The 57,082-nt window shown below is 58.6% G+C and carries 55 protein-coding genes and 1 tRNA gene (1 of these 56 cut by a window edge); 24 read left to right on the top strand and 32 right to left on the bottom strand.

All coding sequences use genetic code 11. From position 1 onward, the window contains the following. A protein-coding gene (rluD, locus tag OKB77_RS15490) for a 23S rRNA pseudouridine(1911/1915/1917) synthase RluD (protein ID WP_005339771.1) crosses the window boundary here: on the bottom strand, positions 1-319 show its 5' portion. 662 nt of this gene lie to the left of the window's left edge; only the first 319 of its 981 coding nucleotides appear in the window; its start codon is at positions 317-319; its stop codon lies beyond the left edge, outside the window. 117 nt (positions 320-436) lie between these two features. Here rluD and OKB77_RS15495 point away from each other — a divergent pair, with 117 nt between their 5' ends. Beyond that, positions 437-1,192, top strand: a complete 756-nt coding sequence (locus OKB77_RS15495; RefSeq protein WP_019446583.1) for an outer membrane protein assembly factor BamD — start codon at positions 437-439, stop codon at positions 1,190-1,192. 136 nt (positions 1,193-1,328) lie between these two features. Here the strand turns inward: OKB77_RS15495 and OKB77_RS15500 are convergent, their stop codons facing one another. The 8 genes from OKB77_RS15500 to yqhD form a co-directional block, all read right to left on the bottom strand. After that, positions 1,329-2,657: a CoA-disulfide reductase gene (locus OKB77_RS15500; protein ID WP_064338944.1), complete on the bottom strand. Its 1,329-nt coding sequence runs from the start codon at positions 2,655-2,657 to the stop codon at positions 1,329-1,331. 98 nt (positions 2,658-2,755) lie between these two features. Beyond that, a complete protein-coding gene (locus tag OKB77_RS15505) occupies positions 2,756-4,156 on the bottom strand; it encodes an L-cystine transporter (protein ID WP_043823139.1) in 1,401 nt (466 codons plus the stop codon). A 133-nt stretch (positions 4,157-4,289) separates the two neighbouring features. Further along, positions 4,290-5,591, bottom strand: a complete 1,302-nt coding sequence (locus tag OKB77_RS15510) for an L-cysteine desulfidase family protein (protein ID WP_270817943.1) — start codon at positions 5,589-5,591, stop codon at positions 4,290-4,292. Between the two features lie 21 nt (positions 5,592-5,612). After that, positions 5,613-6,281 carry a helix-turn-helix transcriptional regulator gene (locus OKB77_RS15515; protein ID WP_139741282.1) on the bottom strand — a complete coding sequence of 223 codons (669 nt, stop codon included), beginning with the start codon at positions 6,279-6,281 and terminating at the stop codon, positions 5,613-5,615. Between the two features lie 147 nt (positions 6,282-6,428). Continuing rightward, the gene (locus tag OKB77_RS15520) at positions 6,429-7,208 is read right to left on the bottom strand and encodes a substrate-binding periplasmic protein (protein ID WP_270817944.1); all 780 of its coding nucleotides are present in this window, start codon (positions 7,206-7,208) and stop codon (positions 6,429-6,431) included. A gap of 98 nt (positions 7,209-7,306) precedes the next feature. Next, positions 7,307-8,791 (bottom strand): Re/Si-specific NAD(P)(+) transhydrogenase subunit beta, encoded by a 1,485-nt coding sequence (gene pntB / locus OKB77_RS15525; protein ID WP_005339759.1) that lies wholly within the window; start codon positions 8,789-8,791, stop codon positions 7,307-7,309. An 11-nt stretch (positions 8,792-8,802) separates the two neighbouring features. Further along, entirely contained in the window at positions 8,803-10,329 is a 1,527-nt protein-coding gene (pntA, locus tag OKB77_RS15530; protein WP_040070064.1) for a Re/Si-specific NAD(P)(+) transhydrogenase subunit alpha, read from the bottom strand. Between the two features lie 507 nt (positions 10,330-10,836). Next, entirely contained in the window at positions 10,837-12,000 is a 1,164-nt protein-coding gene (gene yqhD, locus OKB77_RS15535) for an alcohol dehydrogenase (protein ID WP_265776097.1), read from the bottom strand. Between the two features lie 157 nt (positions 12,001-12,157). Here yqhD and OKB77_RS15540 point away from each other — a divergent pair, with 157 nt between their 5' ends. Together OKB77_RS15540 and OKB77_RS15545 are read left to right on the top strand one after the other, a co-directional pair. Further along, positions 12,158-13,060 carry an AraC family transcriptional regulator gene (locus OKB77_RS15540; protein WP_005339751.1) on the top strand — a complete coding sequence of 301 codons (903 nt, stop codon included), beginning with the start codon at positions 12,158-12,160 and terminating at the stop codon, positions 13,058-13,060. 17 nt (positions 13,061-13,077) lie between these two features. Beyond that, positions 13,078-13,590, top strand: a complete 513-nt coding sequence (locus tag OKB77_RS15545) for a lipocalin family protein (protein WP_005356301.1) — start codon at positions 13,078-13,080, stop codon at positions 13,588-13,590. Positions 13,591-13,655: 65 nt separating this feature from the next. Here the strand turns inward: OKB77_RS15545 and OKB77_RS15550 are convergent, their stop codons facing one another. Together OKB77_RS15550 and OKB77_RS15555 are read right to left on the bottom strand one after the other, a co-directional pair. After that, a complete protein-coding gene (locus OKB77_RS15550) occupies positions 13,656-15,548 on the bottom strand; it encodes a methyl-accepting chemotaxis protein (RefSeq protein WP_005357549.1) in 1,893 nt (630 codons plus the stop codon). A gap of 207 nt (positions 15,549-15,755) precedes the next feature. Further along, the gene (locus OKB77_RS15555) at positions 15,756-16,253 is read right to left on the bottom strand and encodes a lactoylglutathione lyase family protein (RefSeq protein ID WP_265776096.1); all 498 of its coding nucleotides are present in this window, start codon (positions 16,251-16,253) and stop codon (positions 15,756-15,758) included. A 100-nt stretch (positions 16,254-16,353) separates the two neighbouring features. Here OKB77_RS15555 and OKB77_RS15560 point away from each other — a divergent pair, with 100 nt between their 5' ends. Next, positions 16,354-17,226, top strand: coding sequence for a LysR family transcriptional regulator (locus OKB77_RS15560; protein WP_265776095.1), 873 nt, complete (start codon positions 16,354-16,356; stop codon positions 17,224-17,226). A 144-nt stretch (positions 17,227-17,370) separates the two neighbouring features. On the opposite strand, the gene OKB77_RS15565 is transcribed toward OKB77_RS15560, so the two are convergent. Beyond that, positions 17,371-17,447: transfer RNA gene (locus OKB77_RS15565), tRNA-Trp, on the bottom strand. A 201-nt stretch (positions 17,448-17,648) separates the two neighbouring features. On the opposite strand from OKB77_RS15565, the gene OKB77_RS15570 reads away from it, so the two are divergent. The 5 genes from OKB77_RS15570 (at position 17,649) to OKB77_RS15590 (ending at position 20,558) form a co-directional block, all read left to right on the top strand. Next, positions 17,649-18,191 carry a hypothetical protein gene (locus OKB77_RS15570; protein ID WP_265776094.1) on the top strand — a complete coding sequence of 181 codons (543 nt, stop codon included), beginning with the start codon at positions 17,649-17,651 and terminating at the stop codon, positions 18,189-18,191. Positions 18,192-18,290: 99 nt separating this feature from the next. Continuing rightward, positions 18,291-18,485, top strand: a complete 195-nt coding sequence (locus OKB77_RS15575; protein ID WP_013724188.1) for a hypothetical protein — start codon at positions 18,291-18,293, stop codon at positions 18,483-18,485. Beyond that, the gene (gene pyrB / locus OKB77_RS15580) at positions 18,466-19,386 is read left to right on the top strand and encodes an aspartate carbamoyltransferase (protein WP_005339735.1); all 921 of its coding nucleotides are present in this window, start codon (positions 18,466-18,468) and stop codon (positions 19,384-19,386) included. Before OKB77_RS15575 ends, pyrB begins: the two co-directional genes overlap by 20 nt. Before the next feature lie 15 nt (positions 19,387-19,401). Beyond that, the gene (gene pyrI / locus OKB77_RS15585; protein WP_005339730.1) at positions 19,402-19,866 is read left to right on the top strand and encodes an aspartate carbamoyltransferase regulatory subunit; all 465 of its coding nucleotides are present in this window, start codon (positions 19,402-19,404) and stop codon (positions 19,864-19,866) included. 200 nt (positions 19,867-20,066) lie between these two features. Further along, positions 20,067-20,558, top strand: a complete 492-nt coding sequence (locus OKB77_RS15590) for an arginine repressor (RefSeq protein ID WP_005339728.1) — start codon at positions 20,067-20,069, stop codon at positions 20,556-20,558. 131 nt (positions 20,559-20,689) lie between these two features. Here OKB77_RS15590 and OKB77_RS15595 read toward each other — a convergent pair whose 3' ends face one another. The 4 genes from OKB77_RS15595 to arcA all read right to left on the bottom strand — a co-directional run bounded on the left by OKB77_RS15595 (position 20,690) and on the right by arcA (position 25,513). Next, positions 20,690-22,096, bottom strand: coding sequence for a YfcC family protein (locus OKB77_RS15595; RefSeq protein WP_005339725.1), 1,407 nt, complete (start codon positions 22,094-22,096; stop codon positions 20,690-20,692). 123 nt (positions 22,097-22,219) lie between these two features. Next, on the bottom strand, positions 22,220-23,224 hold the full coding sequence (gene argF, locus OKB77_RS15600) for an ornithine carbamoyltransferase (protein ID WP_005339721.1): 1,005 nt from the start codon (positions 23,222-23,224) through the stop codon (positions 22,220-22,222). Between the two features lie 79 nt (positions 23,225-23,303). After that, the gene (gene arcC, locus OKB77_RS15605) at positions 23,304-24,230 is read right to left on the bottom strand and encodes a carbamate kinase (RefSeq protein WP_270817945.1); all 927 of its coding nucleotides are present in this window, start codon (positions 24,228-24,230) and stop codon (positions 23,304-23,306) included. Between the two features lie 62 nt (positions 24,231-24,292). Then, positions 24,293-25,513, bottom strand: a complete 1,221-nt coding sequence (gene arcA, locus OKB77_RS15610; protein ID WP_043850716.1) for an arginine deiminase — start codon at positions 25,511-25,513, stop codon at positions 24,293-24,295. A 747-nt stretch (positions 25,514-26,260) separates the two neighbouring features. Between arcA and OKB77_RS15615 the strand changes: the two genes are divergently transcribed. The 3 genes from OKB77_RS15615 to OKB77_RS15625 all read left to right on the top strand — a co-directional run bounded on the left by OKB77_RS15615 (position 26,261) and on the right by OKB77_RS15625 (position 27,552). Then, complete coding sequence (locus OKB77_RS15615) at positions 26,261-26,437, top strand: hypothetical protein (protein WP_005339717.1); 177 nt, start codon at positions 26,261-26,263, stop codon at positions 26,435-26,437. 97 nt (positions 26,438-26,534) lie between these two features. Beyond that, positions 26,535-27,182, top strand: a complete 648-nt coding sequence (locus tag OKB77_RS15620) for an AAA family ATPase (RefSeq protein ID WP_005339716.1) — start codon at positions 26,535-26,537, stop codon at positions 27,180-27,182. A gap of 1 nt (position 27,183) precedes the next feature. Then, positions 27,184-27,552, top strand: a complete 369-nt coding sequence (locus OKB77_RS15625; RefSeq protein ID WP_005339715.1) for a hypothetical protein — start codon at positions 27,184-27,186, stop codon at positions 27,550-27,552. A gap of 737 nt (positions 27,553-28,289) precedes the next feature. Here the strand turns inward: OKB77_RS15625 and hemN are convergent. The 4 genes from hemN to OKB77_RS15645 all read right to left on the bottom strand — a co-directional run bounded on the left by hemN (position 28,290) and on the right by OKB77_RS15645 (position 32,188). Beyond that, a complete protein-coding gene (gene hemN / locus OKB77_RS15630; protein WP_270817946.1) occupies positions 28,290-29,663 on the bottom strand; it encodes an oxygen-independent coproporphyrinogen III oxidase in 1,374 nt (457 codons plus the stop codon). A gap of 31 nt (positions 29,664-29,694) precedes the next feature. Further along, positions 29,695-30,135 carry a DUF2489 domain-containing protein gene (locus OKB77_RS15635; protein ID WP_005339712.1) on the bottom strand — a complete coding sequence of 147 codons (441 nt, stop codon included), beginning with the start codon at positions 30,133-30,135 and terminating at the stop codon, positions 29,695-29,697. Positions 30,136-30,146: 11 nt separating this feature from the next. Next, positions 30,147-30,734 (bottom strand): Der GTPase-activating protein YihI, encoded by a 588-nt coding sequence (gene yihI, locus OKB77_RS15640; RefSeq protein WP_118854380.1) that lies wholly within the window; start codon positions 30,732-30,734, stop codon positions 30,147-30,149. 836 nt (positions 30,735-31,570) lie between these two features. Next, positions 31,571-32,188 carry a c-type cytochrome gene (locus OKB77_RS15645; RefSeq protein ID WP_005339710.1) on the bottom strand — a complete coding sequence of 206 codons (618 nt, stop codon included), beginning with the start codon at positions 32,186-32,188 and terminating at the stop codon, positions 31,571-31,573. Between the two features lie 142 nt (positions 32,189-32,330). Between OKB77_RS15645 and yihA the strand changes: the two genes are divergently transcribed. Continuing rightward, on the top strand, positions 32,331-32,987 hold the full coding sequence (yihA, locus tag OKB77_RS15650; protein ID WP_199415263.1) for a ribosome biogenesis GTP-binding protein YihA/YsxC: 657 nt from the start codon (positions 32,331-32,333) through the stop codon (positions 32,985-32,987). 776 nt (positions 32,988-33,763) lie between these two features. Here yihA and OKB77_RS15655 read toward each other — a convergent pair. The 9 genes from OKB77_RS15655 to OKB77_RS15695 all read right to left on the bottom strand — a co-directional run bounded on the left by OKB77_RS15655 (position 33,764) and on the right by OKB77_RS15695 (position 40,528). After that, positions 33,764-34,024 carry a DUF1488 domain-containing protein gene (locus tag OKB77_RS15655; RefSeq protein WP_069555578.1) on the bottom strand — a complete coding sequence of 87 codons (261 nt, stop codon included), beginning with the start codon at positions 34,022-34,024 and terminating at the stop codon, positions 33,764-33,766. Then, positions 34,021-34,842, bottom strand: coding sequence for a shikimate dehydrogenase (gene aroE / locus OKB77_RS15660; protein WP_115521560.1), 822 nt, complete (start codon positions 34,840-34,842; stop codon positions 34,021-34,023). Before aroE ends, OKB77_RS15655 begins: the two co-directional genes overlap by 4 nt. A 103-nt stretch (positions 34,843-34,945) precedes the next feature. Then, the gene (gene hemF, locus OKB77_RS15665; protein ID WP_005357520.1) at positions 34,946-35,854 is read right to left on the bottom strand and encodes an oxygen-dependent coproporphyrinogen oxidase; all 909 of its coding nucleotides are present in this window, start codon (positions 35,852-35,854) and stop codon (positions 34,946-34,948) included. A gap of 112 nt (positions 35,855-35,966) precedes the next feature. Beyond that, complete coding sequence (locus OKB77_RS15670; RefSeq protein ID WP_150390122.1) at positions 35,967-36,527, bottom strand: Sua5/YciO/YrdC/YwlC family protein; 561 nt, start codon at positions 36,525-36,527, stop codon at positions 35,967-35,969. A 135-nt stretch (positions 36,528-36,662) separates the two neighbouring features. Continuing rightward, positions 36,663-37,166, bottom strand: a complete 504-nt coding sequence (gene purE / locus OKB77_RS15675; RefSeq protein ID WP_005339704.1) for a 5-(carboxyamino)imidazole ribonucleotide mutase — start codon at positions 37,164-37,166, stop codon at positions 36,663-36,665. A gap of 74 nt (positions 37,167-37,240) precedes the next feature. Further along, complete coding sequence (locus OKB77_RS15680; protein ID WP_005339702.1) at positions 37,241-37,798, bottom strand: DNA topoisomerase family protein; 558 nt, start codon at positions 37,796-37,798, stop codon at positions 37,241-37,243. A 55-nt stretch (positions 37,799-37,853) separates the two neighbouring features. After that, a complete protein-coding gene (locus OKB77_RS15685) occupies positions 37,854-38,327 on the bottom strand; it encodes a DUF494 family protein (RefSeq protein ID WP_005339699.1) in 474 nt (157 codons plus the stop codon). Beyond that, entirely contained in the window at positions 38,320-39,435 is a 1,116-nt protein-coding gene (gene dprA, locus OKB77_RS15690) for a DNA-processing protein DprA (protein ID WP_265776090.1), read from the bottom strand. Before dprA ends, OKB77_RS15685 begins: the two co-directional genes overlap by 8 nt. Position 39,436: 1 nt before the next feature. Further along, positions 39,437-40,528: a LysM peptidoglycan-binding domain-containing protein gene (locus OKB77_RS15695; RefSeq protein WP_021231485.1), complete on the bottom strand. Its 1,092-nt coding sequence runs from the start codon at positions 40,526-40,528 to the stop codon at positions 39,437-39,439. A 108-nt stretch (positions 40,529-40,636) separates the two neighbouring features. Between OKB77_RS15695 and def the strand changes: the two genes are divergently transcribed. The 5 genes from def (at position 40,637) to OKB77_RS15720 (ending at position 46,454) form a co-directional block, all read left to right on the top strand. After that, positions 40,637-41,149 carry a peptide deformylase gene (def, locus tag OKB77_RS15700; RefSeq protein WP_005357510.1) on the top strand — a complete coding sequence of 171 codons (513 nt, stop codon included), beginning with the start codon at positions 40,637-40,639 and terminating at the stop codon, positions 41,147-41,149. A gap of 12 nt (positions 41,150-41,161) precedes the next feature. Further along, positions 41,162-42,106, top strand: coding sequence for a methionyl-tRNA formyltransferase (gene fmt / locus OKB77_RS15705; RefSeq protein WP_064338967.1), 945 nt, complete (start codon positions 41,162-41,164; stop codon positions 42,104-42,106). Between the two features lie 60 nt (positions 42,107-42,166). Continuing rightward, positions 42,167-43,459: a 16S rRNA (cytosine(967)-C(5))-methyltransferase RsmB gene (gene rsmB / locus OKB77_RS15710; protein ID WP_005341964.1), complete on the top strand. Its 1,293-nt coding sequence runs from the start codon at positions 42,167-42,169 to the stop codon at positions 43,457-43,459. Between the two features lie 79 nt (positions 43,460-43,538). Then, complete coding sequence (gene trkA, locus OKB77_RS15715) at positions 43,539-44,915, top strand: Trk system potassium transporter TrkA (protein WP_005339689.1); 1,377 nt, start codon at positions 43,539-43,541, stop codon at positions 44,913-44,915. A gap of 96 nt (positions 44,916-45,011) precedes the next feature. Then, entirely contained in the window at positions 45,012-46,454 is a 1,443-nt protein-coding gene (locus OKB77_RS15720; protein WP_069527008.1) for a TrkH family potassium uptake protein, read from the top strand. Between the two features lie 249 nt (positions 46,455-46,703). Here the strand turns inward: OKB77_RS15720 and typA are convergent, their stop codons facing one another. Beyond that, on the bottom strand, positions 46,704-48,515 hold the full coding sequence (typA, locus tag OKB77_RS15725; RefSeq protein WP_005339679.1) for a translational GTPase TypA: 1,812 nt from the start codon (positions 48,513-48,515) through the stop codon (positions 46,704-46,706). A 351-nt stretch (positions 48,516-48,866) separates the two neighbouring features. On the opposite strand from typA, the gene glnA reads away from it, so the two are divergent. The 5 genes from glnA to add all read left to right on the top strand — a co-directional run bounded on the left by glnA (position 48,867) and on the right by add (position 54,683). Beyond that, positions 48,867-50,276 carry a glutamate--ammonia ligase gene (gene glnA / locus OKB77_RS15730; protein WP_005339672.1) on the top strand — a complete coding sequence of 470 codons (1,410 nt, stop codon included), beginning with the start codon at positions 48,867-48,869 and terminating at the stop codon, positions 50,274-50,276. Between the two features lie 115 nt (positions 50,277-50,391). Then, positions 50,392-50,970, top strand: a complete 579-nt coding sequence (locus OKB77_RS15735; RefSeq protein WP_265776089.1) for a DUF4124 domain-containing protein — start codon at positions 50,392-50,394, stop codon at positions 50,968-50,970. A gap of 86 nt (positions 50,971-51,056) precedes the next feature. After that, on the top strand, positions 51,057-52,112 hold the full coding sequence (gene glnL / locus OKB77_RS15740) for a nitrogen regulation protein NR(II) (RefSeq protein WP_270817948.1): 1,056 nt from the start codon (positions 51,057-51,059) through the stop codon (positions 52,110-52,112). 9 nt (positions 52,113-52,121) lie between these two features. Next, positions 52,122-53,540, top strand: a complete 1,419-nt coding sequence (gene glnG, locus OKB77_RS15745; RefSeq protein ID WP_005339666.1) for a nitrogen regulation protein NR(I) — start codon at positions 52,122-52,124, stop codon at positions 53,538-53,540. A 141-nt stretch (positions 53,541-53,681) separates the two neighbouring features. Further along, a complete protein-coding gene (gene add, locus OKB77_RS15750) occupies positions 53,682-54,683 on the top strand; it encodes an adenosine deaminase (protein ID WP_150390116.1) in 1,002 nt (333 codons plus the stop codon). A 151-nt stretch (positions 54,684-54,834) separates the two neighbouring features. Here add and rmuC read toward each other — a convergent pair whose 3' ends face one another. Then, positions 54,835-56,175 (bottom strand): DNA recombination protein RmuC, encoded by a 1,341-nt coding sequence (gene rmuC / locus OKB77_RS15755; RefSeq protein WP_265776087.1) that lies wholly within the window; start codon positions 56,173-56,175, stop codon positions 54,835-54,837. Further along, positions 56,172-56,387, bottom strand: coding sequence for a hypothetical protein (locus tag OKB77_RS15760; protein ID WP_005339659.1), 216 nt, complete (start codon positions 56,385-56,387; stop codon positions 56,172-56,174). The genes rmuC and OKB77_RS15760 overlap by 4 nt, the downstream gene beginning before the upstream one ends. A gap of 140 nt (positions 56,388-56,527) precedes the next feature. On the opposite strand from OKB77_RS15760, the gene OKB77_RS15765 reads away from it, so the two are divergent. Continuing rightward, positions 56,528-57,049 (top strand): ferredoxin-type protein NapF, encoded by a 522-nt coding sequence (locus tag OKB77_RS15765; protein WP_005339657.1) that lies wholly within the window; start codon positions 56,528-56,530, stop codon positions 57,047-57,049. Positions 57,050-57,082 lie beyond the last annotated feature (33 nt).

Genomic DNA, 57,082 nt, shown 5'->3' on the forward strand with positions numbered 1-57,082 from the left:
CCGGGTGAACCACCAGTCCGGCCGGTTTGTCGATCACCAGAATGTGTTCATCTTCGTAAACGATGTTGAGCTCGATATCCTGGGCATCCCAGCGGGTATCATCTTCCAGCTCGACATTCACATGCACCTGCTGCCCGGCCAGAATCTTCTCGCGCGGGGTGTTGGCAACCTGACCGTCCAGGGTCACTCTGTCCTGTAAAATCCACTCCTTGATGCGGGTGCGGGAGTAGTCTGGAAACAATTCGGCCAGGGCCTGGTCGAGTCGCTGCCCGAATTGGTGATCCTGGAATTCGCCTGTCAGTTCAATATGCTGGCTCATGTATGGTCTCTTGAGCGGGGGGTATCAATTCGAAATAATCCGGGTATTCTAGCTTTTCTTTTAGCCAAGCATAACGGATACTTTGCCAATTTCGTGGAAATGGACCGGATGTTGTTGATGGGAAAGAAGTCTCACCTGCTGATGTCGCTCGCCTTGGTCGCTACCTTGATCACAGGCTGTTCCAGCACCAAACCCAAGGTACCCGACGAACCGCCGGAGACCCTGTACCAGAAAGCACGCCTCAAACTGGACGTTGGCAATTACGTGCAAGCCACTGAATTGCTGGAGGCTTTGGACTCTCGCTACCCGTTCGGCGCCTACTCCAACCAGGTGCAGCTTGACCTCATCTATGCCTACTACAAGCAGGATGATACCGCTCAGGCGATCGCCAATATCGACCGTTTTATCCGCCTCAATCCGGCGCATAAAAACATCGATTACGTCTTCTATATGCGCGGCCTGACCAACATGGCGGCGGATTACAACTTCTTCCAGAGCCTGTTCGGTATCGATCGTGACGACAAAGACCCGGCTTATGCCCGTCAGGCATTCCAGGATTTCAAGACCCTGTTGCAGAACTACCCCAACAGTGTCTATGCCGCCGATGCCCGCGCCCGCATGATAGGCCTGAAGAATCGTCTGGCCCGATATGACCTGAGCGTGGCCGAGTATTACGTGAAGCGTGATGCACTGGTCGCAGCCGCCAACCGGGCCAAGCTGATTGTCGAAACCTACCCCGACACAGCCGAAACCGAGAAGGCATTGGAGATCATGGTCGAGTCTTACGACGCTCTGAAGATGCCGCAGCTGGCCAAGCATGCCCGCGAAGTGCTGGCCAAGAACTACCCGGAGAACCGCCTCGGCCGTGGCTGAGTGATACGGAACAACCGGTAATAAAAAAACCGATGCCAAGGCATCGGTTTTTTTATCGCTGCAATTTACCCTCAGCTATTACCCGCAGAGTGCTCTGCAGAGCAGAATCTGCGTAACGACGCAGTCATCGCAACGCTTACTTCGCTACATTACCCGCCACGTTCAGGGCATCCCAGGTGCGGGAGAAGGGCGGCGCGTAGGCAAAGTCCAGCATGCCGAGCTGCTCGGTGGTCACTCCCATGGTGATGGCAACCGCCAGCGCGTCAATGCGGTGGACCGCCCCCTTGCGACCGAGGATCTGGCCACCCAGCAGCCGCTTGCTGCCCGCCTCATAGACCAGCTTGACGTGGATGTCGGACTGACCCGGGCAGTAGTTGGTGTGGCACTTGTCCTTGATCACCACAGTGCGATAGTCGATGCCCATCGCCTTGGCTTCCTGCTCGGAGAGGCCTGTTCGGCCCGCCTCCAGCCCCAGCACCTTGAGCGCGGCAGAGCCCAAAGTGCCCGGGAACGTCTGCTCGGCCCCGGCCAGGTTTTCACCCACCATACGACCCAGCTTGTTGGCAATGGTGGCGAGCGGTACATAGACCTGCTGCTGCTTCACGCTGTGCCAGACGCTGGCACAGTCACCGGCCGACCAGACGTTGGCCAGCGAGCTGCGTCCCTGACGATCCACCTTGATGGCGCCGTTGCCGAGCCGCTCGATGCCGGTATCGGCCAGAAACTCGGTGTTGGGCTTGACCCCGGTGCAGACCACCACGATATCGGCCTCGTACTCGCCCTGGCTGGTGCGCACGCCGGTCACCCGACCATCCCCCAGCAGTGCTTCAACTCGCTCACCCAGATGGAGAGAGACCCCCTGCTCGCACAGTTCGGTTTCGATGTGCTGGGTGATCTCGCTATCAAACGCGTCGGGGATGACCCGATCCGCCAGCTCGATGAGACGCACCTCCTTGCCCTGATGGACCAGCGCCTCGACCACTTCCAGCCCGATAAAGCCGGAACCAATCACCACGGCGCGGCGATTATTCTTGTCTTGCACCGCAGCTTTGAGCGCCAGCCCGTCGGCCATCCGGCGCAGACCGAATACCCCTTGCTGCTGCAAGCCGGGGATGGGGGGCATCACTTCACGGGCGCCGGTGGCGATCATCAGCCGATCGTAGCGATCGGTAAAGGTGTCGCCGTTGTGCTCCACCACCAAGGTCTGGGCAGTTGCGTCAACGCTCAATACCCGATGGCCAATCTTGACCTCGATACCCTTGGCAGCGAACTGCTCGGGGGTGAACTCGGCCATGTAACCGGGCTCCTGAAACTCGTCACCGACGAAGTAAGGCAGGCCGCAGGCACCGAAAGAGATCACTTCGGAGGCCTCATACACCACGATGTCGGCATCTTTGGCCAGACGGCGCGCCTTGGCCGCCGCACTCATACCGGCGGCTTCACCACCGATGATCAGAATTCTCATAGTTTTTCCTCTCAATGGCGCAGGGAGGGCATGCCCTCCCTGCGGTCTATGACGGGAAAGAGTCACCCCTTTCCACGAGCAGATCAACCGACAGCAAATCAGACGGTGGACTCTTCGCCGTCCAGACTCACTTCGTGATCGCTGTTGAACACATGCATGTCGGTCTCGCCCATCAGGCGGCTGGTGACCGTCCCTGCGGTGATGGAGCCGGAGACGTTGAGCGCGGTACGGCCCATGTCGATCAGCGGCTCGATGGAGATGAGCAGACCGGCCAGCGCCACCGGGAAGTCCAGCGCGGAGAGCACGATCAGCGCGGCAAAAGTGGCGCCACCGCCAATGCCGGCCACCCCGAAGGAGCTGACGGTGATGATGGCGATCAGAGTCATGATGAAGCCCGGATCCATCGGGTTGACCCCGACGGTCGGGGCAATCATCACGGCCAGCATGGCCGGATAGATACCGGCACAGCCGTTCTGGCCGATGGTGGAACCGAAGGAGGCGGCGAAGTTGGCGATCCCCTCAGGAATACCCAGCGACTTGGTCTGGGTCTGCACGTTCATCGGGATGGAGCCCGCACTGGTACGCGAGGTGAAGGCAAACGCCAGCACCGGAATAATCTTCTTGAGGAAGCGCAGCGGGTTGATGCCGACCATGCTCACCAGCAGCAGATGCACGACAAACATGATGGCGATGGCGCCGTAAGAGGCCATCACAAAGCTGAGCAGGTTGAGAATATCCGCATAGTTGGAGCCGGAGACCACCTTGGTCATCAGCGCCAGTACGCCGAACGGGGTCAGGCGCAGCACCAGGGTCACCATTCGCATCACGATGGCATGCGCCACGGCCACGAAGTGGCTGAAGCTGGCGAAGATCTCCGGCTTCTTGCGGGCGATGCCGGTAGCGGAGAGGCCGATGAAGATGGAGAAGATCACCACGGCGATGGTGGAGGTCTTGCGCGCCCCGGTCATGTCGAGGAAGGGGTTGGCAGGAATGAACTCCAGCATCATCTTGGCAAAGGACATGCTCTCGACGCTGCCGAGGGTAGTCTGCAGCGCGGCGCCACGAGCGCTCTCGGCGGCACCGGAGGTGAGCCCTTCAGCGGTCAGGCCAAACAGGTTGGACATCAGGATGCCCGCCCCGGCGGCGATGGCGGTGGTGAAGATCAGCACGCCTATGGTCATGGCGCTGATCTTGCCCAGCGCGGTGCCACCATTGAGCTTCAAGATAGCGCTGATGATGGAGACCATGATGAGCGGGATGATGATCATTTGCAGCAGCTTCACATAGCCGCTACCCACGATATCCAGATAGTCGATGGTCTGAACAATGACGGGCGAACCTGCACCGTAAAGCAGTTGCAACGCGGCGCCGAACAGAATACCGAGCCCCAGACCGGCAAATACCCGGCGGGTGAAGCTCACATGTTTTTCCTGTAACCGGTAGAGAAAGAACAGCAAGATGGCGGCGATGGCCAGATTGCCGATAACGCTAAATGTCATGGTATGACTCCCCAAAAAGCGGGCTTGGGCCCGAGAAACAAGAGCAAGCGCCATGCTTGCCCTGGCAACCGTGTCAGACGGTCTGCGCCGTCGTGACAAGAACAAGGGGGTCTATCGCCCCCTTGTCATAGATTCACTGCTTCTGCTGTTTCGCTCGCATGATGTTGATGATTTCGATGTCGGTATCCAGCATCCCCTCTTTGGAGAGGCGGCCCAGATTGGCGATGGTCTGATCCACGTCATCGGAGACGATCCCCTCGCTCTGGGGGACATGCAGGTTGTTGATGGCCATCAGCGAAGACTTAACCGCCGCCGAGGTAGAAGTAGAGACCTTCATGGAGCAGGCGCTGCCCGCGCCGTCGCAAATGATGCCGGAGACATCGCCAATCATGTTGTTGATGCAGTGGCTGATCTGCTGATACTGGCCGCCCAGCAGCCAGGTAATGGCGGCACCGGCCCCCATGGCGGCGGTACTGGCGGCGCAGAGGGCTGACAGCTTGTTCTGATAGGTCTTGATGTAGATGGCCACCAGATGGCTCATCACCAGTGCCCGGGTCAGCTGCTCGTCGCTCGCCTTGAGGAAGCGGGCGGCCGCGACCACAGGCATGGTAGCGGCAATGCCCTGATTGCCGGAACCGGAGTTGGACATGGCGGGCAGCATGGCGCCATCCATCCGCGCATCGGAGGCAGCAGAGGAGAGGCGCATCGCCAGGGTCATCAGGTCATCGGAGAGCAGCTTGCGCTCCACCTGCTCGGTGAGGATCTTGCCGATCTTCAGGCCGTAGCCCTGCAACCCTTCGTCCGCCAGCGCCTGATTCATGGTGGCAGCCTCGCGGATAAAGTCGATCTCCGCCAGCGGCACTTCCAATGCAAAATCGACGATCTCCCGCAGGGTCATGGCCGGTTTGGCGGATTTGGCCGGCTGGATCTGCACGCCGGGGGCACTGGCCTGCTCCATCAGCACCTCGCCATCCTTCTCCATCAGGATGATGCGGGTGTGGTCGGTGCAGATCACCACCCGGGCACTGTGCCCTTCAACTTCAGCCAGCACCTCGGCGTAGAGCACGTCCGGCACATCCTTCACATCCACCTTGATGACCGGCAACAACGTCTTGGCCGCTTCCACCTGTTCTGGTGTGAGGGTCTTGAGCACCTCCAGCCCGGCATCGGGATTGCCGCCGGTGATGCCGACCGCAGCGGCCACCGGCAGACCGATCATGCCGGTGCCCGGCACCCCGACCCCCATGCCGTTCTTGAACAGATTGCCACTGACCCAGACGTTGATGCGGGTAGGAGTCTCCCCCAGCAGCTTGCGGCAGTTGGCCGCCGCCAGCGCCACCGACATCGGCTCGGTACAGCCCAGGGCCGGCACCACTTCACGCTTGAGCAGGGTAATAAAGTCGGTCCATTGTGCTTTCATCGCAGTGTTTCTCATGTTCAGGGTGCCCGCAGGCAGTTATTGCTTGTTCAGATCCGCTTTGTGATTACGGATATGCAGATAAACAGTATGACGGGAGATGCCGAGCATCCGGGCAACCAGCTGGGCCGCCTCCTTGATCTCGAAGATCCCCATGTCGAAGAGCCGGGTCACTATCTCCTTGTTGCGCACCGTGCAGGAGAGCGAATCGTCCCGATCCACCTTCTCAATCACCTGGGTCACCAGATCGTCCACCGAGCTGGCAAAGGTCTCGTTGTTGAGCGGCGCCGGTACCGCGGGCAGCGCAAAAGTATCGAGCAGGCAGCCAAGGGAGGTATCCAGACTGAAGTTCACGCAGAGCATGCCGATGGGCTTGCCCTGCCGGTTGCTGATGGTGATGGAGGAGGACTTCATCAGCGTCCCGTCGCGGGTACGGCTGAAGTAGCTGCTCCACTGGCTGCCCTCCTCCCCCTGCAAGCGGTTGAGGGCAAAGTCGGTGACCGGCGCCCCCTCCCGACGACCAGTGACATGGCCGTTGGCAATCTTGATAACCGATGCATCCAGCGTATCGAACGCATGCAACACCACCTCGCACCCTGCGCCAAACAGCGCGGCCAGCGCCTCGACCGCGGGCTCGAAACTGGCGATCAGATGACGTTCTTCATCCGTTAACGAATTGATCTGGTCAGTGGTGGCTGCTGTGGACATATATGAGTAACTTTGAGTAAACCGCAGTTGATTCTACTATCAACAAGATCAACTAATGTTGAGCGGCATCCCCTTTTTGCTCGCCATTATGCCCACCTTTTAACAAAGTGCGACAAATTGTGAAGCGGCGCACAGCAGGGCAGCAACTCAGAGGTGATAGCGGGCCAGCAACTGCTTGTAGGCGGGAGTCTGTTTGAATGCCTTGAGGGCAGAGGAGAAGCGGATAGCCAGCTGGTCGTGGCCGGGCTTGTGGGTAAACGCGAGGAAGTTGCGGTTGTCGTCGGTCAGCAGGCGCGAGCCGTGGTTCACCTGATCCTGCAGCCCCTGGGTATGCAGCAAGTAGCGACCGACCCGCTCGTTGAGCACCACCCCGTCCAGCCGACCGGCCATCATCAAATGCAGCTGTTTGATGGCATTCCCCTCCCCCGTCATCGGCATCCGGATCACCCCGGGATCGGTCAGAAAATCGGGACTGTAGGCATAATCTTCCTGAATACCTATCCGCAGACCCTTGAGGTCGGAGAGCTGCTTGAAATCCACCGGACGGGCCGTCGGATAGAAGAGCACCTCGCCGCTGTAAGAGAGCGGCTCTTCGGGGTAGTGGAGCCAGTGCTGGCGGGAAGGTTCAAAGAAGACATCGAGCACCGCATCCCCCTGCCTGAGACGGGCCTGCTGCAGAACCCGCTTCCAGGGCAGCACCCTGATTTCAGTGCGATAACCCATCTGGCGCAACACGGCGCAGGCCAGATCGAGATCGGCGCCGGCCAGCTCGCCATTGTCACCACGCATCACATAAGGGGGCCACAGCTCGGTCAGCAGCGTCAGAGTCGGCGGCTCGTCCGCTACTACGGCCGAACCAGCACCAAACAGGAAGGCCAGTAGCCAGCCGTACAACCCGATCCTTCGCCAACCCTGACACCACATCATGGAGATCCCTCATGGTCCGTATGGATTGAGGATATACAAGGGATGGGCAATAAAAAAGGAGGCCGAAGCCTCCTTGATATTCACTCTCTGAATGGCACTTACAGTGCTTTCAGGATTGCCTCGACGCTGGCCTTGGCATCGCCAAACAGCATCTGGGTATTTTCCTTGAAGAACAGCGGGTTCTGGACACCGGCATAGCCAGTGTTCATGGAGCGCTTGAAGCCGATGACGTTCTGCGCTTTCCACACTTCCAGTACCGGCATACCGGCGATCGGGCTGCCCGGATCTTCCATCGCGGCCGGGTTGACGGTGTCGTTGGCACCGATCACCAGCACGGTATCGGTATCGGCGAAGTCGTCGTTGATCTCGTCCATTTCCAGCACGATGTCATACGGGACTTTCGCTTCCGCCAGCAGCACGTTCATGTGGCCAGGCAGACGACCGGCAACCGGGTGGATACCGAAGCGCACCTTGACGCCGCGGTCACGCAGCTTCTGGGTGATTTCAGCCACCGGATACTGGGCCTGCGCCACCGCCATACCGTAGCCCGGGGTGATGATGACGGAGCTGGAGTTCTTCAGCAGGTCAGCCACTTCCTCGGCGCTGGTTTCGCGGTATTCGCCCATCTCCTGATCAGCCGTGGAGGCCACGCCATCGGAGCCGAAGCCACCGGCGATCACGGAGATGAAGGAGCGGTTCATCGCCTTGCACATGATGTAAGAGAGGATCGCACCGGAGGAACCCACCAGGGCACCGGTGACGATCAGCAGGTCGTTGGAGAGCATAAAGCCCGCCGCCGCTGCCGCCCAACCGGAGTAGGAGTTCAGCATGGAGACTACCACCGGCATGTCTGCGCCACCGATGGAGGCAACCAGATGCCAGCCGAAGGCGAAGGCGATCAAGGTCATCACCAGCAGGGCGAAGGTGGAGCCACCGGCGTTGACGAAGTAGACCATCAGCGCCAGAGAAGCGACCACGGCCAGCAGGTTCAGCTTGTGGCGGTGCGGCAGCATCAGCGGCTTGGAGGAGATCAGACCGCGCAGTTTGCCGAAGGCAACCACGGAACCGGTGAAGGTTACGGCACCGATGAAGACGCCCAGGAAGATCTCGACCAGATGGATGTTCAGCATGGCGCCGGTCAGGTGCTCGACCTGAGCAACGCTGTTGGCCTGCTCGAACGCCGCACGGGCGGCTGCCAGCGTGGCATCCAGATTGGAACCGACGGAGACGACAACCTCAGCAGGGGCAGAGGGGTGCAGATCGATGAAGCTGTTGAAGCCCACCAGCACTGCCGCCATACCCACGAAGCTGTGCAGCACGGCCACCAGCTCGGGCATCTCGGTCATCTCGACCTTGAGTGCCAGACGCACGCCGATGGCACCGCCAATCACCATGGCCAGGATGATCCAGTGAACACCACTGGTCTCCGGGTTGAATACGGTAGCGAGCAGGGCGATAGCCATACCCGCGATGCCGAACAGGTTGCCATGCTTGGCCGTTTCTTGCTTCGACAGTCCCGCGAGACTGAGGATGAAGAGCACGGCGGCAACGATATAGGATGCTGTTACCAGTCCTTGAGACACGTTAAACCCCCTTAATCCTTACGGAACATCTTCAGCATGCGCTGAGTGACGGTGAAGCCGCCGAAGATGTTGATACTGGCAATCAGCACGGCGATGAACGCCAGCGCGGTGACCAGGGTCGACCCTTGCCCGATCTGCAGCAGGGCACCGACCACGATAATGCCGGAGATGGCATTGGTGACCGACATCAGCGGCGTATGCAGGGCGTGCGAGACGTTCCACACCACGTAGTAACCGACCACACAGGCCAGGATGAATACGGTGAAGTGGGAGAGGAAGGCAGCCGGGGCAACGGAGGCGATCCAGCCGAAGGCGGCGATGCCGAGGGCACCGAACACGAACTTCTTGTTGGAGGGCTTGGCCTCTTCCTTCTTGGCGGCCGGTTTGGCGGCGGCCGGTTTCTGCGGAGCGGCAGAGACGGAGATGGCGGGCGGCGGGAAGGTCACTTCACCGGCCTGGATCACCGTCATGTTGCGCTGAACCACGTCTTCGAAGTCGATGGCAACGTTGCCGTCCTTCTCCTTGCACATCAGCTTCATCAGGTTGACCAGGTTGGTACCGTAGAGCTGGGAGGATTGGGCAGGCAGGCGACCCGGCAGATCGGTGTAACCGATCACCTTGACGCCGTTGGCAGTGACATGCAGTTCGCCCGGCACTGTGTATTCACAGTTACCGCCAGCCTGAGCGGCCATGTCCACAATGACGGAGCCCGGCTTCATGCTGTCGACCATCTCTTTGGTGATCAGCTTGGGAGCCGGCTTGCCCGGGATCAGGGCGGTTGTGATGATGATGTCCACCTCTTTGGCCTGCTGGGCGAACAGCTCCATCTCGGCCTTGATGAACTCATCGGACATGACTTTGGCGTAACCATCGCTGGATGCACCGTCTTCGCCACCGAAGTCCAGCTTGAGGAATTCCCCACCCATGGATTCGATCTGCTCGGCCACTTCCAGACGGGTATCGAACGCACGCACGATGGCACCGAGGGAACCGGCAGTACCGATGGCAGCCAGACCGGCCACACCGGCACCGATCACCAGTACCTTGGCGGGCGGCACTTTACCGGCTGCGGTGATTTGACCGGTGAAGAAGCGACCGAACTGGTGCGCAGCTTCAACCACGGCGCGATAGCCACCGATGTTGGCCATGGAGGAGAGGGCATCTAGGGACTGGGCACGGGAGATCCGCGGCACCATATCCATCGCCATCACATTGATGTTGCGCTCGGACAGCTTCTTGACCAGCTCAGGGTTCTGGGCAGGCCAGATGAAGCTCACCAGAGTGGCGCCATCTTTAATTTGTGCGATCTCGGCATCGGTCGGCGCATTGACCTTGAAGATAAGGTCGGCTTGCCAGACATTCGGCACCACGCTGGCACCGGCAGCCTCGAAGGCGGCATCATCGAAGCTGGCCGACAGGCCTGCGCCGGTCTCGATGGCGACCTCGAAGCCGAGCTTTTTCAGCTGCTCGACGGTAGCCGGGGTCGCTGCGACCCGGGTCTCACCGGCGAGACTCTCTCTCGGTATTCCAATCTGCATGACTATTCCCTGATGGTTAATAAACAATCGCTGCCCAGTGTCTCACTTCTGACGAAACAAGACATGACCAAAGTGCAGGTCCAGGGCTCTTTGTTATGAAAATCAGTAGGCTTTACCTCAACCTCCTGTCATGGTCAGGCCCCCGCTTTTCAGGCGCGAAGGTGATTAGTATCAAATTTTGGAGTTTTATTACAACCGCAGTCCCGACGGCACTCGTACAGAATTCAGCCCATCCCTGGCTACGATTAAAAAAAACAAACCAAATTAGAGGCTTATACCAGCAAAAACGGCTGAAAAAAGTGATCCAACCAGTCAAAAAAAATGTTTTACCGGCCCTCTATCTTAGCGTTTTTTGTTCTTACGAAATCCGCTTTCGTCTCACTTCTCGCGGCGAAACGCCGAAAAGTAACATTTTCCCAACAAAAGCGGGGCCGCTCAGCCGCCAGAAGGCGGGAGAGGGCCCCGGCAATTCAATCGTTTCGCCCGTTTGGCGCCGATTGGCGGCCCTTACCAGGCCGCTTCATAAATATGCTGGCTCTGCACCAGATCGATGTCGCTGTGCTCACCGATGGCAGTCATACCGTGCTCCCCCAGCTTGCCGATCAGAGTGTCGATACCCAGATCTTTCAGACCGTAGTCGCGCAGTCGGGTCTTGACCCCCATCCGCTCGAAGAAGTCGCGGGTCGCGGCGATGGCATCGTCGATGCGCTCCGCTTCGCTGCCGCTGCTCAGACCCCACACCCGCTCTGCGTATTGCAGCAGCTTGGCATGCTTCTGTTTGCGCTTGGCCTGCAGCAGGGCGGGCAGCACCACCGCCAGAGTCTGGGCGTGGTCGAGGCCGTGCAGGGCAGTCAGCTCGTGACCCAGCATGTGGGTGGCCCAATCCTGCGGCACACCGGCGCCGATCAGGCCGTTCAACGCCATGGTGGCGCTCCACATGATGTTGGCGCGCACCTCGTAGTTGTGCGGCTCGGCCAGCGCCTTGGGGCCCTCTTCGATCAAGGTCAGCAGCAAGCCTTCAGCGAAGCGATCCTGCACCTTGGCGTTGACCGGATAGGTGAGGTACTGCTCCACGATGTGGACGAAAGCATCCACCACCCCGTTCGCCACCTGACGCTCGGGCAGGGTGTAGGTGAGCACCGGATCCAGCACGGCGAAGCGCGGCATCACGAACGGCGAGAAGAAGTGCACCTTGTCGCCACTGCTGCGACGGGTGATGACGGCACCCATGTTCATTTCGGAACCGGTCGCCGGCAGGGTCAGCACAGAACCGAGCGGGATGGCGGAACGCACTTCGCTGCCGACGGTCTCGAGAATGTGCCAGGGATCCTTGGCCAGATCGTAGTGCGCGGCAGCGGCGATAAACTTGGTGCCATCGAGCACGGAACCACCGCCAACGGCGAGCAGGAAGTCGACCCGCTCGGCACGGGCCAGCTCCACGGCGCCCATCAGGGTCTCGTAGGCCGGGTTCGGTTCGATGCCGCCAAATTCAAACAGGGTCGTACCGGCCAGCTCGTTGCGGATCTGTTCCAGCAGGCCGCTGCGCACCACGCTGCCGCCGCCATAGGTGATCATGACGCGGGCATCGCTCGGGAGCTGCTCGCGCAACTGGGCGATCTGCCCTTGGCCGAACAGGATTTTGGTCGGGGTATGGAGAGTAAAGTTGTTCATCGACATTGCCTTCTTCTGATAGTCAGGGCGGCTTGGCCGCGAAATCGTGATTGCATTTTTCTCCAGAACAACCCTACCATCAAGACAACATCCTGCTTGATTCTTGCCTATTTCTACAAAGCAGCAAAAACTGGAACTGTCCAGTCAAAGAGCGCCCATGCAAAACCGTTACAGCGACCTCGCAACCAGATTGACCCGCCACGTCACCGCCCCCGGCATCACCCCATCACCGGTGAAACAGGTCAACCTCATCTATACCACCGAGCACCATGGCCGCACCCCGGTGCTCTACCAACCGCGGATGATCGTTATCCTGCAGGGACACAAGGTGGGTTATCTGGCGGATCAAGTGTTTCGCTACGACCCCAACCACTATCTGCTGATGACCCTGCCGCTGCCCTGCGAGTGCGAGTGCTTCGCCTCCCCCGAGCAGCCGCTTATCGGTTTTACCATCGAGATCGATCTGGTCACCCTGCAAGAGCTGCTGCTGGAGCTTGGCGATGCCCTGCCCGCCCCCGCGCCGCAAAAGAGCGGCGTCCACTCGGTCCCCCTGTCCGAAACCATGTTCTGCGCTGCCGAGCGACTGATCGAGCTGATGGACAACCCGCTGCACGCCAGGGTACTGGGGCCGCAGACGGTGCGGGAGATGCTGTTCCACGCCCTCACCGAGGGGGGCGGCCCGGCGCTGCAAGCGCTCGCCAATCGCCACAACCATGTGGGCCAGATCGCCCGGGTGCTGCGTATGATAGAGTCCCGTTATGCCGACAACCTCACCATGGAGGAGCTGGCGCGGGAGGTGAACATGAGCGTCTCCGCCTTTCACCACCACTTCAAGGCGGTCACTGCCACCTCGCCGCTGCAGTACATCAAGTCGTTTCGCCTCCACAAGGCGCGGATGATGATGCTGCACGACGGCATCAAGGCGGGCACCGCGGCGGCCAGAGTCGGTTACGAGAGCAACTCCCAGTTCAGCCGGGAGTACAAGCGCTTTTTCGGCAGCACGCCGACGGATCAGGCCTCCCGCTTCCGGGATGGCCAGCTGCGCATCATCGAGGGATAACAAGAGAGGGATTACTTATGCGTTCACTGCTTTGCCTGTTCACCGCTTTGCTGCTGACGGCCTGTACCGGGATTGCCGACGGCATCCGCCCCGTTACCGGCTTCCAGCTCGATCGTTACCTCGGTACCTGGTACGAAATAGCCCGCCTCGACCACAGCTTCGAGCGGGGGCTGGAGCAGGTGAGCGCCACCTACAGCCTGCGGGACGATGGCGGCGTCAAGGTGCTCAACCGCGGCAAGCAGAGCGATGGCAGCTGGCGCGAAGCCGAGGGCAAGGCCTACTTCGTCGGCAACCCGGACGAGGCGCGGCTCAAGGTGAGTTTCTTCGGCCCCTTCTACGGCGGCTACAACGTCATCGACCTCGACCCCGATTACCAGCTCTCGCTGGTGACCAGCTACAACCACGACTACCTCTGGATCCTCTCCCGCTCCCCCAACCCGCCCAAGGCGAAGGTGGATGCGCTGGTCGCCAAGGCGAAGTCGCTGGGCTTTGCTACCGACCAGCTGATTTGGGTCAAGCAGACCCCTTAAGCCAGTCGTGAAATAACAAAGGGCAGCCCGCGGGCTGCCCTTTCTGTTGCTGGCGTGGCGGGATGTCAGAGCCGGAAGCGGCCGATCTCCTGCTCCAGCCGCTCAGTCAGCGACTTGAGCTCGGCCGCCTGCGCCGCCTCGTTGCCCGCCTGCTCGGCCAGCTCTTGCGAGACGTGGCGGATATTCTCGGTATTGCGGCTGATCTCGCCGGTCACCGAAGTCTGCTCCTCGGCCGCTGCGGCGATCTGGGTCGCCATGTCGCTGATGGAGCCGATCGCCTCGTTGATCCGGGCAAGGCTCTGGTTGGCCGCTTCCGCATCCTCGACGCTGGTACCCGCCAGCTGACGGCTGGTCTCCATGCCACCCACGGCGCGACGGGTAGTCTGCTGCAGGGTCTCGATCATCTGCTGGATCTCGTCGGTGGAGTCGTGAGTGCGGCGCGACAGCACCCGCACCTCGTCCGCCACTACCGCGAAGCCTCGGCCCTGCTCACCGGCCCGGGCCGCCTCGATGGCGGCGTTGAGCGCCAGCAGGTTGGTCTGCTCGGCGATGCCGCTGATGGTCGCCAGTATGCCGCTGATCTTCTGGGCATGGCTGTCGAGCTCGTTGATGATCTGGCTGGCATCGGCCACTTCGTCCGCCAGACCGGTAATGCTGCGCTGACTCTGGCCAACCTGGGATTGACCGGCGACCGCCAGTGCGACCGCATCGGTGGCGGTAGTGGCGGCAAACTCGGCGTTGCCAGCGATCTCCTGGGTAGCGGAAGCCATCTCGGTCACCGCGGTCGCCACCATCACGATCTCATCCTGCTGCTGGCGCACCCTCTGACTGCGGGCCTGCGCCCCGGCCGCCTGAGCGCGAGACTGTGCCGCCAGCTCGACGGTCACATCCCGCAACCGGCTGACGATACCGTGCAGCCGCGCCACGAACTGGTTGAAGTTCTGGGCCAGCTGACCCACCTCATCCTTGCTGTGAGTGTTGATGTGAACGGTGAGATCCCCCTCGCCGTGGGCAATGTCGTGCAGGGCGTGCGCGACCCGACCGAGATCGGCGAACAGGTATTTGAAGGTGGCGGTGAGCAGGGCGCTGAACACCAGCATCAGCACCAGGGTCAGCCCCACCAGCTCCCACAGCAGACTGCTGAGCGGCGCCTCCAGCACATCGCGATACATCACCATGGCCAGCAGCCAGTCGGTGCCCGGCACCGGTTGTACTGCCAGCAGCACATCCCGCCCGTCGAGGGTGGCGGCGTGCAGCTCGCTGTTTTCGCGGCCCCACTGCTGGAAGGTGGCGGCAGAGAGTCCCGGCGCCAGCTCGGCGATGGGCTTGAGCGCCAAATCCTTCTGCGGATGGCCGACGATGAGGCCGCTGCTGTCGAGCAGCATGGCGTAGCCCTCACCCTGCACCTTCATCGCCAGCACTTCGTCGATAAGCTTATCGAGCGCTAGGTTGGCCCCCACGGCACCGACCAGCTCCCCCTGATGGCGCACCGGCTCGGAAAGAGTGACCACCAGCTTCTGCATGGTGACGCTGACATAGGGGGCGGTGACGATCAGCTGCCCCGCCTTCACTGCATCCTGATACCAGGGGCGCTCGCGCGGGTCATAGTTGCCGGTATTGAGGGAGGGGTCCTGCCGGGTCATCACCCCCTGCGCGGAGCCAAAATAGGTGAGGCCGAAGCCGCCGGAGGTGTAGGCCTGCTTCAGGTGGGGCACCAGTTCGGCTTGGGGGTTATCGCTGATCAGGTTGACCAGCGCATGGACGGTGTTCTTGCGATCCGTCATCCATTCGCCGATGGCGACCGAGTAGGCGTGGCCATAGTTGACCGCCTCGCTCTGGATGGCGCTCATGGTGCGGGATTTTAGGGTGTGAAAGGCAACGATGCCGAGCAGTGATGCCATCAGCAGCACTACGCCAAGACTGGTGGCCAGCAGCTTGCCGCGCAGAGAGAGGGTCATGACGACGAATCCTTGTTGTTGTGTCAGGCAGGGAAAACCCTGATGTATCAAAGGCTATCGGCCGCAATATGAACAGACTTTAGTGAATCTGTATATTTTCCCATCTATCAACAACAGAACGCGCTATTCGTGTGAACCAGATCGCTATTCCATGCTACTGACTCTTGTAACAACAAAGCAGCAGGCCGCCCGAAGGCGGCCTGTCACTTACCCCTGATATGCACCGGCGGAGTAGGTCAGCTCATAGCTGTGGCTGTAGATCTCGACGATATTGCCGAAGGGATCTTCCATGTAGACCATGCGGTAGGGTTTCTCGCCCGGGTAGTACTCGCGCACCGGCATCCGCTGCTTGCCGCCCGCTGCGACGATGCGCGCCGCCAGCCCCTCGACATCCGGATCCTGCACGCTGAAGTGGAACACCCCGGTCTTCCAGAATTCGAAGTTGTTCTCACGGCGCTCGCTGTTGGGGAACTCGAACAGCTCGATGCCAATCTTGTCGCCGGTGGAGAGGTGGGCGATGCGAAAAGAACCCCAACCCGGGCCGAACACGTCGTTGCACATCACGCCGATGGCGGAGTCATCCTCGCTGATGGTGGTCGCCGGCATGATGAGATACCAACCCATCACCTTGTTATAGAACTCGACTGCCTTGTCGAGGTCAGTCACCGTGATGCCGATGTGGGAGAAGTTGCGCGGGTAAGTCATAAGTCACCTTGAAATTGTGTGTGGGAAACAGGTGACATGATAGGAAGGGGCGACATAATGAAAAATAATGTCAAACTAATGGAAGGCATAAATTAAATTTATGGTTAATCCGCTCTGGCTCCACACCCTGGTGGTGGTGCATGAAACCGGCAATTTTACCCGTGCCGCCGAGCGGCTGGATCTCACCCAAGCCGCCGTCAGTCAGCATATCTCGCGCCTCGAGGCCGAATTTGGCACCCTGCTGCTGCGCAAGCCCCGTCAGCTGGAGCTCACTCCGCGCGGGCTGGTGCTGCTCGACTTCGCCCGCCAGCAGGCGCAGGCCGCCGAACAGCTGCGGGCGCGCCTCTCTGACGATGACCCTCACCGCGGCGCCATCACCCTGTCCACCCCGGGTAGCATCGGTCTGCTGCTCTATCCCCTGCTGCTCGACCAGCAACAGGAGCACCCCGGACTCACTATCCAGCACCGCTTCGCCCCCACCCCCGACATAGTGCAGGCGGTACTGGCGGGGCGCAGCGATCTGGGACTGGTGGATCAGCCGCCGGAGCACCCCAGCATTACCACCGAGCCCTTCGCCCGCGAACCCCTTTGTCTGGTGGTGCCCAACGATGGCGAGGAGCAGAGCTGGCAGCACCTCTGTCAGCTCGGCTTTATCGACCATCCGGATGGCCGCAGCATGGCTCAGCGCCTGTTGGGACGACGCTACCCCGGCCAGCGCGTTGACGAGATCCCCCTGCGCGGCTTTACCAACCAGATCGGCATGATCCTGGAGCCGGTCGCCCGCGGCCTCGGCTTTACCGTGCTGCCCCGCTTCGCCGTCACCGCCTTTGCCCAGCAGGAGAAGATCCGGGTGATCCAGAGCAGCATTGAAGTGATCGACACCCTCTGGCTGATCTACCGCGCCGAGTGGCCGCTCCCCGCCCGCCACCAGCGGCTGGTCACCGTCCTGAAACAGCGGGTTGCTGCACATTGAACGCTCTTGCGGCAGACATCGAGATCAATGTGGCCACAGTCACCGAGGGCTGGCGGCAAGAAGGAGAAGAGAAAGGAGAGAGGGATAAATTGGCGAACGCCGGAAATGCGAAAGGCCAGCTCAATGAACTGGCCTTTCTGAAAATGGCAGGGGCGGCAGGACTCGAACCCGCAACCATCGGTTTTGGAGACCGCTGTTCTACCAATTGGAACTACGCCCCTGCAACAAACGAGGCGTAGTATACAAAGTGGAGATCAAAGGTAAAGGCTTTTTTTACGCTTTCGATGCGATTGCACAAATCCCGAACAAGTCGCGCTTGTTTGTGCAGCAAAGCGGGATAACTTGCTGTATTTGCAGCCCTGCCGGGGTAGGAATGGGACATAAATGGGGGTAGGGTGAAATCAGGTACCGGGAGGCCACTTATGCTCAATTACCGACTGCTCCAACAACTGGCGCCCCTCAACTTCAGGGATGAACGCAAAACAGAGTCCCTGCCCGCCTATCTTGAACGGGTCGCACCACTGGTGCCCTTTATTCCTGAAAATGTGCTCTCCCAGTGGATTTACCGCCATTGGCGCGGTTTTGAGTCCAACTGGAGCTTTATCGATCTCGCCAGCCATCAGTTCACCTGTGAAAGCTGGCCCACCGCGCAGCTGGTGGATCAGGTGGACTCCCGCCATATGGAGGTGATCGAGCGCTGGGGCGAGATGCTGCGCAGCAATCGCTATGTGCGCCGCTCCTGGCTCGGCGAGAAGATGCTGAACGACGGCACCTGGCCCGAACCTGTCATCGTACTGGCGCCGGAGGAGGGAGCCTGCTACCCGAACGGGCAACCGCTGCCGCAACCCTACTGCCTGCTGGAAGGACACCACAGACTCGGTTATTTGCGCGCCATGGCCCGCGATGGGGAATCGCTGCAAGAGACGCACAAGGTGTGGATTTGTCGTCATGTTTCCGCCACTTAAACGTTTTTCATGCTGAAATTGGCATCGGAAATAAAATTTTGACAATTAAAAAAGCGGCCCTATAATCTGTCCGGTTTTGAAAAAGGTCGGGAAGAAACGATGCAGTTTTTGATTCAGAAAACAGCCTTGCAGACGGGTGGTGCGCACCAGAGCGGTCCCGTTGTTTCCGGTTCCCACCCCAACGATCCCCAGTTATTTTTAAAAAAAGCCCCTGTTTCAGGGGCTTTTTTTTGTGCCCGAAAAACCTCCAATGATGTCAAAGGGAATGCAGACGATGACCAATCCACTCTATAAGAAACATGTCATCTCCATTTCGGACCTGACCCGGTCAGAAATGGAACTGGTAGTCTCAACCGCACAACGGTTGAAGGCTGAACCTGACACCAGCCTGTTGAAAGACAAGCTGGTTGCCAGCTGCTTCTTCGAAGCCTCCACCCGCACCCGCCTCTCCTTCGAGACCGCGGTACAGCGCCTTGGCGGCAACATCATCGGCTTCGCCGACGGTGGCAACACCAGCGCCAAGAAGGGCGAGACGCTGGCTGACTCCATTAAGATCATCGGTTCCTACTCGGATGCGGTGGTGATGCGCCACCCGAAAGAGGGCGCGGCCCGTCTGGCCTCCGAGTTCTCCCGCGTGCCGGTCATCAACGGCGGCGACGGCTCCAACCAGCATCCGAGCCAGACCCTGCTCGACCTGTTCACCATCCATGAGACCCAGGGCCGTCTGGACAACCTCAACGTCGCCTTCGTCGGTGACCTGAAATATGGCCGCACCGTGCACTCGCTGGCCCAGGCCCTCAGCCTGTTCAACTGCCGCTTCTTCTTCATCTCCCCGGAAGCGCTGGCGATGCCGGACTACATCTGCGAAGAGCTGGAAGAGAAGGGTATCCAGTTCAGCGTCCACCAGACCATGGAAGAGGTGATGCCGGAGCTGGACATCCTCTACATGACCCGCGTCCAGAAAGAGCGCTTCGACGAGACAGAATACAAGCACATGGCCGCCAAGTTCATTCTGGAGCTGGCAACCTTGGAAGGGGCCAAGCCCACCATGAAGATCCTGCATCCCCTGCCCCGCGTCGACGAGATCGATGTGGCGGTCGACAAGACTCCCCACGCTTGCTACTTCCAGCAGGCGGAGAACGGGGTCTATGCACGCCAGGCGCTGCTGGCACTGGTACTGAACGAAACTGTCTGAGCTTAGGGGAATATCATGTCTGACAAGAACCAACTGCAAGTCGAAGCCATCCGTCACGGCTCCGTCATCGATCACATCCCCGCTGGCCAGGGCATCAAGATCCTCAAGCTGTTCCAGCTGGTTGAAACCCAGGAGCGGATCACCGTCGGCTTCAACCTGAAATCCGGCGCGCTGGGCAAGAAGGATCTCATCAAGATTGAGAACACCCGCCTGACCGAGCAACAAGCCAACCAGCTGGCGCTGTTCGCCCCGAAAGCGACCGTCAACATCATCGAAGACTTCAATGTGGTGAAGAAGCACCAGCTGGAGCTGCCGGAGTTCATCGCCGGGGTGTTCCACTGCCCCAACTCCAACTGCATCTCCCACAACGAGCCGGTGGACAGCTACTTCCGGGTGCGCGAAGTGAAAGGCGTGGTACGGATGAAGTGCAAATATTGCGAGAAGTCCTTCACTCAGGACATCGTCAGCGAGCGTTACTGATATCTGATTGGGCCCCGCGGGGCCCATTTTTGAACCCTGTCACATCACCAAATTTCCAGTCAGCTATAATTTGCCATCGCAAGATGGTAATGCCCGCTCATTCCCTGCATATAGATAGATTATCAGTGTTTTTACCTGATAACTGACTGCTATGGCAGATATCGCGCGTTTACCTCCGGTCATCATCAAAGGAATTCGCCGTGGTCAAAACCCTCAGTCGTCCCGTTGCCCAAGAGCCCGATCTGGCCCAGCTGGATGCCTGTCGCCAGATCATCGGTCAGCACTGCTACAGCACCCAGGAAGAGATCCGCCGCGAGCTGTCGGAGCGCGGCTTTGCCGACATCAGCCAGTCCACCATCTCCCGCCTGCTGCGCCGTCTCGGCGTCGCCAAGGCCCAGAATGCCAACGGCAAGAAGGTCTACACCCTGGTCGATGAGCAGCTGGAACCCGCCGGCAGCACCCGCTCGATCCACGACATGGTGCGCGAAGTGGTACACAACCAGCAGATGGTGCTGATCCACACCACTCCGGGGGCCGCCACCGTGGTGGCTCGCCTGCTGGATCGCAACGCCAATCCCGAGATCATGGGCGCCGTCGCAGGCAATGACGTGGTGCTGGTCGCGCCGCGCCATATCAGCCGCACCCGACAGGCCCATGCCGCCGTGGTGCGCACGCTGGCGCAGGCCCGCTAACCCCTTCCATCGAATGCATCGAGGCGACCTGCGGGTCGCCTTCTTGTTGCCTGCTACTTTGTGCCCATCACCTCTTGCGCCCATAAAAAACGGGAGCCCGCAGGCTCCCGTTTCATCTTGCTTGTTATCCCTCAGGAGAGCACGGCACCCAGACTCAGGCAGACCACGATCAGCACGGTCAGGATACCGAGCAGCGGAGCCACCCACTTCAGCCAGCGCACATAAGGCACCTTGGCGATGGCCAGACCGCCCATGACCACGGCGGAGGTCGGGGTCACCAGGTTCACCAGACCGGAGGCAGACTGGTAAGCAGTCACCACCAGATCGCGGCCCACGTTGGCGAAGTCGGCCAGCGGCGCCATGATCGGCATGGTCAGTACGGCCAGACCGGAGGAGGACGGCACCAGGAAGGAGAGCACCACTTCCAGCACAAACATCACGTTGATAAAGACGATGGTGGAGAGGCCAGTCACGATCCCTTCTGCACTGTGCAAAATGGTGTGAGTGATCATGCCGTTATCCATTACCACCACGATACCGCGGGCGATACCGATGATCAGCGCCACACCCAGCAGGTCGCGGGCACCGTCGATAAAGTTGGAGGTCAGCTCCTCTTCGCTCATGCGGGAGATGAGACCAACGATGATGGCGGCAGCCAGGAACACACCGGAGATCTGCGCCATCCACCAGCCCAGCACGGCCACACCGTAGATCATCACGGCGAAGGCAGCGACGAAGATACCCAGCACGATTTTACGGGTCAGGGTGAACTCCAGCATCTGGTCGCTCTTGTTGCCGAGGAAGTGGGCACGGTTTTCTTCCCACTTGTCAGCCACCAGAGATTTGCTCGGATCGCTGCGCACCATCTTGGCGTAACGCATGACGTAAGCAACACAGAGCAGCCAACCGGCGACCAGCATGGCAACGCGCAGCCAGATACCGTCGGTGAAGGAGATACCCGCGGCGTTGGCGGCAATAACGGTCGCAAACGGGTTGATGGTGGAACCGAGAGTACCGATACCGGCACCCAGCAATACGGTTGCTGCAGCCACCACAGGGTCGAAGCGGGCGGCCATCATCACCGGCACCAGCAGGGTGTAGAACGGCAGCGACTCTTCGGCCATCCCGTAGATGGTGCCGCCTGCGGCGAACAGCGCCATCAGGATCGGGATCATCCACTCTTCACGGCCACGCAGACGGTCGGTCACACGTTCGATACCGGCATCGATGGCACCTGTCTTGGTCACAATGCCAAGAAAACCACCGATGATCAGGATAAAGAGGGAGACGTCGATGGCGCCTGCCTCATAGGTGTCGTGGTTGTAGAGGCCATCGATAGGTGCCAGCAGCACGTCGACGATCCCCTGGGGATTTCCCTCCACCAGTTTGTAGGTACCCGCCACCGGCACTTCTTTGCCGAGGGCTTCGTTCATGGTCATCTCATATTTGCCGGCCGGCACTATCCAGCTCAGGGCGGCCACCAGGGCGATCAGCACAAACAGTATCGTGTAGGCTGACGGGAACTTGAATTTGGTCATGGTCCAGCTTCCTTCTGTGGGTGTGGTATCCATGCAGGCTGCGGGTTGTAGGGTTAGAGGTATTATGCCGCTGTCACATGGTCGAAAAGCCGGGGGTCGCCCCCCGGCACCACTACTGCGACCTTAGTCGCCCAGCGTAGCAACCATCACTGCCTTGATGGTGTGCATCCGGTTTTCGGCCTCGTCGAACACGATGCTGTGCTCGGATTCGAACACGTCCTCGGTCACTTCCAGGCCTTTCATGCCATATTTGTCAGCCACTTCCTTGCCCATGGTGGTCTCGTCGTTGTGGAACGCCGGCAGGCAGTGCATGAACTTCACATCAGGATTCTTGGTGGCGTTGATGACATCCATGTTGACCTGATACGGAGTCATCAGTTTGACGCGCTGATCCCAGGCTTCTTTCGCTTCACCCATGGATACCCAGACGTCGGTGTAGAGGAAGTCCGCACCCAGCACACCCTCTTTCACATCTTCGGTCAGGGTGATGCGTGCGCCGGTCTCTTCGGCGATCAGGCGGCACTTGGCAACCAGCTCCTCTTCCGGCCAGAAGGCTTTCGGCGCGACCAGACGGATGTCCATGCCCATTTTGGCGGCGCCGACCATCAGGGAGTTACCCATGTTGTTGCGGGCATCACCCAGGTAGGCGAACTTGATTTGATCCAGACGCTTGCCCTTGCCGTGCTCCAGCATGGTCATGAAGTCGGCCAGGATCTGGGTCGGGTGGAACTCGTTGGTCAGACCGTTCCAGACCGGGACTCCGGCGTAGGCGCCAAGCTCTTCCACGATCTCCTGACCGTAGCCGCGGTATTCGATACCGTCATACATGCGACCCAGTACACGGGCGGTGTCCTTCATGGACTCCTTGTGACCGATTTGGGAACCGCTTGGGCCAAGGTAGGAGACCTGCGCGCCCTGGTCGAAGGCCGCAACTTCAAACGCACAGCGGGTACGGGTGGAGGTTTTCTCGAAAATCAGGGCGATGTTCTTGCCGACCAGATGCTTGCGCTCGTAGCCACCGTATTTGGCTTTCTTCAGGTCGATGGCCAGGTCGATCATGTATTGGATTTCGCGCGGGGTGAAGTCCAGCAGTTTCAGGAAGTTACGGTTACGCAGATTAAAAGCCATGATGAGTTCTCTCTATATATGTTTCAGACCAGTTCGGGCAGTAGTGTTGACTACGCATTCTCAGTACAGATATCGGTAATTACGCATGTACGGTGCGGGTGGCGACGATATTGGTGCCGGCTTCACCCTTGAGGATGGCGAGGCCATCTTCCAGCGAGCCGATGCCAACCATGCCGCCGGTCGCTTTGACAAATTCACAGGAGGCTTCGACTTTCGGCCCCATGGAACCTGCATCGAACTTGACCCCGGCCAGCTCGTCCGGGCTGGTGACCCGCAGCGGGTGCTGGGTCGGTTTGCCCCAATCCAGATAGACGGCATCGGCATCGGTCAGGATCAGCAGGGCGTCGGCCTTGATCTGCTTGGCCAGATAGGCGGCAGACATGTCCTTGTCGATGACGGCTTCGATACCGGTCAGGCTCTGGCCATCCCAGGTCACAGGGATGCCGCCACCACCGGTACAGATGATGAGGTGGCCTTGGGCAATCAGGGTTTCGATGGCGTCGCCTTCGACGATGCGCTGGGGCAGCGGGGACGGCACTACACGGCGGAAGAACTTGCCGTCAGCCTTGACCACCCAGCGCTTCTCTTCTGCCAGAGTGCGGGCTTCAGCCTCTTCGTAGACAGGGCCGATAAATTTGGTCGGGTTGGCGAATGCCGGATCCTTGGGATCGACCTGCACCTGAGTCAGCAGCGCGGTGACGTTGCGGCTCGGCATCAGGTTTTTCAGCTCCTGGATCAGCATGTAGCCGATCATGCCTTGGGACTCGGCACCCAGCACATCCAGCGGATAGGGGGATACCTTGGTGTAGGCGCTGTTTTGCAGGGCCAGCAGGCCGACTTGCGGGCCGTTGCCATGCACCAGCACCACGTTGTACTCCTGAGCGATCAGGGCGATGGTCTTGGCGGCAGTTGCAATGTTCTTGCGCTGGATATCCGCTTCCAGTGGCTCACCACGACGGAGCAGTGCATTGCCACCCAGAGCGACGACGACAGTTGGTTTTTTCATAGTGGTTAATCTCGAGTTTGGTTCTGTGTGGCGCCAGCTTCTGCCAGCGCCACGCCGTCTCATCAGATGCTGTCGCGTTCCATCGGGCAGCTCATGCAGCGGGCACCGCCGCGGCCACGGCCCAGTTCATCACCCGGGATGGAGAGAACTGTGATACCGGCCTTGTCGTATTTCTCATTGGTGTAGGTATTGCGCTCGTAACCCACCACCACGCCGGGACGTACGGTCAGTACGTTGTTGGCGTCGTTCCACTGCTCGCGTTCGGCTTCGAAGCTGTCACCGCCAGTGGTGATGATCTTCAGCTGATCCACGCCCAGTGCTTTCTCGATAGCGGTGACGAAGTAACCCTCTTCCTTGATGTTCATGCCGGTGGCGCCGCCCGGAGTCAGACTCCAGCACTGCACGTCCTTGCGAATCACTTCTGGATAGACGGAGAAGGTATCGACATCCATATGGGTCATAACGGTATCCAGGTGCATGCAGCTGCGGTGTTTCGGCAGCTCCATGGCGATGACCTGTTTGGCCTGACCATGTTTGAACAGGCTGCGAGCCAGGTGCTCGACACCTTGCGGGGTGGTGCGCTCGGACATGCCGATCAGCACGGCGCCGCGGCCGATAACCAGTACGTCGCCACCCTCGATGGTGGAGTTGTCGTAGTCACGCTCCTCGTCACCGAAGTACTTGATGAAGTCCTGACCGGCAAACATCGGGTGCCAGCGGTAGATAGCCTTCACATGGTTGGTCTCGCGGCGACGAGCCGGCTTGGCCATCGGGTTGATGGAGACGCCACCGTAAACCCAGCAGGAGGTGTCACGGGTAAAGAGGTGGTTGGGCAGCGGCTCGATGATGAAATCGGTCGGAGCGTGCATGCCCACTACCATGTTGACGCCGCTGTAGGGCATCTCGGAGTAAGTCAGGCCGCCGGAGAGAATGCGGGCCAGTTCGCGGTGCGGCATGTCAGCCAGGAAGCAGCGCACGTCGTTGGCAAAAGAAGAGCCGAGGCGGTAGTCGGAGACCTGATGTTGCAGCAGCCAGGTTTTGGCTTCCGGCACATCAAGTGTTTCCGCCAGCAGATTGGTCAGCAGGAAAACTTCGACATTCTGATCGCGCAGTACCTGAGCGAATTTGTCGTGCTCCTGACCGGCGCGTTCAACAGACAGGACGTCATCGAACAGCAGATCCTGGCAGTTGGAAGGAGTCAGACGCTTCAGACTGAGGTTGGGGCGGTGCAACATGACACGGCGCAATTGGCCAACTTCAGAACCTACATAAAATTTGCTCATGATTATATTCCGTCTAGCAGTGGTCCCTGCGAGTGATTGAATAGATTCCTTCTATTCATGCTCGTGGCTAAGGCGGGATATTCTTTATGTAGGGTAATCGGCTTATGTTCTATCCTGCCCTTGCCTTTCGAGACCGAGGTTAGCCCTGCGAATCACGACAAACTTAGACATTGATCACATTCACTCAGAACTGAATATATTCACCATCCAATCTATGACCCCGGTAGCAAATTGCGCATTTTCCAAACAAATCGCACCGAATAACCATGCAAAACCACCCTGCTATATTTCAGGTTGATTCATTTTTTATTCATGCCAGTTCACTGGAGTGATTAAATGAAAATAACAAAAACTGTTAAAAATCATCACTATAAATAACTTTACAAATATAATTTGAATATTACTCCCTAAGTATTGAATACATCGCCGTGACGGGAGGAGCACGGGAGAAATAAATACTCACATCGACCACATTCACTGCATAAATCTTTTCTTGTTCCAGATCATGGCATTGATGCCAACCCCATCAGGCTCGGCCTCATCAGTCACCACCTCTTTGTGCGGTTCAACTTAATATGCACAAAGTCCGCATCAAGGTGGGCAGCTATCCTCGTCGGTCACCACAACGCCTTTTGATACTTTTTTCATTAATTGAATTTATTCGTCTCACCTTGCACTGGCGCCAACCTCGACTTAACTCAGAAAGTGATCCAGATCACACAGGAATGGCACTACCAAGGAGTTGTTATGAAAATGAAACCCATGCTGTTGCTCGCGACTTTGCTGCTCTCTGCGCTCCCCACCCTCAGTCAGGCTGAAGGAGCCCCTGCCATGCCCATGGTGGTATGCCATGTCGACAAGGCCCCCCAGATGCTGGTGCCTGACTATGTCTGCCGCTGGCAGGGAGGCAGCGTTCATTACTAGTCGAAACAACGAGAGGAGCATCACTCCTCTCGCCTTGTGATGAGACTGGCCCCTCCTATACTGAAATCAGCGGTTTTCTCATGGATAGGGGAACGTCATGATCTTGTTGGTCGGTGGAGAGAAGGGGGGGAGTGGCAAGAGCTGCTTGGCACAAAATCTGGCGGTCTACCTCAGATCCCAATTTCAGGGGGAGGTGTTACTGGTCGACTGCGACCCGCAGCGAACCACCTCTGACTGGATTCAGGAGCGCAACGACAACCCGGAGCTGCCACAAATCAACTGCGTACAGCTCTATGGCAATATTCGCAACGACCTGCTCAGCCTGAAAAACCGCTACGACTACGTCATCGTCGATTGCGGCGGGCAAGACAACCGGGCACTGCGCTCCACTATGGCTGTCGCCACCCACGCCCTGATCCCCTTGCGTCCGAAACGCCGCGACCTCAAGACCCTGCCCCACATGGAAGATCTCATCACCACCTGCAAGATGGTCAACCCGACCCTCAATGCAGCCGTAGTGCTGACCCAGTGCCCCGCCCTGCCCAATCAGGTAAAACGCATTCTGGAAGCGAAAGAGGTTTGCTCCTCGTTCGGTGTCGACGTCCTGAACGCCATCACCTATGGCCGCAACGTCTATGACGACAGCGAAGAGAAGGGACTGTCGGTGATGGAGATCGAGCCGGATGGCAAATCCGCCGAAGAGATCCGGGCCATCGCCAAAGAGTTCCTGCAAGTGGGGGTGTGAGATGGGTCTGGCCGATCTGAAGAAAAAACACCAGCTGCATCACCAGAAGAAGTTCACCGTCGACGAATTTATCGAAGATGCGGAGTTCTACGCCAAGGGCAAACCCAAGGTGGTCAGCCTTGAACTGGGCCTGCATCGTGATGAAGCCTTGTCGGCGCTGGCCTTTATCGAGAGTGGTGAGCACCTGAAGCCCAGCTACAAAAAAGCCACCTTCTCCATGAGCACGGTGGCCATCGACGAGCTGGGTAACCTGACCCAGCAAGACGGCATGAACAAGTCCCTGTTGCTGCGCCTTTTTACCCACTACTTCTCTTCGCTCACCCCGGAAGAGCGCCAGACCATCTATGAGCGGCTCAACCAGCGCTCATAATTTCTCCATTCAACCGCTCTTTGTGTGCCTCACCAACTCACCCCGAATGACCATCATCAGACTGCAAAATCTGTTTCTGAAGCAACCAAAACGCCATGTAAGAGATCTGCCATTCCACATGTAAGCCAACAGCCGAAAAGATCCCCGAGATAATCGGAAGATAAGATCTTAAAACATGAAGATGAGCAACTTAAATAGCTGTTTATAAATGAATAAATCGAAACTCACCACTTTCGAAATAGCCAATGACAAAAACGTTTTCCAATCTGGCGTTGTAGCCGGTTAGAAAATCCTTATAGTTACTCATGCACGGACGCAATGAAGTCGGTCAGGAAGACTGGCTGCCAGGGTTGGGCAAATGGACTCACCACAGGATGTGGTAAAGGACACCTCCCAGGACGGAGAAAGTGCGACGGGACAGGATGACTCGTCAGGCCAAGATGGCTAAAGGACACCCCAAAGGATTGGGAAGGGGAAACCTAAAGGAAGAGGTAAACAGTCAGGGATTGCAGGGAGCAACTTCGTTCAAGGATCTGAGCGATACGACTACCGGGGGCGACGCAAGTCGCCCCCATCTTTTTATCTGCATTTCACCGTCCCCTTGCTTGGCTCTCAATTGCTTGCCTCAGTGCAGAGACTTCTTACCAGAACCTTTCCGACCCGCTGCTTAAGCAAAAATACATATGAGAAGGGCGCCACGATGGCGCCCTTTTCTGTTTTCTAATCGGCAAACAAGCTTATATCACGCGAGAGAACTGTTGCTGGCGCGCCTTGTTGCGCAAGTACACGTCGAAACACATGCAGATATTGCGGATCAGCAGCTGCCCCGTGGAGGAGACCTCCAGACCATCCTCCGTCATACGCACCAATCCATCGTTGATGAAGGTCTGCAGCAGCTTGAGATCGTCGGCAAAATACTCTCTGAAATTGAGCCCGTGCGCCTGCTCGACAATGGCAAAGTTCAGGCGGAAATCACAGATGAGCCGCTTGATCACCTCACGGCGGATCAGATCATCCTGATTGAGCGAGCAGCCTTTCCACTGGGCATGACCCAGCTCTGCAACCTGTGCGTAATAGGTCTTGAGCTCTTTCTGATTCTGGGAGTAGGCATCACCGATCATGCTGATGGAGGAGACCCCCAGCCCCAGCAGATCGCAATCACCTTGAGTGGTATAGCCCTGGAAGTTGCGGTGCAGCTTGCCCTCGCGCTGCGCGACCGCCAGTTCGTCATCGGGTTTGGCAAAATGGTCCATGCCTATGAACTGGTAACCCTGACCGGTCAGGAAGGCGATGGTATCCTGCAGCATGGCCAGCTTCTCCTGCGGCGCAGGCATATCCACCTCTTTCAACTTGCGCTGGGCGGCAAAGCGGCTCGGCAGATGGGCATAGTTGAAGATGGAGAGGCGCGCCGGATCCGTCTTGAGCACCTCTTCCAGCGTATGGTGGAAGCTGGCACGATCCTGATGCGGCAGGCCATAGATAAGGTCGAGGTTGGTAGAGCGGAAGCCAAGTTCACGGGCCCGTTCCAACATGGCTTTAATAAAGTCGTTGTCCTGCTCGCGGTTGACCGCAACCTGCACATCCTTGTTGAAGTCCTGCACCCCAAGGCTGATGCGGTTGAAGCCGACGTCTCGCAGCACATCCAGCATGGTAATGGCAATCTCGCGCGGATCGACCTCGATGCTGAACTCCCCCTCTTCGGCGAAATGGAAATGCTCACGCAGAATGGCCATCAGGCGGCGCGTTTGCGCTTCATCCAGATAGGTGGGTGTACCGCCCCCCCAGTGCAGTTGGGTAACCAGACGATGCTTGAAGAGCGGGGCTTGCGCCTTGATCTCCTGCTCCAGGTAGTCGAGATACTCGTCAGCCTTGTGCTGATGACGGGTAATGACCTTGTTGCAGCCGCAGTAGTAGCAGAGCTTGTGACAGAAAGGGATATGCACGTAGAGCGACAGATTGCGCTCGGGATACTGGCCGGCTGCGCGGACAAAATCCGGATAGCCGAAGCTCTCGTTGAACTCCAGCGCAGTGGGATAAGAGGTGTATCGCGGGCCACTGTAGTTATATTTTTCGATCAGGGCCTGATCCCACACAATCTGTTCTGCTTGCACGCTCGCTTCCTCTCTTGTTGTTATTGTTGGCTCACCGACCTAACTGAAAATCCTTCAGCTGGGCCACATCCTTGAGGATCTGAGCCTCCAGCTCGGCCTCGTAGCCGCTGCGTTCGAGATCCATCTTCATCACTTCATTGCGCTTGAGGGCGCGTCTGGCCTCATGAGTCGGCATATCTTTCACCTTCTCATACAGCCCGTACAGACCCGGGAACTCGGCAACGAACGCTCGCCCCCCCTTGATCTGCAACGCATCCAGCAGATTGGTCAGCCGAATGGCGCCTTCGGAGTAATCGCACTGCCCCTCCTGCACCGCATGAGCAATGACCCGCACGCTCTCCAGAATTCGCTCATTGCGAGCAGTTATAGCCTGCCACTGCATCGCTTGCTGTCGTCTCAGTCTGGCCAGCAGCATGCCTGCATAGATGGCCAATCCTGACAAAATCAGGCCGCCCAACAGGGCGGCCAGCATCCATCCACTCATCACTTTTTCTTCGGCTCAGGCTTGGGTTCCGGCTTGAAATCGACCTGGTTGAAACGGTCCCACAACTCCTCTTCGGAGGCCGGTTTCTGCTCGTCGAACTCGGCGTCATCGCCATCATCAAACGGCAGCTCATCATCTTCATCATCGTCGTTGTCGATGATGCCCAGCTCATCCATCAGCTCCTGATAACGGTCGACACGCTGATCAACCCAGGCCTGCTCGGCCGCTTCCAGGGTTTCACCGGCATCAAGACGATCCAGCAGATCATTCAAGCGGTCATCGTTTTCGATGGAAGCCAGCTCCTGCTCGGGCGTCATCACCAGCTTCTTCTCTTTCACCGCCTTGGGGGCTGTCGGCTTCTTCTGTTTGTCATCCACCACCAGAACTACCGGCTTGCGGGAACCGATACGCGGATCTTTGGACTGGCTGTTGCCAGACTTGTTCTTCGGCTGTTCAACTTGCTGACGAGAACCCGCCTTCAGGCCCTTTCGCTTGGCAGCCCGTTTACGCTCACGGCCTTCCTGAGCACTGACATCAGATTCTTTGCGCTTGCCAGTAGGCTTGCGAGTGGGTTGTTTGGCAGACATGAATGGCTAACTCCGAAAATAACTGGTTTGACCCGTACCCGGGATGATCTCACCCGGTGGGATACGATGCGAGGAACAGTAAGGCTGGAACAAGAGCAGGATCCCGCACCAATCAGGCCCAATCAGGCCACTGAACACCGCAGGATCGGTATCCTCTGGGCATGTTGCTGGTATTTTGACACAGAATGGCTAATCGGGTTAATGACCCAAAAGAAAAAAGGCAGCCGAAGCTGCCTTGATATGTTCATGCGTGCGCCATCCTGAATGGCAAAACAATCTGTTTCGTCCTCTCAATGACAACTTGTCGCCGCATCATATCGTTGTGTGGTCATCCTGACCTTATATTGGTCGTTCCTGAATGTGCGTGTGCTTGTTTGACCCGTCTCGACCGCATCCTGCCATCGTGCCGGGGAGTCTGCATCCCGCAACCCCATCCCGCTCCGGAGATGGTCACCATCCTGATCCTTCAATCCTTTGCCAGCTCATCCGAGCCCATGGCATCCCGCCACGCCAGCCATCCTCTGCTCACAACACCCTGTCGTGAAACCGCCACCCAATCCGTGGGTGAATCCATTAAGCCTACTGTACCAACTCTATAAAGCGGCTCAATCCACTCAAAACATTCTCAACATGTCGAAAGATATCAATATTCATATAATTTGTTGATAAATAATGATTATTTAATATTTTATGCAATTTTATGAGCCTTGGCCTGCCTTGAGAATGGGAGATCTCTTACAGAACGGGGGGATTAAACCGAGAATTATCTGAAAGCCATAAAAACAACGGGGAGCCCAAGCTCCCCGTTTCAACTCAAATCGACCGTATCGACTATATCAGTGCAGACCCGCCACATATTTGGAGAGGGCTTCGATATCCTGATCAGTAAGTTTCTTGGCAACGTCCCGCATCATGCCGTTCGGATCGTTGTCGCGCGTCCCGGCACGGAATGCGGTGAGCTGAGCCTTGATATAGGCAGGATGCTGGCCGGACAGGTTGGGATACTTCGCCTGCTCGACACCAGAGCCACGAGGACCATGACAAGCCGTACAAGCTGCCAGACCACGACTCATGTCACCACCCATATAGAGTGCCTTGCCCGCTTCGACCACGTCGTCAGGGACAGCGATAGGGGTAACCTTCAGGCTGGAGAAATAAGCCGCCAGGTCATCCATGTCCTGTTCCGACAAAGGTAACGCCATCGGCCCCATCACTGGCGCAACCCGGCCAATTTGACCAGAAGCGGCAGCCTTCAGTTCAACTAACTGCTTTTTGATATATGATGCGTGCTGACCAGCAATTTTGGGGTACATATCAACCAGGCTGTTTCCGTCCGGTCCATGACAAGCCGCACAAACGGCAGCCTTGGTCTGTCCCGCAGCGGCATCGCCCTTGGCTTGTGCCATCCCCGTTACGCCAACCATCAGAGCAAGAGTAATGACTAGGTTCTTCATGGCGTTCCAACTTTTCGTTATTAGGCTTCCAGATCCCATGCCGCTGAAGGCATGTTAAAATAAACGCGTTTAAGCGACGCTATTTTACACCATTTTACAAAAAAGTAACTCTATAACCCTCTATCTCCATGGGGAATTTACGTTGGATACACAAACTCTGAATTTCAATAAGGTGCATTTTGTGACCAGCGCACCCGACATCCGTCACCTGCCAAATGATGGGGGTGTCGAGATCGCGTTTGCCGGCCGTTCCAACGCCGGTAAGTCATCTGCATTGAACACCTTAACCAAACACAAGAACCTGGCGCGCACCAGTAAGACACCCGGTCGTACCCAGCTGATCAACCTGTTTGAGCTGGAACCGGGCAAGCGTCTGGTCGACTTGCCGGGTTATGGTTATGCGCAAGTTCCGCTGGAAATGAAGCTCAAGTGGCAAAAGTCACTGGCAGAGTATCTGCAGCGCCGTGAGTCATTGAAAGGTCTGGTGATCCTGATGGACATCCGCCACCCGCTCAAAGATACCGACATGAACATGCTGGAGTGGAGCTCGCACCGTCAGTTGCCCGTCATGCTGCTGCTGACCAAGGCTGACAAATTGAGCCCCGGCCCGCGCAACAACCAGGTGATCAAGGTGCGCCAGGCCGTTGCCAACCTCGGTTCCCAGATCAAGGTCGAAGCGTTCTCCTCCCTCACCAATATCGGTGTGGAGAAGCTGGCGCAAACCCTGACCGAATGGTACGTCAGTGGTGACGATACCGACCTGCTGAACGCTGACGAACAGCAACCTGCCGAGGAGTAATCTACTCCTCGCTCTCCTTGCAATTGGCGGAGCACTCCTCCGCTGATTGAAAGGGTTTCAGATTGCCGCTTTCACCTGCCTCACGACAAACACCCCGCATTCGCCTCCCCGGCTATATCCATTACCGCTTACAGTTCATATAGATAGGAAGTTGATTCACGCAAGGAATTAACATCTAAAGACGTTGAGAGCGTTTTCAAATTCGTTCTTTCAAAACGAACAATAATTACAAAAGGAGACAAAAATGAAATTTAATTACAAGATCTAACCGGAAGGGATAAAAATGAGGCCGGACGACAGTGATGCCATCCAGCCTGAAATAATAAGTTCAAAAAATTGGGAAGAAGCTGAATCTTGAGTACCAGACGACAGGTATTCCTCAAGAAGCAGCCTCATTCTATCAAATGCATCGCCAATTTAAAGCATTTACTCTAAATGGCGCGCATAAAAAAACACCCCGACGAGAACCTCATCGGGGCAGCTATTCAGCCACATTCAATTACGTGAAATAAAAGGTCTGAAAGATAGAACATCTTACCTCTGTACCCTACGCAGACAACTGTACAGCAAAGCAGCAGAAAGTGAAAGTAATTTATGTAATTTAGTTTCACAACTTACAGATTAAGCAAAAATCTTTTATTTTCATACAGATAAAAAAATCCCCAGTACGAATACCGGGGAGTTATAAAGGTGACTAGCTAGCACTTCCTCAACTATCTAGTTAGTCAGCGCCATTTCAAAGTAGTTCCGCTACAAAACAAAAAAACTTTGAAAAATCAGAGATAGATAGCACCATCTTCAGCAAACTCTTGTTCTTCAATGAGTTTTTCAGCAATATCTTCAATATCAAAACGCACACTTTCGAAGGCTCTGACGATGTCATCCTCTCTCGTCAGCGCCAGACCTGTCATTCTCTCCAGTCGCCGATGGCTGATGTAACAATCTATCAGCGCCCCCATCTGCTGGGCAGGAAAACGCACCCGCTGTTCGTCAGCCTGCCACTCCATCAGGTCGGGAAACAGAATCCCCTGGTTCATATCACCCCCAAGTTACGCTTCAACTCTCTCAATACCTGTTTAGTCCCGGGACGAATTCCGCGCCACACGGTAAATGCTTCGGCGGCCTGTTCCACCAGCATGCCGAGTCCATCCATGGTTTGACGGGCCCCATGCTGTTTGGCCCAACTGATAAAGGCCGTATCCGAGGCGCCATACATCATGTCGTAGATTGCAATATCCGTGTGGATCAGGGCGGGAGCCAACGGCGGCAGCTCCCCTTGCAGGCTGGCGGAGGTAGAGTTGATGACGAGATCGAATGACCCTGCCAACTGCTCATAGGTCTGGGCAGTCACATGCCCCAGATCGCAGAATTCGGCAGCCAACTGTTGCGCTTTTGCGTGGGTGCGGTTGGCGATCACCAGCTCGCTCGGCAACTCGGCCAGTAGCGGCGCCAATGCACCGCGAGCCGCGCCACCGGCACCCAGCAGCAGGATCCGGCTATCCGCCAGCGTCACACCATGGGACTTGAGATCGGCGACCAGACCGGCGCCATCGGTATTATCCCCCAGCAACACGCCATCATCGGTCAGCTTGATGGTATTGACCGCGCCCGCCCGCTTGGCCCTTGGGCTCAAGCGATCGACCAGAGTGAATGCCTGCTCCTTGAAGGGAACGGTGACATTGCACCCCTTGCCCCCTTGGGCAAAGAAGGTGCGCAGGGCGTGGGCAAACTCGTCGACGGCGGGTTCAGCCAGCCCATACTCCAGCTCTTGCTGGGTTTGTCTGGCAAACAGGGTGTGAATGAAGGGGGACTTGCTGTGGCGCACCGGGTGGCCAAAAACCAGATAACGATCCATCAAAGAGTTCCATCAGAGGGCAATATTCCGATTTAACGGGTTTTCGCACTCGGGAACAAGCCGAATAACGGCCAGTAAAAAGGGACCATCATGGCCCCTCGGGTCACAGCCATTCTCGCGGCGTGAGGTAATCGGTGTAGAGCAAGGCTTCAGGAGTGCCCGCCTCCGGCTGCCAGTCATACTCCCAACGTGCCAGCGGTGGCATAGACATCAGGATCGACTCGGTACGTCCGCCGGTCTGCAACCCGAACAGGGTGCCCCGGTCATACACCAGATTGAACTCCACATAACGACCGCGGCGATAGAGCTGGAACTCCCGCTCCCGCTCGCCATAGGGCAGAGCCTTGCGTCGCTCGATGATCGGCAGGTAGGCATCGAGATAACCCCGACCTACCGCCTGCATAAAAGCAAAGCAGTCGGCAAAGGGCCAGCGATTCAGATCGTCGAAGAAGAGACCGCCCACCCCTCGCGTCTCGTTGCGGTGTTTGAGGAAGAAGTAGCGATCGCACCAGGATTTGAACTCGGGGTAGATCTCATCACCAAAGGGCTGGCAGAGATCACGGGAGACCTGATGCCAGTGCTGCACATCCTCGGCAAACGGGTAGAAGGGCGTCAAATCGAAACCACCACCAAACCACCAAATGGGCTCTTCACCCTCTTTCTCGGCGATGAAGAAACGGACGTTGGCATGGCTGGTCGGCACATAGGGGTTGTGCGGATGGATCACCAGCGACACGCCCATCGCCTCGAACTTGCGACCGGCCAACTCTGGCCGATGGGCTGTAGCAGAGGCAGGCATGGCATCGCCATAGACATGGGAGAAGTTGACGCCCCCCTGCTCGATCACAGCGCCGTGGCGCAGCACACGGGTGCGACCACCGCCACCGCCTTCACGGCTCCAGGCATCTTCCACAAAGTGTCCACTGCCATCGGCCTGCTCCAGACCACGGCAGATCTCGTCCTGCAACTGCAACAGGAAGGCCTTGACCTGGGCCACATCCGGTTTGCTCATCTTGTCTCCAGTCAGGCAGGATCGTGAACGCCCTGTCCATTTTTATAGTTAAATCAATCCGGTGAGCTCACCACTCAGCAGATTGATAGCAAATCATGACGTATCCGCCAGCTCAGGAGGGGCGGATAATGGCGCCGGTTCGGGCGTCCTTGATCTCGGAGGGGTTAGCTTGACCACCCACTTCACCGGGCAGGATATAGGCCAACTTGCTTGCCAGCCGCTCACCAATATCGGCCACCCGACGGGCAGGCTCCTCACCGGTCAGGTTGGCGCTGGTAGAAACCAGCGGCTTGCCAAAGGCGCGACACAACGCCTGCACCTGAGGATGAGCCGTCACGCGTACCGCGAGGGTCTCGAATTGCCCGGTCAGCCAAGCCGGCGTCGTTGCACGGGCAGGCATGATCCAGGTAAAAGGACCGGGCCAGCTGGCTTCAACCCGAGCTAGCTGCTCACCGCTAAGCTGGCTCAGATCGATGTAATCCTGCAGCTGTGCCATGTCGGCAGCAATCAGGATCAACCCCTTCTCTACCGGACGCTGCTTGATGGCCAGCAGTCGCAGCACCGCCACTTCGGAGTCGGGATCACATCCCAGACCAAACACGGCCTCGGTCGCATAAGCGATCACCCCTTCCTGCTGGAGGGCAGCAACCGCCTGTTCAAATTCATTTGGCATAGGAAAAATGCGGCAGCTTGGCTGCCGCCTCGTCACTTAGAAGCAAGTTGAACCGATATGGTGGCGATCATGGCGAAGTGACGTTTTTGCTGTGGCACAGGGGAAAACGACACATCCGGATCGCCACCGGCTCACTTACTTGAGTTGAGCCTGCAGGGCGGCATCCTTGGCCATCACCTCTTCGGCATTCTTCTGGCGTTCGGCCCGAACCTTGGCCGCCAGTTCATCATCGGCTACTGCCAGCATCTGGGCTGCCAGATAACCTGCGTTCTTGGCACCGGCTTTGCCGATCGCCACGGTCGCTACCGGTACACCACCCGGCATCTGCACGGTGGAGAGCAGCGCATCCAGCCCCTTGAGCGGACCACCGTCGATGGGCACCCCGATCACGGGACGAGTCGTGATGCCGGCTACGGCACCCGCCAGATGCGCCGCCAGACCGGCAGCACAGATAAAGACCTTGCAGCCACGGGCCTCGGCATCGGTCACATACTGATGGGTCGCAGCCGGCGTGCGGTGCGCGGAGGTGACTTTGACTTCCACTGCGATATCAAATGACTTGAGCACCTCGAGGGTAGTCTGCATCACGGGGAAATCAGAATCAGAGCCCATCAATACGGCAACAAAGGGTTTATTCATGGTGGGAATTTCCTTACTCCAAGTGGGGGGTTGAAGTTCACCGAAAACGTTTCAATCCGGTTGCGGCGGCGGGATTATACCTGCTCACTTTGGTGGCCGCATTTCTTTTGCGGACAGACCCAACGCAGAGTTCCCCTCACTTTTTTCTCTACCATGATGCCCCAACCACACGCGGGACAAGGCATGGGGATCGGCTTGTCGTTCACCACATATTTGCAATGGGGATAGCCATCACAGGAGTAAAACTGCTTGCCGTAGCGGGAGGTGCGGCTCACCAGATGACCCTTGCCGCACTCGGGGCAGAGGATCTGGGTATCATCGCTCTCCTGCAGGGATTCGATGTGCTGACAGGCCGGATACTGGGTACAACCGACAAAGAGACCGTAACGCCCCTTCTTGATCGCCAGCGGCTCTCCGCAGTCGGGACAGGCAGAGCCTTCGAGCACCTTTTCGATGTCGCGGCCGGATGGCGTCAGGGAGCGGATGTAATCACAGGCAGGATAGGCAGAACAGCCAAGAAAGGGGCCATGTTTGCCCTGGCGGATCACCAGCTCGGCCCCGCACTGCGGGCACGGCTCGCGCTCGAAGGCATGTTCGTGGGCTGAAAAGAGGTGATGATCGATTTTTGACATGGGCCGCGCCTTGAAATCCAGATGGCCTGAATTCTACCAGCGCGGCACCGGACTGTCAGTGAATGACGCCGTCTGACTCATCAAACACCAGCTCTTCCATCTGCTGGTAGGCATTTTCACTGCCCGGTACGTTGAACAGCACCATCATGACGACCCACTTCAGGTCATCCAGTTCGATATCCGGCTTGTCCAGCTCGAGCAGGCGCTCGATACAGATCTCGCGGGTTTCGGCATTCAGCACCTGGGCCTGTTCCAGAAAGAGCAGGAAGCCGCGGCACTCGGTGCTGAGGCGTGCCAGCTCTTGCGGAGCATAGATACGCATCGAGCCTTGCGCGCTGGCGGTGACATAAACCTCCCGCTCGCTATCGTGCAGATTGGCCAGTCGCTCCAGCCAGTCGAGCGCCTTGTCGATCTCTTCTTTATCGAAACCGGCCCGGCTCAACTCGTCGGTGAGCTCATCCTGCTCGACCATCACATCTGCATCGCTGTGGATGTAGGTCTCGAAAAGGTACATCAATACATCAAACATGATTCGCCCTCCTCGCTCTGACGTATCCACCGGCTACCGCCATCACTGCACCAGCCAACTCCAGCTCTACCAACCTGCCCAATACCACTTCGACAGGAAGCTGGGTCCGCTCGGCAACGGTATCCACGCTCGTGGTCTCATAATCTACGTTATCCAACAAATCGGCATAAGGCAATTCGCTATTATGCGGTTGCTCAGATGATGTAACCGACGGATCTGGCCGTGCGACCCACTCTGGCAGCTCTTCCACTATATCGGCCGCACTCAGCACAAGTTTGGCCCCCTGCTGAATTAATCTGTTACACCCTATCGCCTGGGCGTTTTGCGGGGCACCGGGTACCGCAAACACTTCGCGCCCCTGCTCCAATGCATAGCGGGCAGTGATCAGCGAACCGCTCTGCTCGGTCGCCTCCACCACCAGAGTCCCCAGCGACAGACCACTGATAATACGGTTGCGACGAGGAAAATGTTCAGCCAGCGGTCCTTTATCCGGCGCCAGCTCGGATATAAGCAAACCACTGCTCTCCAGAATCTGACCTGCCAGCCCCTGATGGCGTTTGGGGTAGAGGCAATCCAACCCGGAACCCAATACTGCAAGGGTGATACCACCACAAGCCAGCGCTTGCTGATGGCAAACACCATCGATACCAAGCGCAAGGCCCGAGGTGATGGCTAACCCGCATCCAACCAGCTCGCTACAGAGGCGGGAGGCATTATCTTTGCCTGCATAGGTAGGATGGCGTGTCCCCACCATTGCCAGCTGGGGTAGCGACAGCGTAGCAAGATCGCCACGACAGTAGAGCAACAGGGGGGCTGCGGGGATTTCCCGCAACAAGGGTGGATAAATCGGGTGATCTTGCGGAATAAGGAGATTGTCAGGCAAAGCGGTCCAAGCCAGGCTCTGCTCAACCACCGGCGAGGGCCAGCGCAGTTGTTTGATCTGCTCTGACGACAACCCCATACCATGCAGCTGCGCTTCGTCGCTCTGGAACAGGGCCTCAATACTTCCCCCGGCCCGCTCCAACAGACGTGCAGCGGTCACCGGACCGATACCGGTGACCGCATCGAGAGTTAGCCAAAGCGCCAGACGCGCGTCGGGGTAGTTCACGTCAGAAGTGAGTGACCTGATAGCCCGCACTCACCATGTCGTTACTCTGCATGATGAGACCGTAACTCAGCTTGTCATACACCTTGAACAACATGACACGGGCAATCGCTTCAGAGGGCAGTGGTGCCTTCTTGTTGCTGCTGTAAAACACCCGGTTAAAAACCGACGAGAGCTCCTTGTACTGTACATCGCCATTCTTGGTGACCAGAGCAGCACCGGGCCGTCTGACATCCAGTACATCCCCAGCGACCAGTTGATCGCGGCCACCCCGGTTGATCAGCACCACATCAAACTTGCCACCGCCCCGGGTCTTGTTCGGCAAATCGATGATATAGCCCGGCGTGATGGCAGGTGCCGCTTTCGGTGTGAAGACGGCGGGCATGTTCTCCTGAGCGGGCAGCGGCATCACCTTGTCGCCCTGCAGCACTTCGCGCTGGTTATGAGTCAGAGTCACCTCAGTCCGATCGCCATCAAGACGCGCCACGGCCCGCACCACACCGGCAAAGATCGCCTCCTGGCCCAGCAGTTCACCGGTTTCGCGATCCTTGTAGACCACTCCGGGGTGATAAATGCCATAAACCTGCCCCGGAGTCAGGGAGCCCTGCACATAGAGGGTGTCCCCCTCCAGCATGCCGATATGCTTCTGATCCGACCCCAGCAGATAGGGCAAGGTTTTCTGCTGCTGGCTATCAGCCAAAATATGGTCGGTTTGCAGGAAGGGGCCTATCTCGCTGATAGGCAGGGTCGGAATGGGGTTGGCTTTGTTCTCGTAACGGGTTTTCGGGCCGAGACGGATAACTTGCTTGCCCCCCTGCATCGCCTTGCCGAGTTGGGGTTCACCATTGACCCAGCTCAGATGCAGTACATCACCGGGGTAGATCCAGTGAGGATTGGCAATCTGCGGATTGATGTTCCAGAGGCGGGGCCAGAGCCAGGGTTCGGAAAGATACTTGCCGGAGATATCCCACAGGGTGTCGCCTTTTTGCACTACATAGCTTTCGGGGTAACCCGCTTTCAGCCTCAGCTGATCGGCCACTGCTGCCTGACTCACGGTCACCAGCAGGCAGGCGAGGATGGTTTGCTTCAGATACATAACACTCCCTGTTACTTCTGTACGCAAAGTGTTGCTGTTTTTTGTCGGCGTAAATGACTAGAATTACGCCAATATTGACTGCATTTATAAGAAACTAAAGAAAAAACTATGGCCATTCTAGATGTATTGCGTTTTCCCGATGAGCGCCTGCGCACCGTTGCAGCCCCTGTCGAGACCTTTACACCCGAGTTACAACAGATTGTAGATGATATGTTCGAAACCATGTACGCGGAGGAAGGCATTGGCTTGGCCGCGACTCAGGTCGACATTCACCAGCGCATCATAGTGATCGATGTCTCTGAAAACCGTGAAGATCCTCTGGTATTGATCAATCCGGAGGTCATCGAGCAGTGCGGCAGCACCGGCATTGAAGAGGGTTGCCTCTCCGTGCCCGGCAGCCGTGCTCTGGTGCCTCGCGCCGAACAGATCAAAATCCGCGCCCTGGATCGCAACGGCAAGCCGTTCGAGCTGGAAGCCGACGATCTGCTCGCCATCTGCATCCAGCATGAGATGGATCATCTGGTCGGCAAGCTGTTTGTGGATTACTTGTCCCCGCTCAAGCGCCAGCGCATTCGCCAGAAGCTGGAAAAGATGGCCCGTGAAGATCGCAAAGTCCTCTGAGGATCTGCCCCATTGAATAAGCTGAAACTGATTTTTGCCGGTACTCCCGACTTCGCCGCCCGTCACCTGGCGGCGTTGTTGTCTTCCGACCACGAGGTCGTTGCCGTTTATACCCAGCCTGACAAGCCCGCTGGCCGTGGCCAGAAGCTCACCGCCAGCCCGGTCAAAGAGCTGGCATTGGCCCACAACCTGCCGGTTTACCAACCTGCCTCTCTGCGCAAGGAAGAGGCGCAAGCCGAACTGGCCGCCCTTGGCGCCGACCTGATGGTGGTAGTTGCCTATGGCCTGATCCTGCCCAAGGTGGTGCTCGATACCCCGCGTCTGGGCTGCATCAACGTCCATGGCTCCCTGCTGCCTCGCTGGCGCGGTGCCGCACCGATCCAGCGATCTATCTGGGCGGGCGATGCCGAAACTGGCGTCACCATCATGCAGATGGATGTGGGATTGGATACCGGCGCCATGATCCGCAAAGTGACCTGCCCCATCGCCGCCGACGAGACCTCCGCCAGCCTCTATGACAAGCTGGCCGAGCTGGGCCCGCAGGCACTGGTCGACACCATCAATGCCATGGCCGCCGGTGAAACCGCTGCCGAGGCGCAAGATGATGCGCTGGCCAACTACGCCGAAAAGCTCTCCAAGGAAGAGGCCCGCATCGACTGGTCGATGGAGGCTGTTGCCATCGAACGCTGCATCCGCTCGTTCAACCCCTGGCCCATCAGCTGGTTTGAAGTGGCTGACCAGACCGTCAAGGTATGGCAAGCCGCCGTCATTGACAGCGACCACGGCCAACCCGCCGGCACCCTGCTCAAGGCCGACAAGCAGGGGATCGATATCGCGACCGGCAAAGGGGTACTGCGCCTGCTGACCCTGCAACCGCCCGGCAAGAAGGCGATGTCCGTTTCGGATCTGCTCAACTCTCGCCGCGACTGGTTTGAACCCGGCACGCAATTGAATTGAACTGGATTGAATTGACACAAGCGGGGCCCAGGCACCGACTTGCGCATCTAAGGTAACTCTATGAAAACACGTGCACAGGCCGCTCTCGTTATTCAACAGGTGCTGGATCAGGGTCAATCCCTCTCCGCTGTTCTGCCTGCTGCCCAGGAGAAAGTTGCACCTCGCGATCGCGCTCTCCTGCAAGAACTCTGCTACGGCACCCTGCGCTGGCTACCCCGCCTCGATGCGGCAGTCAACGAGATGATGGACAAGCCGCTCAAGAATAAGAGCCGCATTTTCCACTACCTCATCCTGGTCGGTCTCTATCAACTCATCTACACTCGCATTCCGGCTCACGCCGCGGTGGCCGAGACCGTCAACGCCGTCAAACTGCTCAAGGGCACCTCCCTGCGTGGCCTCATCAACGGCGTGCTGCGCAACTTCCAGCGCAGCGCCGAAGTCATTTTGCTGCGTATCGACCGCGTTCCCAGCATTCGCCTCGGTCATCCGGAGTGGCTCACCAAGCGCCTGCGTCAGGCCTATCACGATGAGTGGGAATTCATCATGGAGGCGAACAACCAGCGCCCCCCCATGTGGATCCGCAACAACAGCCAGCGCCAGAGCCGCGATGCCATGCTGGCTCGCATGGCTGAAGCCGGCATCAATGCCGTGGCCGGTGAAGAGGGAGAGGATTGCATCCTGCTGGAGCGTCCCTGCGATGTGACCAAGCTGCCCGGCTTCGAGGTCGGTGACTGCTCGGTACAGGATGGTGCAGCACAACAGGCCGCGGCACTGCTCGACCCGCAACCGGGTGAGTGGGTGCTGGATGCCTGCGCCGCCCCCGGCGGCAAGACCGCACACCTGCTGGAGCGTCAGCCCAAGCTGGCCGGGGTGGTCGCCGTTGATGCCGACGAGAACCGCCTCAAGCGGGTGCAGGAGAACCTGGATCGCATCGGCCTGACCGCCAAAGTGATCCACGGCGATGCCGCGGCACCGGAACAGTGGTGGCCGGAGGGCCAGTTCGACCGCATCCTGCTGGACGCCCCCTGCTCCGCCACCGGTGTTATCCGTCGCCACCCCGACATCAAGTGGTTGCGCCGTGATCAGGACATCCGCGAGCTGGCCGAGCTGCAGCGCCGCATTCTCAATGCCCTCTGGGGCAAGCTGAAGAGCGGCGGCACCCTGCTCTACGCCACCTGCTCCGTCCTGCCGGAAGAGAATCGCGACCAGATCCGCGCCTTCCTTGCCGCGACCAAAGATGCCAAATTGGTACCGTTGCACGAACAGGACACCCCGGACTGCCCGGGTCGCCAGTTCCTGCCAGGTGAAGCCGAGATGGATGGCTTCTACTACGCCAAGCTGGTCAAGCTGTGACGCTGACATGCTTCTTCCGGGGCAATCGCCATGCAGGCGAAATGCCCCTTTACTGCCTCAACGTGAGTAGACGTTCCCTATGAAAATCATCATTTTGGGAGCCGGCCAGGTCGGCGGCACTCTGGCCGAGAACCTGGCCGGAGAGAACAACGACATCACCATCGTCGATACCGACAGTGAGCGCCTGCGGGAGTTACAAGACAAGTTCGACCTGCGGGTAGTCAACGGGCACGGCGCACACCCCAAGGTGCTGCGCGAAGCGGGGGCTCAGGATGCCGACATGCTGGTCGCCGTCACCAACAGTGACGAGACCAACATGATCGCCTGTCAGGTGGCCTACTCCCTGTTCAACACCCCGAACAAAGTGGCACGGATCCGCTCGCCAGCCTATCTGACCGAGCGGGATCGCCTGTTCCTGCCGGAATCGGTGCCGGTGGATCACCTGATCGCGCCGGAGCAGTTGGTGACCGACTATGTGCGTCGCCTGATCGAATATCCGGGCGCCCTGCAAGTGGTTGATTTCGCTGGTGGCCGCGTCGGTCTGGTGGCGGTCAAGGCCTACTACGGTGGCCCGCTGGTGGGCAACGCCCTCTCCACCCTGCGCGAGCACATGCCTAACATCGAAACTCGGGTAGCGGCCATCTTCCGTCAGGGCCGCCCGATCCGTCCGCAAGGTACCACCATCATCGAAGCGGATGACGAGGTCTTCTTCGTCGCCGCCGCGGGCCATATCCGTGCCGTGATGTCGGAGCTGCAGCGCCTCGAGAGCCCCTACCGTCGCATCATGATCGTCGGTGGTGGCAACATCGGCGCGGGTCTCGCCCGCCAGCTGGAGAAGCGCTACAGCGTCAAGCTTATCGAGCGCAACCAGAAGCGGGCGGAGCAGCTCTCCGAACTGCTGGAGAACACCATCGTCTTCTGCGGCGATGCGGCGGATCAGGAGCTGCTGGCCGAGGAGCACATCGACCAGATCGACGTCTTCATCGCCGTGACCAACGAGGATGAGGCCAACATCATGTCGGCGCTGCTCGCCAAGAAGATGGGCGCCAAGAAGACCATGGTGCTGATCCAGCGCGGCGCCTACGTCGATCTGGTGCAGGGTGGCTCCATCGATATCGCCATCTCGCCGCAGCAGGCCACCATTTCGGCGCTGTTGACCCATGTGCGCCGGGCCGATATCGCCAACGTCTACAGCCTGCGCCGCGGCGCGGCCGAGGCGATCGAGGCGATTGCCCACGGCGATGAGAACACCTCCAAGGTGGTCGGCAAGACGGTGGGCGAGCTCAAGCTGCCGCCGGGCACCACCATCGGTGCCGTGGTGCGCGGGGATGAGGTGCTGATCGCCCACGATCGCACCAAGATCCAGCAGGATGACCACGTGGTCATGTTCCTGGTGGACAAGAAGTACATCCCGGAAGTGGAGCGGCTGTTCCAGCCAAGCCCCTTCTTCCTGTAACGTCTTCATGCGCACAGGCTGTCAAACCAGACCCGGCTCAGCTCCCCCAAGGGGATGGTCCGGGTCTTTTGTTAATCAACGACCAGGTTATCGAACATGATCAAGCTGCGTCCCATTATCTTCACCCTCGGGCTGGTGCTCTCCAAGCTGGCGCTCTTCATGTGGCTGCCCACCTTGCTGGCACTGCTCACCGGGTCAGAGGGATTTGTCGAGTTTCTCAAGTCCGTGCTGATCACCCACGGCGCCGCCCTGCTCTGCCTCCACTACGGTCGCAAGGCGGAGTTTCATCTGGGGGTGCGGGAGATGTTCCTGCTCACCACCTCGGTCTGGGTGGTGGCCTGCATCTTCGGCGCCCTGCCCTTTGTCTTCATCACCCACATCAACTTCACCGACGCCTACTTCGAGACCATGTCGGGGGTGACCACCACGGGCTCCACCGTGCTCTCCGGCCTCGACAACATGGCCCACAGCATCCTGTTGTGGCGATCCATCCTGCAGTGGCTGGGCGGGGTCGGCTTTATCGTGATGGCGGTAGCCGTGCTGCCCTACCTCAACGTCGGCGGTATGAAGCTGTTCCAGACCGAGAGCTCGGACTGGTCGGACAAAAGCGCCCCGCGTGCCAAGACGGTCGCCAACAACATCGTCGTGGTCTATCTGGTGCTCTCCATGCTCTGCTTCATGGCCTACTGGGCCAGCGGCATGAACATGTTCGAGGCGATCAACCACGCCATGACCACTCTCAGTACCGGCGGCTACTCCACCTCCGATCAATCCATGTCCCACTTCTCCAACTCGGCACACTGGATTGGCACCCTGTTCATGTTCCTCGGCGGCCTGCCCTTCCTGCTCTATGTACAGAGCCTCAACCACAGGGACAACAGCCTGTTCAAGGATGCCCAGGTGCGCGGCTTCTTCTGGCTGGTGGTCTGGGTCACCGTCATCATGACCTTCTATCTGTGGGAGAGAGACCTGTTCGGCTTCTGGGATGCCCTGCGCATCAGCTGCTTCAACATCGTCTCGGTGCTCACCACCACCGGCTACGGCCTTGGTGACTTTGGCACTTGGGGGCCGCTCGCCAGCATCGTCTTCATCGTGCTGCTGGCTCTTGGGGCCTGTTCAGGCTCCACTGCGGGTGGTCTCAAGATCTTCCGGGTACAGGTGGCATTCGCCCTGTTCAGAAAGCAGATGCGCCAGCTGATGCACCCCTCTGCCGTCTTCCCCCAGAAGTACAATGGCCGGACGGTCAATGACGCCATCATCCGCTCGATGATCTCCTTCGTACTGGCCTACTTCGCCATCATTCTGGTGATAGCTGCACTGTTGGGCGCCATCGGGCTTGACCCCCTGACGGCTATCTCCAGCTCCATCACGGCGGTCGCCAACGTCGGCCCGGGTATGGGCCCGGTGGTCGGCCCCAGCACCAACTTTGCCAGCCTGCCGGAATCGGCCAAATGGCTTTTGTCATTCGGCATGCTGCTGGGACGACTGGAGATCCTGACGGTCGCCGTGCTCTTCTTCCCCTCCTTCTGGCGCCAGTAATCCCTCACTGCAAGCCAGCAAAAAGCCGCAGCGTTCATCCGCTGCGGTTTTTTTATCTCACCATCCCCACGACTTTCGTTCGCCGCTTATCAGCCCACTCATCATCCATTGCTGATGGCCTGAACGAGCTCATCAGGATTGCCAGAGCGGATCACAAGCATAAAAAAACGGACCCAAACCAGAGGTTTGGGTCCGTTTATCAGTGAACCGTCAGCGGCCGCAAGGGCTGCCGAGACTCAGCACATAGCATTAACCACGGCCAGAGCGCTTGCGATCCAGCTCGGTCAGCAATTTCTTGCGGATACGGATGTTCTTCGGAGTCACTTCTACCAGTTCGTCGTTATCGATGAACTCGAGAGCCTGTTCCAGAGTCATGCGGATCGGCGGAGTCAGCACTTGAGCTTCGTCGGTACCGGAGGCACGCATGTTGGTCAGCTGTTTGCCTTTCAGGCAGTTAACAGTCAGGTCGTTGGAACGGGAGTGAATACCGATCACCTGGCCTTCGTACACTTCAGTCGCGTGACCGATGAACAGACGACCACGGTCTTGCAGACCGAACAGGGCGTAAGTCAGGGCCTTACCGGTAGCGTTGGAGATCAGCACGCCATTCTGACGCTCGCCGATGCTGCCACCCTTATGCGGACCGTAGTGGTCGAAGGTGTGGTACAGCAGACCGGTACCTGAGGTCATGGTCATGAACTCGGTCTGGAAACCGATCAGGCCACGGCTCGGGATCATGAAGTCCAGACGGACACGACCCTTGCCATCCGGGGTCATGTTGGTCATTTCGCCTTTACGCAGACCCAGTTGCTCCATCACGGAACCCTGGTGCGCTTCTTCAACGTCCACAGTTACGGTTTCGAACGGTTCCTGCAGAACGCCATCAACGGTACGCAGGATTACTTCCGGACGGGACACAGCCAGTTCGTAACCTTCGCGACGCATGTTTTCGATCAGGATGGAGAGGTGCAGCTCACCACGACCGGATACACGGAACTTGTCCGGATCATCAGTCTCTTCCACACGCAGAGCCACGTTGTGGACCAGCTCCTGGTTCAGACGCTCCAGAATGTTACGGGAGGTCACGAACTTGCCTTCTTTACCAGCGAACGGTGAGGTGTTGACCTGGAAGGTCATGTTCACGGTCGGCTCGTCAACGGAGAGCGGCGGCAGGGCTTCAACGGCACCGTTGTCACAGATGGTGTCGGAGATTTTCAGCTCGCCCAGACCGGTGATAGCGATGATGTCACCCGCTTGCGCGTCGGTAACTTCAGTACGGGACAGACCCAGGTAACCCAGCACCTGACCGACTTTACCATTACGGGTCTTGCCGTCAGCACCAACGATGGTGACTTGCTGGTTGGTCTTGACGCGACCACGAGTGATACGGCCGATACCGATAACACCCACGTAGGAGTTGTAGTCCAGCTGGGAGATCTGCATCTGGAAACCACCTTCGGCATCAGCCTTCGGCGCTTCAACGTTGTCAACGATAGCCTGGAACAGCGGCTCCATGTTCTCGGACTCGACGTCCTGATCCATGGTGGCCCAACCGTTCAGTGCAGAGGCGTAAACAACTTTGAAATCCAGCTGTTCATCAGTCGCGCCCAGGTTGTCGAACAGGTCGAATACCTGATCCATTACCCAGTCAGGACGAGCACCCGGACGGTCAACCTTGTTGATGACCACGATCGGCTTCAGACCCTGAGCGAACGCTTTCTGGGTCACGAAACGGGTTTGCGGCATCGGGCCGTCTACGGCGTCAACCAGCAGCAACACGGAGTCAACCATGGACAATACGCGCTCTACTTCACCACCGAAGTCGGCGTGACCCGGGGTATCAACGATGTTGATGCGGTAGTCATTCCAGCGGATCGCAGTGTTCTTGGCGAGAATGGTGATGCCACGTTCCCGTTCCAGATCATTGGAGTCCATGATCCGTTCCTGGCCTTCCGTGGAGCGGTCCAGGGTGCCGGACTGCTGCAGCAGCTTATCAACCAGAGTCGTTTTGCCGTGGTCAACGTGCGCAATAATCGCAATATTGCGTAAATTCTCTAACATTCTCGCCTCAATCACCGGGTAAAATTGGGCGCTAATTGTACTCTTGCCTTTGTGATCTGCCTAGCAGAATTGCAGTACATTCGCGCATAACAACAGATCTGGATCATAGACCTCTCTGACAAACCCTGCTTAGATGGGCGGTGACCGTATTTCGCGCACCATTACAGTGCACCAAAACGATCCACCATCGCACTAAATTGATGCAACGCGAGTCGAGATCGCCTGATTTTGGGGAGCCTCTTCAGCGAGATTGCCCTGAAATCAAGCTGTCACAAACTTGGCACGATACTGGCTTATGTGAATACGACGACGCATTCACCCAGAGAGTTTTAACACCGGAGGTTACTTAGCATGTCAGCCCAGAACGTTTTGGCCCTGATCCAGGAACACGAAGTCAAGTTTGTTGATCTGCGCTTTACCGACACCAAGGGTAAAGAGCAGCATGTATCCATCCCTGCTCACCAGGTTGATGAAGATTTCTTCGAAGACGGCAAGATGTTCGATGGTTCCTCCATCGGCGGCTGGAAGGGCATCAACGAATCCGACATGGTACTGATGCCGGACGCAGCCTCCGCCAAGCTGGACCCGTTCACCGAAGAGACCACCCTGAACATCGTTTGTGACGTGCTGGAGCCTGCCACCATGCAGGGCTATGACCGCGATCCGCGCTCCATCGCCAAACGTGCAGAAGATTTCCTGAAGTCCAGCGGCATTGCTGACACCGTGCTGTTCGGGCCGGAGCCGGAATTCTTCATGTTCGACAACATTACTTTCTCCAACACCATGGGCCACAGCTTCGTGAAAATCGAATCTGAAGAAGCCGCATGGAACTCCGGCACTGCCTATGAGCATGGCAACAAGGGTCACCGTCCGTTCGTGAAAGGCGGTTACTTCCCGGTTGCACCGGTCGACTCCTCCCAGGATATCCGCGCCGCCATGTGTCTGGTGCTGGAAGAGATGGGCCAGGTCGTTGAAGCTCACCACCACGAAGTGGCCACTGCCGGTCAGAACGAAATCGCTACCCGCTTCAACACTCTTACGCTGAAAGCTGACGAAGTGCAGGTACTGAAGTACGTGATCCACAACGTGGCCCACGCCTACAACAAGACCGTGACCTTCATGCCGAAACCCATGTTCGGTGACAACGGCTCCGGCATGCACTGCCACCAGTCTCTGGCCAAGAACGGCGTCAACCTGTTCGCTGGTGACCTGTACGGCGGTCTGTCCGAGATGGCGCTGCACTACATCGGCGGTATCATCAAGCACGCCAAGGCTATCAACGCCTTCGCCAACCCGACCACCAACTCCTACAAGCGTCTGGTTCCGGGTTATGAAGCACCGGTCATGCTGGCCTACTCTGCCCGCAACCGCTCTGCCTCCATCCGTATCCCGGTGGTACCGAGCCCGAAAGCACGTCGTATCGAAGTGCGCTTCCCGGATCCGGCTGCCAACCCGTACCTGGCCTTCGCAGCCCAGCTGATGGCCGGTCTGGACGGTATCATCAACAAGATCCATCCGGGCGATGCCATGGACAAGAACTTGTATGACCTGCCGCCGGAAGAAGCCGCAGAAGTGCCGACCGTTGCCGGTTCTCTGGACGAAGCCCTGGCTGCTCTGGATGCTGACCGCGAGTTCCTGACCCGCGGCGGCGTGTTCAGCGATGACTTCATCAACTCCTATCTGGAACTGAAACAGCAGGATGTTGACCGCGTGCGCATGACCCCGCACCCGCTGGAGTTCGAACTGTACTACTCCGTCTAAGTCTCAGCAGACTGTCCGTTTAAATCTGGTCAGCTTACTTAATCGTGACAAAACCCGCCATCTGGCGGGTTTTTTCTCTGATAGGATTAAGCAAAATACCGTCAAGGAGAGATGGATGAACAACAAGCATGGCATAGGGGTGCTCGGCCTCCTGTTGCTGACCTCATTCGGTGCGGACGCGGCCAAGGTCTACTCCTGGGTCGATGGCAATGGCATCACCCACTACTCGGATGCGCCACCACCCGGCAAAAACGCCAAAGAGGTCGATCTGCGGGTCGCCCCGCTGCTGGGCAGCAGCGCGCCCAGATCGGTGCAGGTGGATAACTTCAACAGCCTGACTGGCGCCGATGCCAAGAAAGAGAAAGAGGTTGCCAAGCTGACCATCGAACTGCTCTCCCCGGAACAGGGCAGCACCCTGCGCGACAACACAGGCAACATAGTCTTTCAGGGCACCATCAGCCCCAAACCTCCGACCCAGTATGATGTGCGCCTGACCCTGGATGGCAAAGCCGCCCCCATCGTCAGCAACAGCCTCTCTGTACGGGTCGAAAACGTCGATCGCGGCGCCCACGAGGCTCAGCTCGAGCTGCTCGCCAAAGACGGTACGATCCTTGCTAAATCCAGTGCAGTCACCTTTTACCTGCATAGAGCGAGCGTGACGCCGGCTCCCAAACCCACCCCCAAAGCCGACTAGGGGTGATATAGCGCACCGATGCGGGTAAACTCTATGCACCATATCGGTGCATAACAGGTGTGTAGCACCGTTTTAGGGAGAAACCTGTGCCAACCCGCTCGGACAACGCCAAAACACTCTTGGATAATTTGCTGACCGCCGTGATCCTGATGGATGAGCGGCTCTGCATCCAGTTCGTCAACCCGGCGGCTGAACAGCTGCTCTCTCTCAGTAAACGCAGGCTGATCGGCATCGAACTGCCCCATCTGCTGGAACATATCTCCCTCGATTTGCAGCGGCTCAAGCAGTGCCTCGTATCAGGGCAGGGCTTTACCGATAGCGAAGTGACTCTGGTGGTAGAGGGAGAACCGCGACTGGTGGAGCTGAGCGCCACCCCGATGGCCGACCACGAACAACGTCTGCTGGTGGTGGAGCTGCGCAAGATCGACCAGCAGAAGAAGATCAGCCAGGAGCAGCAGCAACATGCCCAGCAGCTGGCGGCCAAGGAGCTGGTGCGCGGGCTGGCCCACGAAATCAAGAATCCCCTCGGCGGCCTGCGCGGCGCGGCGCAGCTGCTGCAAAAAGAGCTGCCGGATCCGGCGCTGCGCGAATATACCGGCATCATCATCGAACAGGCTGACAGGCTGCGGGTACTGGTCGATCGGCTGCTCGGCCCCCAGCGCCCCGGCCGTCACCAGATGCACAATGTCCATTCGGTGCTGGAGCAGGTACGCCGACTGGTGGAGCTGGAGCTACCACCGACGGTGCGCATCGAACGGGATTACGACCCCAGCATCCCCGAATTCGAGATGGAGCCGGATCAACTGCAGCAGGCGTTTCTCAACATAGTGCGCAACGCCGCCGAAGCGCTGGGGGATCAGACCGGGCTTATCCGCATCAAGACTCGCACCGCGTTCCAGATCACCATCCACGGCCAGCGCTACCGGCTGGCGGCGGAGATCAAGATCATCGACAACGGCCCCGGCATTCCCGATGCCATTCGCGACACCCTGTTCTATCCCATGATCACCGGCAAGGAGGGGGGAACCGGGCTCGGCCTCTCCATCGCCCAGAACCTGATCGACCAGCACAAGGGGCGAATTGACTGCATCAGCTGGCCGGGTCACACCGAATTCACCATTTTTCTACCGCTTCGCAAGTAAGGGAACCCCATGACCGCCAAAGTGTGGATCGTCGATGACGACAGTTCTATCCGCTGGGTGCTGGAGCGCACTCTCGGCAGCGAAGGCTTCAACTGCGAAAGCTTTGCCGATGGCGAAGCCCTGCTGCACGCCCTTGAGCTGCGCTCGCCCGATGTGATCCTCTCCGATATCCGGATGCCCGGCATCGACGGCCTGAGCCTGCTTGAGCAGATCCATCGCCGTCAGGCCGATCTGCCCATCATCATCATGACCGCCCACTCGGATCTCGACAGCGCGGTCAACGCCTACCAGCGCGGCGCCTTCGAGTACCTGCCCAAACCGTTCGACATCGACGAAGCAGTGACCCTGGTGCGGCGCGCCGAGAATCACCTCAAGGAGCAGCGCACCAAGCGCAAGTCTCGCCAGCAAGAGGCGACAGCCACCCCGGAGATCATCGGTGAAGCACCGGCGATGCAGGAGGTGTTCCGCGCCATCGGTCGCCTGTCACGCTCCAGCATCTCGGTGCTGATCAACGGTCAGAGCGGTACCGGCAAGGAGCTGGTCGCCCACGCCCTGCACAAGCACAGCCCGCGCGCCCACAAGAACTTTATCGCCCTCAACATGGCGGCCATCCCCAAAGATCTCATCGAATCCGAGCTGTTCGGTCACGAGAAGGGGGCTTTCACCGGCGCCAACAACATCCGCCATGGCCGCTTCGAGCAGGCCGACGGCGGCACCCTGTTTCTCGACGAGATCGGCGACATGCCGCTGGATGTGCAGACCCGGCTGCTGCGGGTCTTGGCCGATGGCCAGTTCTATCGAGTCGGCGGCCACCAGCCGGTGCAGGTAGACGTGCGGATCATCGCCGCCACCCACCAGAATCTGGAAAAGCGGGTGGCCGATGGCGAGTTTCGCGAGGATCTGTTTCACCGCCTCAACGTCATTCGCATCCATATTCCTGCCCTCAAGGAGCGCCGTGAGGATATCCCCCAACTGGCCCGTCACTTCCTGCTGCGCGCAGCCAAAGAGCTGAACGTCGAGGCCAAGAGCCTGCACCCCGATACCCAGGCCTATATCAGCCGCCTGCCCTGGCCGGGCAACGTGCGCCAGCTGGAGAACGTCTGTCGCTGGCTCACCGTGATGGCATCCGGTCAGGAAGTGCTGGTCGGCGACCTGCCTGCCGAGCTGCTCACCCCCATCACCCACAACGCCGAACCGGGTCAACCGGCGTTGCCCGGTTGCTGGCAGCAACAGTTGCAGGAGTGGGTGGCCAGCAAGCTGGCGCTGGGAGAGACAGACATCCTGGCCGATGCCATGCCCCAGTTCGAGCGGATCATGCTGGAAACCGCGCTGGAACACACTCACGGCCACAAGCAGGAGGCCGCCCGCCTGCTCGGTTGGGGTCGCAACACCCTGACCCGCAAGCTGAAGGAACTCGATCTCTCCTGAGTCCCGGGGAAAAACGATTCCCATCACGCCCTGACAAATCACCGCCCGCCAGAACCCCGTTTAACCATAAACGGGGTATCTTTTTTGAAAGCCCCGCCTAGAATGGCAGGCTTTCAAACCTGACTCGACGAGGGCGCCCCAATGATTGACAGATCTCTCCCCCTGACCGACCTGCACCGCCATCTGGACGGCAACATCAGCCCGCAAACCATCCTCGAGCTGGGTCGCCAACACAATATCCCGCTGCCCGCATTCGAGCTGGAAGCGCTGCGTCCCCACGTACAGATCGTCGAGAACGAGCCGAGTCTGGTTGCCTTCCTGAAGAAACTGGACTGGGGTGTGGCCGTGCTGGCAGACTATGACGCCTGCCGCCGGGTCGCCTACGAGAACGTGGAAGATCTGCTGCGCGCCGGTATCGACTATGCCGAGCTGCGCTTCAGCCCGGCCTATATGGCCATGGCCCACAAGCTGCACCCGCAGGGCGTGGTGGAAGCCATCATCGACGGCGTGGCCGCGGGCAGCCGCGATTTCGGTATCAAGACCAACCTGATCGGCATCATGAGCCGCACCTTCGGCACCGAACAGTGCAATCAGGAGCTGGCCGCCTGTCTGGCCCACCGCGACAAGCTGGTCGCCATCGATCTGGCTGGTGACGAACTGGGCTTCCCGGGCGAACTCTTTGTCGACCACTTCCGCAAGGTGCGCGATGCGGGCATGCGCGTCACGGTGCACGCAGGTGAAGCCGCCGGCCCCGAAAGCATGTGGCAGGCCATTCGCGAGCTGGGCGCCGAGCGTATCGGCCACGGCGTCAAAGCGATTCAGGATCCGGCCCTGATGGCCTATCTGGCCGAACACCGCATCGGCATCGAATCCTGCCTCACCTCCAACATCCAGACCACTACGGTGGCGAGCCTGACCGAGCACCCGATCCGCCAGTTCCTGGCTGCCGGTGTACTGGCCTGCCTCAACACCGACGACCCGGCAGTAGAGGGCATCGACCTGCCGCACGAATATGAGGTGGCCGCTCCGGCCGCTGGCATGACGGCGAGCGAGATCCGCACCGCCCAGCAGAATGGCCTGACCCTGGCCTTCCTGAGCGATAGCGAGAAGGCAGAGCTGAGCGCCCGCGCTGCCAGCCGCTGATCCACACCGGCACTGCAAATAAAAACGGCCCACTTCGGTGGGCCGTTTGCTTTGCGGATTTCTGATAATGGGTAAGCACTTGGCCAGCTGACAGATAGCAAAAGGCCCAAACCGGGTTTGGGCCTTGGCTGATGGCGGTACAGGGGAAAAACTACTCCCGCTCCTTGTCGCGCTCCAGCGCCCGCTCCACCAACGGCTCGGGCAGGCTCTTGGTCACCTCCACCCCCAGCTCGCGGAAACGCTCGACCTGCGCAATCAGGTTGCCACGGCCGTTGACCAGCCGTCCCATCGCCTTGTCGTAGCTCTCCTGCGCCTTGTGCAGGCTGCCGCCCATCTGCTGCATCTCCTCGACAAACAGCCGCAGCTTTTCGTAGAGGCGACCGGCTCGCTCGGCAATCTGGCGGGCATTCTGGTTTTGCCGCTCGTAACGCCACAGGTTCTCGATGGTGCGCAGCGCCACCATCAGGTTGGTGGGGCTCACCAGCAGGATATTGTTGTCGAGGCCGTAACGCACCAGCGAGGGATCGGCCTCCATCGCGGTGAGGAAGGCAGGCTCTACCGCCACGAACATCAGCACATAGTCGAGGGTGCGCACCCCGGGCAGCTGCTGGTAATCCTTGCGGCCCAGCTCGCGGATATGGTTGCGCACCGAGGCGACGTGCTCTTTCAGCGCCACCGCCTTCTCCAGCTCGTCCTCGGCGTTGTACCAGCGCTCGTAGGCGGTCAGCGACACCTTGGCGTCGATGATGATGTCCTTCTCCTGCGGCAGGTGGACAATCACGTCGGGCTGGTAGCGCTTGCCCTTCTCTACCTCGATATTGACCTGGGTGTGGTACTCGTGGCCCTCGCGCAAGCCGCATTCGCTGAGGATGCGCGCCAGCACCACCTCGCCCCAGTTGCCCTGCTGCTTGCTGTCGCCCTTGAGGGCGCGGGTCAGGGCGGCCGCCTCTTCGGTCATGCGGGCATTGAGCTCGGCAAGGCGCTCCAGCTCGAACTTGAGACTGTGGCGCTGGGCCGTCTCCTGAGCGTGAGTCTCGCCTACCTGACGACGAAAGCCCTCGAGCTGCTCTTTGAGCGGGGTGAGCAGCAGATCGAGGCTATTCTGGTTCAATTCGCGGAAGTTGCCGGAGTTTTGCTCGAAGATCCGGTTGGCGAGATTCTCGAACTGCTGGCTGAGGCGCTGCTCCGCCTCCTGTTGCAGTTGCAGCTTCTCGGCGGCGGCCAGCCGTTCGCTGCGCAGGGTCGCTTCCGCATCCTTGAGGCGGGCGGTGAGCTTGATCAGCAGGGTCTGCTGCTGATCCAGCTTCTGCTGGCCCTGCATCCGCTCATCCTGCAATTCGTCGAAGCGGTCCTGCAGCGCCTGATAACGCTCCTGCGCCAGCATCAGCTCCTGAGCCTGCGCCGTGGCGGCCCGTCGCCCGATCAGCCAGCCAAGCCCGAGGGCCAGTGCGGTGGCGGGCAACAAGATCCCCCAGAGTCCTGGGTCGATCATTTGCGGCTCCGCTGACGCAGGAAGAGTTCGAGATAGCGGTTAACCAGGATCCAAAGCACCACGTAGATGAGGTAAGCGGCCAGCACCACCCACTTGTGGGTGTTGACGCCGGTATCGAGCTCGGCGAACTCGATATCCTTGATGCGGCAGTAGGCCCACATCAGCAGGGGAAAGACATAGAGCAGGGACGCACGCCAGAGAAATAGCCACATATGTTTTCATTCAACCACGTAAAAAGACCCGCCTAGCTTACACAAGGGCAACTGCGCTTGCGATCCTGACGGCCGCTATTCTCTGGCCTGCTTCCCGAAACTTCGATAAAATTAACCCCTAATAGGTATCAGGGGCGAGCATGACTCACTATTTCCTCCGTTGGCTAACACAAGGTTGGCAAGCTTCCCGCAAGCCCGCCGTGGTTTGCCATGAAGCGCGCCCGCCGTGGGCCATCGAGGAGTCCCAGTACCTCTCCCTCTGCACCCGCTGTGGCGAGTGTTTCAAGGCCTGCCCGCGCGGTCTGCTCAAACCGGCCACCCAGGAGGAGTACGAGGGGAGCCCCATCGCCGGTACCCCGGTACTCGATCTCGCCTGCGGCCAGTGCAGCTACTGCGGCAGCTGCGCCAGAGCCTGTCCCACCGGCGCCCTCGACCTGCAACTGGGCCGTCAGGTGCAGACCCGGGTACAGATTGAAGAGAGTTGTCAGGCACGGCAGGGCTTCTACTGTCTGCTCTGTGAAGATGCCTGCCCGCAACAGGCGATCAAGGCCACAGCCGACGGCATCAACGTCAATATGGATGCCTGCAATGGCTGCGGTGCCTGCGGCCTCGCCTGCCTGCACGGCGCCATTACCCTGATCCGCCAGCCAGGCAGTCGCTAAAAACCACCTGCGTACAAAAGCAAAAGGGGCCAT

It is taken from the genome of Aeromonas sp. Y318-3 (genome assembly GCF_027706185.1).
GTDB lineage: Bacteria > Pseudomonadota > Gammaproteobacteria > Enterobacterales > Aeromonadaceae > Aeromonas > Aeromonas veronii.

What these genes read in the sequence shown, in the direction of transcription:
- OKB77_RS15495 (WP_019446583.1), top strand. Translation starts at nt 437, where the DNA reads ATGGGAAAGAAGTCTCACCTGCTGATGTCGCTCGCCTTGGTCGCTACC.
- OKB77_RS15500 (WP_064338944.1), bottom strand. Translation starts at nt 2,657, where the DNA reads ATGAGAATTCTGATCATCGGTGGTGAAGCCGCCGGTATGAGTGCGGCG.
- OKB77_RS15505 (WP_043823139.1), bottom strand. Translation starts at nt 4,156, where the DNA reads ATGACATTTAGCGTTATCGGCAATCTGGCCATCGCCGCCATCTTGCTG.
- OKB77_RS15510 (WP_270817943.1), bottom strand. Translation starts at nt 5,591, where the DNA reads ATGAGAAACACTGCGATGAAAGCACAATGGACCGACTTTATTACCCTG.
- OKB77_RS15515 (WP_139741282.1), bottom strand. Translation starts at nt 6,281, where the DNA reads ATGTCCACAGCAGCCACCACTGACCAGATCAATTCGTTAACGGATGAA.
- OKB77_RS15520 (WP_270817944.1), bottom strand. Translation starts at nt 7,208, where the DNA reads ATGATGTGGTGTCAGGGTTGGCGAAGGATCGGGTTGTACGGCTGGCTA.
- pntA (WP_040070064.1), bottom strand. Translation starts at nt 10,329, where the DNA reads ATGCAGATTGGAATACCGAGAGAGAGTCTCGCCGGTGAGACCCGGGTC.
- yqhD (WP_265776097.1), bottom strand. Translation starts at nt 12,000, where the DNA reads ATGAACAACTTTACTCTCCATACCCCGACCAAAATCCTGTTCGGCCAA.
- OKB77_RS15540 (WP_005339751.1), top strand. Translation starts at nt 12,158, where the DNA reads ATGCAAAACCGTTACAGCGACCTCGCAACCAGATTGACCCGCCACGTC.
- OKB77_RS15545 (WP_005356301.1), top strand. Translation starts at nt 13,078, where the DNA reads ATGCGTTCACTGCTTTGCCTGTTCACCGCTTTGCTGCTGACGGCCTGT.
- OKB77_RS15550 (WP_005357549.1), bottom strand. Translation starts at nt 15,548, where the DNA reads ATGACCCTCTCTCTGCGCGGCAAGCTGCTGGCCACCAGTCTTGGCGTA.
- OKB77_RS15555 (WP_265776096.1), bottom strand. Translation starts at nt 16,253, where the DNA reads ATGACTTACCCGCGCAACTTCTCCCACATCGGCATCACGGTGACTGAC.
- OKB77_RS15560 (WP_265776095.1), top strand. Translation starts at nt 16,354, where the DNA reads ATGGTTAATCCGCTCTGGCTCCACACCCTGGTGGTGGTGCATGAAACC.
- OKB77_RS15570 (WP_265776094.1), top strand. Translation starts at nt 17,649, where the DNA reads ATGCTCAATTACCGACTGCTCCAACAACTGGCGCCCCTCAACTTCAGG.
- OKB77_RS15575 (WP_013724188.1), top strand. Translation starts at nt 18,291, where the DNA reads ATGCAGTTTTTGATTCAGAAAACAGCCTTGCAGACGGGTGGTGCGCAC.
- pyrB (WP_005339735.1), top strand. Translation starts at nt 18,466, where the DNA reads ATGACCAATCCACTCTATAAGAAACATGTCATCTCCATTTCGGACCTG.
- pyrI (WP_005339730.1), top strand. Translation starts at nt 19,402, where the DNA reads ATGTCTGACAAGAACCAACTGCAAGTCGAAGCCATCCGTCACGGCTCC.
- OKB77_RS15595 (WP_005339725.1), bottom strand. Translation starts at nt 22,096, where the DNA reads ATGACCAAATTCAAGTTCCCGTCAGCCTACACGATACTGTTTGTGCTG.
- argF (WP_005339721.1), bottom strand. Translation starts at nt 23,224, where the DNA reads ATGGCTTTTAATCTGCGTAACCGTAACTTCCTGAAACTGCTGGACTTC.
- arcC (WP_270817945.1), bottom strand. Translation starts at nt 24,230, where the DNA reads ATGAAAAAACCAACTGTCGTCGTCGCTCTGGGTGGCAATGCACTGCTC.
- arcA (WP_043850716.1), bottom strand. Translation starts at nt 25,513, where the DNA reads ATGAGCAAATTTTATGTAGGTTCTGAAGTTGGCCAATTGCGCCGTGTC.
- OKB77_RS15615 (WP_005339717.1), top strand. Translation starts at nt 26,261, where the DNA reads ATGAAAATGAAACCCATGCTGTTGCTCGCGACTTTGCTGCTCTCTGCG.
- OKB77_RS15620 (WP_005339716.1), top strand. Translation starts at nt 26,535, where the DNA reads ATGATCTTGTTGGTCGGTGGAGAGAAGGGGGGGAGTGGCAAGAGCTGC.
- OKB77_RS15625 (WP_005339715.1), top strand. Translation starts at nt 27,184, where the DNA reads ATGGGTCTGGCCGATCTGAAGAAAAAACACCAGCTGCATCACCAGAAG.
- OKB77_RS15635 (WP_005339712.1), bottom strand. Translation starts at nt 30,135, where the DNA reads ATGCTGGCCGCCCTGTTGGGCGGCCTGATTTTGTCAGGATTGGCCATC.
- yihI (WP_118854380.1), bottom strand. Translation starts at nt 30,734, where the DNA reads ATGTCTGCCAAACAACCCACTCGCAAGCCTACTGGCAAGCGCAAAGAA.
- OKB77_RS15645 (WP_005339710.1), bottom strand. Translation starts at nt 32,188, where the DNA reads ATGAAGAACCTAGTCATTACTCTTGCTCTGATGGTTGGCGTAACGGGG.
- OKB77_RS15655 (WP_069555578.1), bottom strand. Translation starts at nt 34,024, where the DNA reads ATGAACCAGGGGATTCTGTTTCCCGACCTGATGGAGTGGCAGGCTGAC.
- aroE (WP_115521560.1), bottom strand. Translation starts at nt 34,842, where the DNA reads ATGGATCGTTATCTGGTTTTTGGCCACCCGGTGCGCCACAGCAAGTCC.
- hemF (WP_005357520.1), bottom strand. Translation starts at nt 35,854, where the DNA reads ATGAGCAAACCGGATGTGGCCCAGGTCAAGGCCTTCCTGTTGCAGTTG.
- OKB77_RS15670 (WP_150390122.1), bottom strand. Translation starts at nt 36,527, where the DNA reads ATGCCAAATGAATTTGAACAGGCGGTTGCTGCCCTCCAGCAGGAAGGG.
- purE (WP_005339704.1), bottom strand. Translation starts at nt 37,166, where the DNA reads ATGAATAAACCCTTTGTTGCCGTATTGATGGGCTCTGATTCTGATTTC.
- OKB77_RS15680 (WP_005339702.1), bottom strand. Translation starts at nt 37,798, where the DNA reads ATGTCAAAAATCGATCATCACCTCTTTTCAGCCCACGAACATGCCTTC.
- OKB77_RS15685 (WP_005339699.1), bottom strand. Translation starts at nt 38,327, where the DNA reads ATGTTTGATGTATTGATGTACCTTTTCGAGACCTACATCCACAGCGAT.
- OKB77_RS15695 (WP_021231485.1), bottom strand. Translation starts at nt 40,528, where the DNA reads ATGTATCTGAAGCAAACCATCCTCGCCTGCCTGCTGGTGACCGTGAGT.
- def (WP_005357510.1), top strand. Translation starts at nt 40,637, where the DNA reads ATGGCCATTCTAGATGTATTGCGTTTTCCCGATGAGCGCCTGCGCACC.
- rsmB (WP_005341964.1), top strand. Translation starts at nt 42,167, where the DNA reads ATGAAAACACGTGCACAGGCCGCTCTCGTTATTCAACAGGTGCTGGAT.
- trkA (WP_005339689.1), top strand. Translation starts at nt 43,539, where the DNA reads ATGAAAATCATCATTTTGGGAGCCGGCCAGGTCGGCGGCACTCTGGCC.
- OKB77_RS15720 (WP_069527008.1), top strand. Translation starts at nt 45,012, where the DNA reads ATGATCAAGCTGCGTCCCATTATCTTCACCCTCGGGCTGGTGCTCTCC.
- typA (WP_005339679.1), bottom strand. Translation starts at nt 48,515, where the DNA reads ATGTTAGAGAATTTACGCAATATTGCGATTATTGCGCACGTTGACCAC.
- glnA (WP_005339672.1), top strand. Translation starts at nt 48,867, where the DNA reads ATGTCAGCCCAGAACGTTTTGGCCCTGATCCAGGAACACGAAGTCAAG.
- OKB77_RS15735 (WP_265776089.1), top strand. Translation starts at nt 50,392, where the DNA reads ATGAACAACAAGCATGGCATAGGGGTGCTCGGCCTCCTGTTGCTGACC.
- glnG (WP_005339666.1), top strand. Translation starts at nt 52,122, where the DNA reads ATGACCGCCAAAGTGTGGATCGTCGATGACGACAGTTCTATCCGCTGG.
- add (WP_150390116.1), top strand. Translation starts at nt 53,682, where the DNA reads ATGATTGACAGATCTCTCCCCCTGACCGACCTGCACCGCCATCTGGAC.
- rmuC (WP_265776087.1), bottom strand. Translation starts at nt 56,175, where the DNA reads ATGATCGACCCAGGACTCTGGGGGATCTTGTTGCCCGCCACCGCACTG.
- OKB77_RS15760 (WP_005339659.1), bottom strand. Translation starts at nt 56,387, where the DNA reads ATGTGGCTATTTCTCTGGCGTGCGTCCCTGCTCTATGTCTTTCCCCTG.
- OKB77_RS15765 (WP_005339657.1), top strand. Translation starts at nt 56,528, where the DNA reads ATGACTCACTATTTCCTCCGTTGGCTAACACAAGGTTGGCAAGCTTCC.